Here is a 45,405-nt window from a genome sequence, read left to right as displayed (position 1 = left end):
ATATACCTCAGTGATATGTGGGAAACGCCCCCAGAACTTCATGATTTCGTTATGGAAGAATGCTCTAAAAAAGTAAGCTTGTCCTAATATAACATCCCTTTCTTCTGGGCTTAGCCCTACCATTAAATCTTGGTTGGCTATAACGATATTAGCCTTACGGATACCCAACATACTACCACGCCATATTCTTGGTCTACGTCTAGCTTGAGAATTATTGGTATCTCCAGGTCTACCTTGATGTGTATTCTTACCAAGGTAAGCGAATCGTTGCCTCACCCAATTATCTAACTGACCTCGATCTACGGCACCACTAAACTGGCCACCCCTGTATGAGTCGTCCCCAAAAGTGTAATCCTGAAAGGAATGACCAGAAGTACCATATTCAACTACTAAGTTGTACATCTCTTCTACAAACCCTTGAGAAGAATCGAAAGTAGCAAATACATCGGTAATATCTATCTCAGCTTCTGGTGCAATGTCTAAATATTCTTCGCAGGCAAACGTTAACAGTAGCCCTAAAAATAAAATTATTTTTACTTTAATATTTTTCATAATTCTTTATTTTAAAAATCTAAATTAAAACCGACATTGAAACGTGCCATTGTAGGGTAATCTCCTCTAAACGTAGAATCTTGAGTTTGACTACTGTTAAACTCTCTATCATCTGGCAAATCTGTCCATAAAAACAAGTTATTACCATTAGCAAAAACACTTAGCGCTTTAACCCCAAGTCTTTCACATGTTTTTTTAGGAATACTATAGTTTAACGCTATAGATCTCAATCTTGTTAAAGATCCATCAAAAAAGTTTGATCTTGGATCAGCACCTCCTGTGTTTAAATCACTGGCTCCTGAGTCTATAGCAAAAGTTGGCTGTGTGCGAACACCTGTTGGATTATCTTTAGTCCAATATCCTAACTCATGCTCAAAAAACGTATCGATTTGGTTTGAGAATGTTCTACTGCTATAATTTCTATTAGTATTTTGTGTACCATAGAACTGAACAGATAATCTCCATCCTTTGTATTTGGCTCCTACGGTAGCAGCCCAAGTTCTTTGTGGACGTACTGGGTAACCATATGGCACATTATCAAAAGCACCATTGTAAGTACCATCACCATCATAATCTACTAAATTATAATATCCAGTTCTTATTAATTCATTTCCATTGACTCTTGGTGTTGAGCTATATAAGTCATCTAAACTACCCATAATCTCTGCAGGAATAGCTAATCTTGGCTGACCAATGGTATATCCCGCTGCTTTTTGGTAAAACGGACGTAATTCTGGATCCTCTCTATCAAGTACTAAATCTTTGGCTTGCGTAAAGTTAACATTACCAAAAATATTTACACCACTGGCAAAGGTATGATTAGCTGAAAGTACAACTTCAAATCCTCGTACCTCTACTTCACCTCTGTTGAAGGCTGGTGGACTAGCACCAAACCATTCTGGCACCGCTCTTTGGCTACTTGGGATTAAAATATCGCTACGATCTTCTCCAAAAACATCTACCTCTGCTTTAATTGCGTTATTAAACAATCCTAATTCTACACCAATATTATATTTTACAGCCGTTTCCCATTGTAGATTAGGGTTACCAACATTGTCCTCTGAATAAAACACATACGGCGAACGACCATTTGAACCATTAGGGTTTATAAAAGCACCACCACCAATACTCCAAGTTTTCTGGTATTCAAACCTTCCGCCTCCACTATCATCACCAATTAAACCATAAGATCCTCTAAATTTTAACAGATTCAACCAATCAACATTTTCCATAAATGATTCATTAGTGACTGTCCAACCTGCTGCTGCTGCTGGGAAAACCTCAAAACGAAATCCTGGACCGTATTTCTCAGATCCATTATAAGCACCACTAATGTCTAAGAAATATCTCTTATCATAATCATAGGTTACCCTACCAACCCAGTCTTCGCGATATCTCAAGAAACCATTACCAGTTCCACTCTCTCTACGTCTTACTAATACTAATCCTGTAACAGCATGCTTATCTGCAAAGGTTCTATTATAATTAAAAGAAAAATCATATAATAAATTACGTCTCATACGCTGAGCAGCACTACCCTCATTACCATCAAGTATTTGTGTTGGCTCTATTGTCCATGGAAAAGGCACAAAACCAAAATCATTCACACCATTTGGTGATTCAATGCGCTCTTCAAAATCTTCATTGTATACACGATATCTCACATTTTCCTGACCATCACCTCCATTGTCAAACAAACGCTGTCTACTTGTAGATCTATTATCTAAAGAAAAACGTCCTTGAAACGATAAGCCCTTAGTTATAAAGTCTAATCTTTGTTTTAAGATAAAATCTGTGTTTATATTAAAGGTATTTGTAGAAGTATACCCTGTATTAGTTAAAACAACCAAAGGGTTTGTATTAGCAAAGATATCTCTATCATCTCTACCATAAGCCCCATCTGGAAAAAGAGGTGTGTAAGCATTCGGAGCGAGCTCATAAATTGAGTTTGTAACTAAATTTAAGTTACCGGGCGTTTTTTGAATCCCGTAAAATCCACCAAGATTTACAGAAAACTCTGTAGTTTTAGTGATATCGAAATCGATATTACTACGAAAGTTAAATCTCTCATAACCAAACCCACTGTCATACCCTTTACCATTATCATAACTATCACCATCAAAAATATCAGACACTGTTTGGTATGCTAAACTCCCAAAATATCTGGCGTTATTTCCTCCGCCTCGAACAGATAAATTAACACGGTAATCTTGGGCAAAATCTTTTAAAAGCACATCTTTCCAGTCTACATTAGGATATATAAGACTTTCGGCTTCGTTTGCAGGATTTTGAAATCTATCTGCAATAGCTATTGGGCGATAATTATCCCAAGATTCTTCCCTATAAGGAAGTTCGCGCAATATAGAGGAGTTTGCTTCCATAATAGCATCAAAAACACCAAGTTTTTCTGGCAACTTAGAAACAAACTTTAAAGTAGTATTAGCTTGTAAAGACAATTGCGCCTTTCCTTTTTGACCTCTTTTTGTGGTGATTAAAATAACACCATTAGCACCTTGAACACCAAAAACCGCCGTGGCAGAGGCATCTTTAAGTACAGAAAGGTTTTCAATATCATTAAAATCGATATTATCAATATCCCTTGGCGCGCCATCCACAAGTATAAGTGGTTGTCCTGATCCATTCCACGAGGCCTGACCACGAATAAAAATTTGCATATCATTTCTACCTGGAACACCACTACCTTGAATGGCTGTAACCCCAGGCAAATTACCTTGTAATGCTTCCTCCACATTGGTAATACCAGAATTTAGCTCTTGTAGCGATTCCCCCTTAATTTGGGTAATTGCACCTACCACACTTTCCTTCTTCTGTGTACCATAACCAATAACTACTACTTCATCAAGACTTGCAATGTCTTCTTCCATAGTTACATCAATGGTTGTTCTGTTGTTTACTTGAATTTCTACAGTCTTAAAACCTAGATAAGAAAATACTAAAGTTTTCTGACCTGAAGTTAATTCAAGCGTGTAATTCCCGTCAAAATCTGTTGACGCCCCTCGTGTAGTTCCTTTTTGCAATATACTTACCCCAGGTAAAGGTATACCGCCAACATCTTTAACAACACCAGAAATTTTTTCCTGAGCCTGTAAATTAGCAACCGTAAAACTGGAGAAAACCAGTGTTACTAAAAGTGCTAATGCAGAAACAGAAAATTGTCCTTTAAATTTTTGTTTCATTTTGAGTTTTAGTTTTAACATATATTATAGTTTTACTAGTTAGTATGACCAGAATAAACAAAGATTCTAAAAAAGTCATAATAATCAACAACAATTTTACAAATTAAGATAGCCTATCCTATCCTGTTCTATCCTGATAAGTAATAATTTTTCATAAAAAAAGAGTTTTGAGATTAGTATTAAGACGATAAGTTGCTTTAAAATTAAAAGAAAACTTTTAAATTACAAATTTGATTTATAAGGACTTAAAATTTAGACTAACAGTTTCTTATTAAAAAACTCTTAGTATCCAAAATACTGAAAAGTATTATTAGACACAATCTAAAAATACACTTTTAAACTTTTCTACTTTATTATACACCAATTATTAAAGTGATTCTATTGGAATACAAATACAATAATGGTATTCATGATTATAAAGAAAAACAATCATTCTTTCTAATTCAAACTTAAGAACATGCTTAGATAGTTTTTTAAATAGCCTTCTCTATGAAAGCTTTACAAAGGGCTCTATAGTGAATCCCTAACAATAAGTTTGGTTTCTAAATATGTTTTTGGAATTTCATCTGAAGAAATAAACTCAGCTACTTTAGCCCCAAATTCTTTAAAATCGATAGAGATAACAGATATTCCTTTGTATGTAAATTTTTTAAGTGGCGTATCATTGTAAGACAAAATACCGACATCTTTACCAATTTCAAGATTTGCATTGGTACTCTGACTCAAAAGCTCATAAAGAATACGATCATTAACACTAATATAAGCCATACCCTTTTCAACGGTTAGCATTTCTGAATCAACACAAACACTGTAATCTATTTTATTAGACTTACAAAATGCAATAAAATATTCAACACTCTCATAGGGGTGATACGTATACTCTGGATAAACAAACACAACCTTTTTATATTTTTTCAGCAAACCTATTGCTTCTTCAAGACATTCGTAAAACGCTTTACCAAAGTCTTGAAAAACATAACCCTCTGAGACTTGTAGATTGGCTTTCCAATCAATTAACAACAATTTCTTTTTATCAATCTTAGCTAAACTTTTTCTAACCCCAGGATGATCAAACCCCATGACAATATATTTATAGTACTTGGCATTTTCAACATCTAACATTGACTTAAAGTTTTTTACATTGTAATGATGAAATTGTAAATCAACTGCAATATTATCTGGTATACAACTCATAAAAGAATGATAAAACACTTCTTTGTATGCTTTGAATGTACTTATTAGCATAAGTACTTTTTTCCTGCTTTCTGTAATATAATACCCTTTATTTGGCGTAGAATTAATTAAAGCTTGTTTTTTCAACAAGGTATATGCCTTATAGACAGTATCTCTGGAAACACGGTAGCTTTTGCTAAACTCATTTATTGAAGGTATTCGGTCTCCTTCCTTAAGCTGGTTACTTTCAATGGAGCTTTTTATTGCATTGACTATTTTAATATACTTGGGACTATCATTGTCACTTAAATTCCTAATTGTAATTTTTTGATTTACCATGTCTTTTCTAAATAAACAGTCTAACTAATTAAAAATGAAGTGCATTAAAATTAATTTTCACCCTTGAAGACCGCAGAATGAATCAAATAAATAAAAATTCAAATTATAATCTATCCTGCACTATCCTTGTTATTACTTAATCGAATTAATCAATAAAAACAAAGACAAAACATTTATAGAAATACTTATGCTCTCTGTGTTTGACAAATAATTTTAAAATAATTTATGAAGTAAACATGTAATTACTTCTAGAACTCATTAAAGCATTTGAAGCATGCTTAATTCGTCTTTAGATAAGTGTTTCCAATGACCGCGAGGAATATCTTTTTTTGTGAGATGACCAATGGCAACGCAATCTACACTAATGATGTCATAATTGAAATGCTCAAAAATGGTTCTTATGATAGTATTACCCGTATTCTTTATTTTAAGACCAACTTCTTTTTTTGCAGCACCATCTATATAACTTATTTCCTCTACCGAAATAAGTTTATCTTGAATCTTAAATCCGTTCTGGATTTTCTTTAAATCTTCTAGCTTTAAATTTTTATCTAATTCGATATGAAATAAGCGGGGCACACCATTTTTAGAATTTTTGAATTTATCTTCAATATCTTTATCATTTGTAAATAATAATAAGCCTTTTGAATTTCTACCCAAACGCCCTATAGGCTTTATACGCGAGGTTGTAGCATTGGCAACCAAATCCATAACAGTACGCCCCTTACCTTCGCTTGTAGTGGTAGCAAATCCCTTTGGCTTATTTAAAAGTACATATGCCTTTTGCTCTGGATTTACTCTAGCACCATCATAACGTACCTCATCGCTTGGATTTACTTTATAACCCATTTCTGTAATGATTTTTCCGTTCACTGACACCAAACCAGTAGCGATGTGAACATCGGCCTCTCGTCTTGAGCAAATACCTGAATTTGCAATGTATTTGTTCAAACGAATTTCACTAGAGTTGCTTTTATTTAACCCAGCCTTTGGCTTTATATGAGACTTTGATTGACTCTTCTTAAAACTCTTACCTTGTGCTTTTCCTCCGCGTTGCCTGTTCATTACATTTAATTTTCGACAAAGATATACTTAAATAATTTACGGTTAACGATTTTTAATTGACGATTTATTTCTGCCACTAAGAGAAATCAAAAAAATTATATTCGCTTTAAAATAACACTTACGTCAATAAGCAAAATACAAAATACCCCAGCTAACAAAATAAACTTCAAAATATTGTGTAAGATGAGATAATGCATTTTGGTTTTTGAACGCCATAATAGAATTAAGAATAAAATTAATAAAGCTGTAGCTGTATAAAAGAAAATATACATATAACCAACTGTGTAGTAAAATAACAACAAATAGGTTGGAAGCAACGTAAAAATAGCCAAAACTGTAAGCATTAACTTAGATATGTTTTCTCCGTAGGTAACAGGAATGGTTTGGTAATCTTGCACAAAATCTCCTTTAATATTTTCCAAGTCTTTAGTGAGTTCACGCATAGAAACAATTAAAAATAAGTAGGTAGCATGTACAAAAATGACAGATTCAAAGTTTTTGTAATACATAAAAATGGCAAAAAATGGCGTAATGGTTAATATTGCAGAAGTTAAGTTACCTACAAAAGGAAGTTTCTTAAGTTTATGAGAATAAAACCATATACCAAAAATATAAACCGAAAAGAAAACTACCGCCCTAAATGATACATAACTAGCCAAAATTACTGCCAAAAAGTTGAGCACAAAATAAAACGACAACTTTGTGTTTTGACTTATTAATCTGTCTAGCTTTGATTTTATAGGACGATTAATTAAATCTTTTTCTGAATCATAGAAACTATTTATGATGTATCCTGATGCAATAGTAGCAGCCGTTGCTAAAACTAGCATCAAAATATTAATATCAAAAATCACATCCATAAGAGGTAAGTCTGGAGATAAAATGTAAATAGAAGCTAGGTATTGGGCTATTACTATAAGGAGAATGTTGTAACCTCTGACCACAGAAAGCATACTAAAAAACTTTAGTAAAAAATATTTCTGTTTTCTTGAAAGCATGTAGTTGTTTAGTGAGATCCTGAAACAAGTTTAGGATGACATAAAAATACAGAATTAGAAATTATATACCACCTCGAGTTTGTATCCTGAAAGCGATTTCTTTGCTTTAACAATATCTTCGGTAAAACCAAGAATATAACCTCCACCTCCAGAACCACAGAGTTTCAGGTAATAATCGTTAGTTTCAATGCCTTGCTTCCAAAGCTCATGGAATTGTGAAGGAATCATAGGTTTGAAGTGGTTAAGCACTACCTTAGATAATCGTTTAGTATTTTTGAATAATGATTTTATATCTCCCTTTAGAAAATCATCAACACAAGCATCGGTATGTTTGATAAACTGATTTTTTATCATTTTTCGAAATCCTTCTTGTTTCATATTCTCCATAAAAATACTTATCATTGGGGCTGTTTCTCCAGTAATTCCACTATCCAGTAAAAACACAGCGCCTTTTCCATCAGTTTTTTGCGATGGAATGCCTGTAGCCTCGATATTGTCTTTAGAATTGATGAGAATTGGAATACTTAAATAACTGTTTAAGGGGTCTAAACCTGAAGACTTTCCATGGAAAAAGGATTCCATAACTGAAAAAATAGCTTTAAGTTTTAAAAGTTTATCTCGAGTTAAATTTTCAAGTACCGTTATTTTATCCTGAGCATACTTGTCGTAAATAGCAGCTACCAAAGCACCACTGCTACCAACCCCATAACCCTGAGGTATTGAGGAATCAAAATACATACCCGCTTCTACATGATTTTTTAATGTCTCTAAATCAAAAGTTACGAGACTTTTATCAATATTTTCTAAGTATTTAGCAAACTTTCTTAAACTTTGGTTAGATTTTATGGCTTCGTTGGATGGATTTTTATCGGTTTTTAAAGCACCATTATAGAAACTGTAGGGAATCGATAGCCCTTTAGAGTCTTTGATGATACCATATTCTCCAAAGAGTAATATCTTAGAGTAAAAAAGTGGTCCCTTCATATTTTTTTGCTAATTAGGATACTTATTTTATTTTTTTGTTTAATAAAATTAAACATTTTTTAAACAAAAACAAGCTTTTAAACTATTTTTTTTGCTCCAAAGCCAATTTGGTCACAAATATACTGCCCATTTTCACAATGTGCAACCAATTCATTTTTGATGAATTGAACAACTTGTTCAATTTCGGCTTTTGGGTATAAGACATGAACATTAGCACCTGCATCTAAAGTAAAGCAAACTTTAGAGCCTGTTTCTTTTCTGTATGACCATATTTTATTAATGATTTCTAGGGTGTTTGGTTTCATTAAAATAAAATAAGGCATACTACACATCATCATAGCATGCAATGTTAATGCTTCGCTCTCTACAATGTTAACGAATCCATTCAAATCGCCTGTCTTAAACACATCAATTAATGCTGAAAGATTGTTATGCGCTTGTTCAAATCGTTGTTCCGCAAATGGGTGATTATGCATTAAACCGTGTCCTATTGTACTACTTACTGGTTTTTCGCCTTTATCAACCAACAATATGGTATCTTGATAATTTTTAAAATTCTCATGAACATTAAAAGGATATTTAATTCCAAATATATCTGAACTACCTTCAATTTCATTATGTAAACCCCAAACAACCAAATCTCCATCAATACTACGGCAAGCACTTCCAGATCCTAATCGCGCTAAAAATGAAGACTTTTTATTAAAGTATTCTTCCGTAATATCAGGATTCAACATCTTTTCAATACTCATTAAACACAGTGCTAGTGCACTCATTCCTGATGCTGAAGATGCTATTCCAGAACTATGCGGAAAAGTATTAACCGTATCAATTTTAAAATAGTACTCTTTTAAAAAGGGTAAGTAAGTGTTTATCCGTTTAAAAAAAGTCTCAATTTTAGGCTTGAAGCTTTCTTTTAAATCACCACCTAAAAATACATCAAAAGCATATTCTTGATGACTTTCCTTTTGAGAGAAATTAACGGTAGTTGTGGTATTACAGCCGTCTAGAGTAAAACTAATAGAAGGGTTTGCTGGAATTTGGTTTTCCTTTTTACCCCAATACTTCACCAATGCAATATTACTAGGTGATTTCCAAGTAACACTTCCATTTTCAACTTGCTTAGGATATATTTTTGGAATAAAATCTTGTTCAGTCATTTAATCTAATTGAGATGTCAAAGATAATAACTTTCGGATGGTTTTGTAATTTCTAGCAGTGGCTGTTACTTTTAATTTTTGTTCAAAAAAGTTATTGTTGCATTTTGCCTTTCCATAACCCACAGAACAATAAAAATAGACACAATCTTGAGTAATGAAAAAATCCTCATTTGGATAGGTTATATTTGAAACTTCTAGAACTAAATCTTTTTTTGGTTTCTGATACAAGAAGGTAAAATAACTATTTTCTTTTTTATCTTGTCTAAACGGGCATTTATCAAATATTTGCTTAAAATCCTTGGGAATAAATACCAATACAGGAACCTCAAAACCAAAATATAATTGAATAATTTTCTGTATTTGTAAAGCTAAAATTCTCTTGTTTTCTTTTAAAGATTGAAAAATAATATTACCACTTTGAATGTAGGTTTGTACACTCATCAAACCAGATTTAGACAAGGCCTCCCGAAGCTCTGCCATGGGTATTTTCTTTTGCCCACTTACATTGACACCTCTTAACAACCCAATATAAGTATTCATTCGGTTTACAGAAAAATTAAAAAATTCCACGTAAATTTAAAACTAAAATCTACTAAATGTTTAAAACTTCCTTTTTATTTCTATTTACTTTAACCGTATCATGTCAAACAGGAAATTTGAAAGTGATTGCAGATTTACCTTTTACACTAAAGGAAGTTTCAGGCGTTCAGACTAGTTCCAATGGTAATTTACTTTGGATGCTAAATGATGGTGGTAATAAACCTCGTTTATACGGTGTAAATGAAAATGGAAATATTATGAAAGACGCAACCATTTTAGCTAAAAACAGAGATTGGGAAGATTTAACCTCTGATAGTAATGGAAATATTTATATTGGCGACTTTGGCAATAATGATAATGACAGTAAGAACTTAGCCATACTTATAGTTTCTGAAAATGACTTATTAAACAAAACTGAAGTGAGTCCTAAAAAGATTAAATTCTCTTATCCAGAACAAAATAAATTCCCTCCTAAAAATAACAAACGTCATTTTGATTGTGAAGCTTTCTTTCACTTTCAGGATAGTTTATACCTATTTACTAAAAGTAGGTATTCAAAGAAACCAGGAAAAACCAATCTCTATGTTTTACCAGCAAAACCTGGAACTTACAAAGCAAAACAAATTGATTCTTTTAACACTTGCAATAAAAAAGGGTGCTGGGTGACATCGGCTGACATAAATACCTCCAAAGATAAAGTAGCATTACTAACAGAAAACCAATTAATTATACTTTCAAATTTTACAGACAATCAATTTTTTAAGGGTACCGTAAACTATTATCCTTTTGATTATAAATCACAAAAAGAAAGTGTTTGCTTTAAAAATGATAGCACTGTTTATATAACCGATGAATTCAGAGGTATAGATGGCGGTAACCTTTATGAATTTAAAATAGCTATACCGTAATACCTCCATGAGTTTCAATCACATGAAGAATATCTCTTTTTTGTAATACCCCAGACTGTCTCCATTTGGGCAGACCATCAACAAATAAAATCATGGTAGGAACGCTCCTTACTTGGTATTTCACAGCTAACTCATGATTTTTATCAATATCAATTTTTACGATTTTTACAGCATCTCCTATCTCATTTTTCACATCTTTTAGAATTGGCATGAGCGCTTGACATGGTCCGCACCAAGTTCCAAAAAAGTCAACAAGGACTACTTTTTCGGAATTTATTATATTATTAAAACTACTTTTCATGTTGTTACAATTTACTACTTATATAGACGAAGAAGACTATCAAAAATTACAAATGAAATTAGGAGACACCAAAAACAAATTCAGGCTACCATTTGGTATCAAAAACCAAATCCCATTTTAAAAGCTAGACGCAAACCATCATCACTGTGAAAAGCAGATAGATTTAGGGTAGCCATTTCAGTTAAATTGGCAAAAACACCGCCTCCAATAGATGTATTCCAATCATCTAAATTGTGTTCAGGCATTAAAACTAATTCATCATCTACCCATACTTTACCAATATCAAAACCACCATATACCCCTATATTCATGGGCAGCAATCCAGTTTTGAGCTTACGTAAATTGAATCTTAAATCACTGGTCTGCACAAAAGCGGATTTCCCTGAAAAGCGTTCATTTCTGTAACCTCTTAATCCATTCTTAGCTCCTATATTGGCGGCTTGATAAAACTCAAAAGCATCTCCAAAATTTAAGTGACCTCTAGACTTGGTAGCAAATACCAGTTGGCCTGCAGTATCAATTTTATGGTCTATTGATAATTCTGGAATTAAGTACCCAAATCTGTTAGAGTTGCTCAAATTATTAACATAACCTATTTTAACATTCAAAAACATGCCCATTGTTGGAAATGCAGAATTATCACTATTACTGTATTCATAATCCATTTCAAAACCAAGAAAATCATTACTAATATCAATATTGGAGGAATTTGTAAATTGATTAATAAATCTGTCTTGAGTTTCTTCTACTTCTATAGATTCATACTTTAAACCTATTTTAAAGATTGCTCCTAAGTCCCCTCTCCAAATTAAAGAAGGTGCTAATTTTAATGTTTGAAGTTTAACACGGTTGTAATCTAAATTTGCATCAAATCCATCATTCTTGTCTGCCTCAGGATTAGGCGAAGTATTGCCAAATCCAAAAAAGTTTACCGCATAATTGGGGCTTGTAAACTGCGTATCTATCAATAAATTCCAATGACCAAAAACATTTGCAAATTCTGCATTGTATCCCAATTCAAAACCATTGGTTGCAAAGTAATATGCTCCAGAAAAGGTATGTTGTGCAGTGAATGGATTACGCTCAAAACCATAATTTGTAAATGTATTGTTAAACCCTATTTTAAGTCCATCATCTGGATTAGCTCCAATAGCAGGCATTAATTGATTGGAACTGTTTTTTAATTTTTTATGGTCATAAACGTTGGTTTCGTAATCATCAGTTAGTTTTTTATTAAAACCTCTATTTGTAAAGGTGTTAGGCTTAGACTTATGGTCGTATACTTTTAATTTAACCTTATTATCAACCATGTAAGTGTCGTTATTTTGTCCACCAATAATTCTAACCTTAATCAATTCATCTCCACTTCCAAACACTTTAAAAACGTCGTCATCGTCTAATCCATAAATCCAAATTTCCTTGGTGTAATCATGACTATAGGTTCTTTTATGAAACACATCGGTCTTTTCACCTCCTTTAATCCTATAAGCTATTACTTTGGTTTTTCCGTTAGGTAATCGTTCTATATCAAACCAATCATCTTTATTGGTCCCTTTAATAACTGAAAACTTATTGATGTGGTTGTAGTAACTATTTGAAATACCTTGTAAATTGGCTCGTCTTCCAATAAGTTTTTGTTTAATGGTTTGAATGGTATTTTGATTGACTTCGGGTGGAAAAAAAGCAAAAGATTTATCAATAACCTCATTTGTTAAGTTAGTAACAATGTGATTTACTTCTTCATCCCAAACCGACTTATCAGAGATGTTAATTAAAGCCATGTCTAAAGGGTAAGGCTCCAAATTAAACCACTTAGGACTTTTTAACTCTTCTTCATACGATTGCATCAATCGAAGTGTTGGAACCACTCTAGTTGCAAAACCTAATAGAGCACCATCTGCCATGATTGAAAAAGCCTGATCTCTATCCCTAGGCACGGGTAGGTAAACTGTTTTACCATTTTCTTTAAATTTTGCCCAACGCCACTGGTCTTCATGCCTATCCCAATCTCCAATAAGCATATCAAACAAGCGCGCTCTTATGTAAGCGCGCTCATCCAAAACAATATCTTCGTCTTTATGCAACTGCTTTAGCAAATCATCAGTGCTTATGAGTTCATCGGAATACCCAAAGCTCTTTTTATCCCCGTGCCCATCTGCAGCACGTTCTTCAATCATGTAGAGTTCATTACCAAAATCTTCATTGAACTGCCCAAGTGCATTTTGTTTTGGCACATAATAAAGCACAGGATTGGTATGAAATACCCCAACCGCATCAGATAATACTCCTATTGTAAATGGTGCATACGGGTGTGACCCTGTGAATACATCAAGCAATAATGCTTCGGTGTATGTTTTATTAAACTGACCTTCTATATACTGATCTTTAAAAGCAACAGCCTGTAAATATTGAACCGCATTCTTCCTAAGGGCGCGCATGACGTATTCCCTTCCTTTTTTATCTTCTAAACGTAAGGATTTTGATTGATGCCCACCTCCTTTTCTTAGTGGGGTTAGCCCACCCAAAAGCGTATCTAAACTAACGGTTGGAACTTTTACAATGGTACTAAAATCTTCTCGATAACGGTCTCCCCAAAACAATTTGTAAAGCCTTCCTTTTTCAGTTTCATCTTTTGTATAAACAGAAGCCTCTTTTTTTAAAGGAAATTGATTTGGGTAATTCACCCCCTGATGCTTTTTGTCTTTTGGAAACACTTGTTTTTGATATACTATCTTGTCATCTTTAGAAGAATAAAAACGAACAAAAGACGATCCGTCTTTTAAAATATCCAAACGTGCATATCCTGGTGTGCCGTGTGAAAATCTGCCACCTCCAACATTTCTGGTAGCCGTAATTTTTGAACCCGAACCGCTTACAATTTGAGGCAGATTGTCTTGAACGATATATTGTAAATTATGGTCGTGACCTGACACGAAAATTGTTTTATCATTTTCCTGAGCCAGCGTTATTAAACGTTTTCTAAATTCATTGTAACGACTATTTTCGGTATCAACTGTGGTAACACCTCCGGCCTCTCTAACAATGTTTTTTATGGTTCCCAAAACCGGAACTGGACTCATATGGCTCCCAAAGGAATATTGCCCACCATGGGATCCGTTTGTAAACATAGGGTGATGTACTGCTATTATTGTGGTTTTGCCTCTAGCCTTTTTTATTTCTCCTTCCAGTTCATCAAAAAATTTAGTTCTCGTTTTAATATCACAATCATCATTCATGGTTGGGTGTTTATTCCAATTAGTTAAATACCATTCAGAATCAACAATAAGTAACAGAATATCTTCAGAAATTTTCACCTTCTCTAACGGACAACCGTTTTCGGGTAAAAAAGTGTTTTTTCCAAGTTTATCCTCTACATATTTTTCTTGACGCATTAATCCCTCTAAACCATTACTATACCAGTCATGATTTCCAGGAATAAAAATAGCATGACCTTTAAAATCTTTTACAACTTCTGTTTGTACCTTAAGTTGATGCTCCGCAAAAGCTCTACCTTTATGACCTTTTTCTGGCATTCCCTTTGGATAAATATTATCCCCTAAAAAAATAACCGTACTTTGTGCTGGAGCTTTCTTTAACTCTTTTTCAAATGCTAATAAGGCGTTAGATTTTGTACCCATTGGGGAATTACCGGCATCTCCAATTAAATAAAAGGAATGCGCAATGGCGTCTTCCTGTATATTACCTAAAACCTCAACGTCTTTGTATTGTGGTTTATAGGTTGCACAGGCATTGATTATAATAATGATAACAAAAACTAAAAAGTATTTTAAATGAGTAGTCATTTAAGTTCGTTTAATTCTTAGTTATAAAAATAGTGATTTAATATTGTATTACTTCAATTTGAAAGAACCTTGAACCCCATATATGATTACACAATGAAATATTATACCATACTTGTTATCAATTCCAGGTTAGTTGTTTACGTTCTTGCCAATAGTTGTATGGTGCTACTTCAAAAGCACTTAATTTTGAAAGCTCATCTTCTAATAATGTGAAAGAATTTGCCTTTAAATTTTCATTTAACTGAGTTGAACTACTTGCACCACTCAACACAAAACTAGTTGGAAACGATTGCATACAAAACCTTAAAGCTATGGCATCAATACCAACATGATATTTAGCAGATAGCTTTTCCAGATAACTATAAAGCCCTTCATAATGCGGATAGCTTTGATTAGAAAACAATCTACCATTTGCTAAGGTTTCTTTCAAAACAAATTGCCTTCCTTCTTTTGATAATGAGAGTCCCAACTTCAATATACTTTGATCCAAAATGTTGTAAGTACTTTGAAATACATCAAAAAGAACGTCTCCGTTTACTTCAATATCAACTGCTTTATTAATCACCTCAACCTGATTATCCCCTGTAGTGGTAAGACCTATCTTTATCTTATACTCTTGTTTTAACTCTGATAATCTGTCAAGAATTTCATGATTTTCAAGAACACCTGTTTCTAAAGTTGCCGAATGAATTTGATAAACCGACAAATTTGGTAATAATGCTTTAGAAGTCTGCCACTGGTCATTTAATTTATAAAGGCTATGCTCCTTTTGTTCATGAATCTTGGCATTAAAATCAAAATTTGCCATGTAGGTATAACCCCATTTTGTAGCCACCTTTATAGATGTATCATTTTTAGTTTGTAACCATTCTATTAAAAGTTGTTCAGCTAAACCATAACCAGGTGCGGTATCAAAGTATCTCACACCCCTAGTATAGGCTTCTTCTAGAACTTGAAACCCCTTCTTTTTAAAACTATTTAAATCCACAAACCTATCGCCTCCTAACTTAATATTGATGTATTGTGGTCTTCCTAAAGCAGCAGTTCCTAATCCTAAAATCATTTTAAAAGTATATTTTTCTAAAAAACCAACATAGTATTGATATTTGTGGCTTCTAATAATCTAATAAATTTTGGCCGTGGTTATTTTAACTTTTCAACATACAACTTTCTAAACTTTGCCAGTTTTGGGGTAATTACAGCATTGCAATATCCTTGCTTTGAGTTATTTTTATAATAATCTTGATGATAATCTTCGGCATCGTAAAAAATACCTAAAGGCGCTATTTCTGTTACAATGGGGTCGTCAAAATAATCAGCAAGCTCTTTAACAACTGTTTCTGCCACTTGTTTTTGTGCTTCATCATGGTAGTAGATTACAGAACGGTATTGAGTGCCTACGTCGGCACCTTGCCTATTTAAAGTAGTGGGGTCATGTGTAGCCATGAATATAACTAAAATATCGTTATATGAAATTACATCAGCATCAAAAGTTAGCTGTACTACTTCGGCATGCCCTGTTAAACCAGAACACACTTCTCTGTAGGTAGGTTTTCCGGGAGCATTCCCACCAGAATAACCAGACACTACTTTTTCAACGCCTTTTAATTCTCTAAACATTGCTTCTGTACACCAAAAGCAGCCCCCCCCAAAGGTAGCCAATTGCAAATTTTTATTCATTTATTTTATTCTTTGTCTAGTTGTAATGATTCTGAATTAATACAATAACGTAAACCACTTGGCTCGGGACCATCAGGAAAGACATGCCCCAAATGAGCATCACAGGTATTGCACATAACCTCCACCCGAATCATACCAAAGGAATCATCTCTTTCATATTTAATAGCATTATCTTTTATTGGTTGGGTAAAACTGGGCCATCCCGTTCCAGAATTGAATTTAATAGTAGAATCAAACAAGGGCGTGTTACAGCAAACACAATGATATTTCCCTGCTTCATAGGCACTACAAAGCGCACCACTATGAGGCCTTTCGGTTCCTTTTTGTCTTGTAATTCTATACTGTTCTGGTGTCAATTGCTTACGCCATTCATCCTCATTTTTCTCAACCCTAATATCTGGTTCTAAATTCCCGTTTACCGAAAAATTAATAATATCGTTCCATTTAAGCATTTCTGTCTTTATTTTGATTTTCGTTTTTTGTTAAAATATGTCGATACCTTATTTAATTTCTTACAGAACAACCTCAAGTCACTGAAGCTTGAAATTAAAATTGAAATTTACGACAAATAACATCGTTTACATACTTTATCCTAAAGTTTAGTATTTTTACCATAAACCTAATTGTGTTATGAACAATATTGTTGTTGAAACCGAAAAATTTGCCACAAAACTTCTAAATGAAAAATTAGAAACGTCATTTCTGTATCATAATTTAACGCATACCCAACGTGTTGTAGAAAAAGCCACTGAATTAGCTGAACATTGTGAACTAAATGATGATGATAAAGAAATACTCTTTTTAAGTAGTTGGCTACATGACACAGGTTATACCCAAGGTATAGAAAACCATGAGGAGAAAAGTGTGGTTATAGCCAAAGACTTTTTAAAATTGAAAGCATACCCTGCTGAAAAAACAGATGCTGTATGCCAATTGATTATGGCTACAAAAATGGACTATAAACCACAAAACCAACTTGAAAAAATAATTAGAGATGCTGACTGCTCTCATATTGGGAGCAAAAGTTATTTTGAGGTTTCAGAACTTTTGAGAAAAGAATGGGAATTATTATGCAATAAAACTTTTACTGAAAGCCAATGGTTAGATCAAAATATCAACTTCCTTTCAAAAAAGCATAAATTCCACACCCCCCAAGCAGCTTCTAACTGGGACAAACGTAAAGGTAAAAATCTATCAGAATTGCTCAAGATGAAGAAAAAGTTAGATACTAATAACAAAAAACTCTCTCAAAAAAAAGAGGAATTAATATTTAAAAAAAACAAAGTTGAAATGCCAGAACGCGGCATAGAAACTATGTTTCGGGTTACTTTAAAAAACCACATGCACTTGAGTAATATTGCTGATACTAAAGCTAATATTTTACTTTCTGTTAATGCTATTATCATGTCTTTGGTTTTAGCCAACCTAATACCTAAATTAGATAATGCCTCCAATAAACACTTAATTATTCCAACCATAATTTTTGTTTTGGTAACAGTGGCTTCAATTATTTTATCTATACTAGCCACAAGACCTAATGTTACCAGAGGTAAGTTTACAAAAGCTGATGTTGCTAACAAAAAAGTAAATCTGTTGTTCTTTGGAAATTTTCACAAAATGAGCTTAAATGATTTTGAATGGGCTATGGGTGAAATGATGCAAGACCGCGAATATCTTTACTCTTCTATGAAAAAAGACCTGTACTACCTTGGGCTTGTACTTAATAAAAAGTATAAAATTCTAAGATTAACCTACAGCGTGTTTATGATTGGCATTATAGTAAGTGTTATTGCTTTTGCTATAGCTTTTTACACTTCTGGTGCAGCAAGGTAAATAATTACGCCTTCAACTCCTTCATTAAATCATCGTAAGTATAAAACAATTTATCGTTTTCGGTTTTATGGTACAAGACACTAACTCTAATGGCTTTAAGCCCTGTTACCGCCTGTAAATCTTGAAGTTCCACAATTTCAATATCATTATCTAAATAATTTTTATCCTGTAAAAATTTAATGTAGCGCATATACTCAACCTCATCTTGTTTTTGAGAATATACAATACTTATTTTACCCTTTTGTGTAACGCGTTCATTAGTGCCTTTTATAAAAGCTTTGTCAACCCGTTTTTTTACAATTTCATAGCGGGCATTATAGGTACCATCAACATCAAACTGCTTTTCGTCCATTCTAAAACTTATAGATAATGGTTGATTGAACACCAAAATCATAGAGGCAACATCTAAAGAAATTGGAAACTCAGACTGCATTTGGTAATAAGCATTTTCCATTTCACACATCACCTGCAACTGCCACAATCTCAAGTTATATAAATACAACAGATTAAAACTTTTCTCTTTGGTAATAGACTCTCCAATATACATGTTATGCTCAACACCATCAGTTTTAAAACGCTCAAAAAAATGCGGATACATCGCCTGTGCTTCCTCCTGCTTTTTATCTAATAATGATGCCATTTCCTGGTTTATCCTAGCAATAGTTTCATCGTAACCTTTTCTGTGCTTGTAAAGCACTTCTACTTTACCGTCAATACTGGCATGATACGTTTCAATTAATTCATTGAGTTCTTTAACTTCTCTTAAATGAGCAAAAACTGGTTCAACTTCGTTTATAAAAAAACTTGTGATTTGCTGCTCACTATCTACTTGAAAATGCTCTTTAAGTCCATTTAAATAATTATTTGCTTGAAAAATAAACTGATCATAAATAGGTAAGGCTTTTATTTCTTGAGCCTTTTTGAAAATATTTTTAACTGCATTTAACTGAAGTCTTAAATCTTCTTTAGTAGCTAAATTCCTTGCCTCTGAAGACCCTTTGATATCTATCTGCCCATAAAGCGGGTAAACATCATCAAAAACAATTTTTCTAAATCTGGCTTCTTTACCACTCATTTCATCTTTAATAAATGCTTTAGCCTCTTTCTCAAAACGCCAATGCACACTTGGATGAATGGAAGTACATTCTTTTTGAATAATAGCCTCAACTAGATTTTCTTCTTCAACCTTTGAACGTTCTACAGCCGATACGATATAAGGCATGATATCTTCCAACTTATTAGCATTAACACTATTTAGCTCTTTTGGTCTATTTGAAACAATTTCTAAAACCCCCATTAAGCCGTCTTCATTGGCAATTGGTGCAAAAATAGCACTCTTAATGCCTTGTTTTCTTAATATATTTATTTGAGGAATGCAGTCTCCTACTTTATTGTATGCTTTATCTACATCAGAAATTGAAAAATATTTATGCTCTTTAAATAGTCTGTTATGCGACCAACTACACAAAACATTATGACAATTTTCTTTTTCTACATTTCCTAGTAAAAAACTACTAGCAGTTACACCATATACATGTTCAAAAGTATGTTCTTCATTGTTATAAATAGAAAACCCAACCTTAATATCATTTATACCCAATAAGGATCTGAAAATTTCATAAAAATCCTCCATAAAGGTATCATCTTTACATGCCTCGTCTTTGATAAGAGTAGATTTAACATTTGATATGGACTGGTCATCTGTAACATCAAACATGTTCGATATAACAAAACCTTTAAAGAGGTAACTATTTGGAGGAAATTTTTCTTTCCAAAGTTCTAAATTTTCAAAATTATCAAGTAATTCTTCATAATCTTCAACAGTTATCTTTGGTGCCTTTTCAGTAGGAATAATTTCACAAAAATCGGCATTATACATAATTTTATAATATCTCATAATGCCATTAGCGTCCGGAATTTCGTAATAAAATGGACGCCTAAAATTTAAATTGAAACCATAACAGAAATTTAGTATAACTGTGCAAGCAATAATATACCTATATTCTTCAGGCATATTTTTAATTTTAAGCTCAAAACCTTTACCTGCTGTTTTAATAATATCCCTGAAACGCTCTGATTTATTAAAAATGAGATTATGGAAGGGTACTGAAGCGGTCTTAATCTCATTTTTAGTTAATAAAGGACTAAAAGTATCTTGAAGAATAATGCTTATTTCCTTCTCTCTGTTTTTAAGAATTTTAGTATTGGTAAATCCATCTCTTAACTCAGGATATTCTGAAGCAATATTTAAAACTCGTTTTGCTTTGGCCACAATAGTTTTGTCTTCATTTTTAACCAAGTCTTCATAATACTCTAGAAGCTTATTAAAGCTTACTTTTAGTTTAAAAGGAGATTCAATATTTTCGTTTATATCGGTCATGTGAGTGGTATTGTATAACAAATTTACAATATTTTGCGTTAGTCGTTAAACACAAGACTTCTTAACGCCTTGATTGTTACAAGGCTTTTTGTTAAATTTAATATAGAAAAGTAAATTTACACCTAAAACTTAGTCGTTAAAAGCAGACTTCCTTTTTTTGTTAGTTTTAAAGTATCATCCCAAATCAAAGATTCATTTGTGATGATGTTTTTTAGTGTTTTACCTTGTAGTCCAATTTCATTAAATCGGTTTAAATCTAATAAAACAGTATCAACATTTTTGTTGATGATGTTAACAAGAACCTCATCTTCAAAAATTCTAAATAACACATAAATTCCATTTTCTGGAGCAAAATGAATAGTTTTCCCTTTATGAATAGCCTTACTATTTTTTCGGTAATTTAAAAGGATCTTGAGATATAATTGCATTTCGGTCTGTTCTTCTGTTAAACCTTCTCCTGTAAAAGCATTTACGGTATCCCCTTCCCATCCTCCAGGAAAATCTGATCTCACTAATCCGTGGTCACCAGGTTTGTCAAAATCGTTCATTAGTATTTCTGTTCCATAATATATCTGTGGAATTCTAGGGACGGTTAAAATGTAACCTAAAGCCATTTTCGTGTTTTCAATATCGCCATTTAATAATGTAAAAATGCGACTCATATCATGATTATCAGGAAAAATCATGATATCTTTTGGGGTTACATAATGAAAATCGTTTGCCAATCCTTCATATATTTTAACTAAACCTTCATCCCAAGATTCTTCTTCATTTAAGGCATTAACAATGTTTCGTTGCATGGCAAAATCCATAGGGGATTTCAGATTCGATTTATACCCATCTCTATTGTTTGCGCCATCTTGCCAATAACCTATAAGTAACGGGTTATAACTCCATTCTTCGCCAACAATACTAAAATTGGGGTATTCCTTCATTATCTCCCCAGCCCAGACACTCATAAAATATTTGTCTGGGTATGGGTAAGTGTCTTGACGAATACCTCCCAAATTTGCTGTTTCTATCCACCAAATACTGTTTTGAATGGTGTAGCGTGCCATAAAAGGATTCTTTTGATTTAAATCGGGCATTACAGAAACAAACCAACCCACATTCATATTTTCTTTATCTGCTTTAGATGCATACATATCCTGATTGGTGGTTCGCCTATGATTGGTAGTTTTACTTATACCCTCTTGCCAATTCTCAATATTTTCTTGGTAGTGTCCTTGATGATTAATCCAATCCTTAAATGGTAAATCTTTCATCCACCAATGTTCTAATCCGCAATGATTTGCCACTTGATCCATAATCAATTTCATACCACGCTTTTTTAATTCTGAAGACAAGTGCAAATAATCTTTCAAGGAACCATATCTGGGATCTATTTCATAATAATCGGTAATGGCGTAACCATGATAAGAACTCTCTAACATGTCGTTGGTAAGTAACGGGCAGGACCAAATACCCGTAAAACCCATATCATCAATATAGTCAATATGGTTAATAATACCTTGTATATCTCCACCATGTCTGGCATAGTCATCATGTCTATTAATGGTATCCTCATTCAATCCAGTAACCACATCGTTTTCTGGATTCCCATTAGCAAACCTATCTGGAGTGATTAAATAAATAACGTCGGTACTATTAAAACCTACAAAATCCTCTGAGCTGTGTTTCCTATCTTTTAGCTGGTAGGTTTGGATTAAATCTTCAGAACCTTCATTTTTAAACCTAATATTGAACTGTCCAGGTTGCGTATCTTCAGAAATCTTCAAATCTATAAACAGATAATTAGGACTATCAGCTTTATGAAATTTTTCTATAGAAACCCCAGAATAAGTAATATTTGGCACATATTCCGATATATTAGGATGATGCACCAAAAGCTGTAACAACGGATTTTTAAAGCCTACCCACCAATTTGTAGGTTCAATTCTATGGATATCATTCTTTTCAACAATATGTGGAACATCAGTATTATGATTATTGGGCATAGAGATTTCGTTTTTAAATGCTACGTTTAAAACTGATAAATATACCAACACCAAATTAATTGGTTGATTAGTTGTAACAAAAAAAGCTTCTCATTACGAGAAGCTTTTTGTTTTTTTGTAAGAAAATCTTAGTTTCCTTTTTTATAATCGGCTAAAAATTTAGCTAAACCAATATCAGTTAGAGGGTGCTTTAAAAGTCCTGTTATTGACGATAATGGTCCTGTCATGACATCACTTCCTATTTTGGCACAGTCTATAACATGCATGGTATGACGAATTGAAGCCGCTAATATCTGGGTTTCAAAACCGTAATTATCATAAATCTGACGAATTTCTGCAATTAGGTTTAAACCATCCGTTGAAATGTCATCTAATCTTCCTAAGAAAGGAGATACATAGGTAGCTCCCGCCTTAGCTGCCAATAAGGCTTGACCTGCAGAGAACACTAAAGTAACGTTAGTTCTTATACCTTTGTCTGAAAAGTATTTACAGGCCTTGATACCATCTGCTATTAAAGGTAATTTAACCACAATCTGAGGATGTAAACTTGCTAAAGCCTCACCTTCTTTGACCATATCATCAAAATCTGTTGAGATAACCTCAGCACTCACATCGCCATCAACAATCTCACATATTTTTTTGTAATGGTTTAATATGTTTTCCTCTCCTGTAATGCCTTCCTTGGCCATTAATGAAGGATTGGTAGTTACACCATCTAAAATTCCTAAAGCTTGAGCCTCTGCAATATCATCAAGGTTGGCAGTATCTATAAAAAATTTCATTTATTTATTTTTTTAGTTTGTTATTTAATTAATACGGTATCTAAGTAAGCTATTACGTTTTTACTTACTTGTACACCAGTAAATCCGAACTTCTCATCAAGCACTCCAGCAGGAGCCGAATAACCGAAATGGTCTAAACCGAATACTTTTCCTCTTTCTCCCACTAAAGCCTCTAAATTAACAGGCAAGCCAGCCGTTAATCCAAACAAAGGTTTATCGGTTGGGATGACACTTTCTTGATATTCTTTTGGTTGTTGTTTGAAAAGACCCTCAGAAATAACCGAAGCAATACTCACTTTTAGTCCTTTTTCTGCTTCTAAAATATCGGCTGCAGCAACTAATGTTGAAACCTCCGATCCGTTTGCCACTAACACCACATCTGGATTCTCAACCGCTCTTACTAGGTAACCTCCTTTTTGAGAGCCTAAAGCTTCTTGATATCTTGACGTACCTTGAGCAGGCACATCTTTAATACCTTGTCTTGATAAAATTAACCCGGTAGGTGTTTTATCATTTTCTAACGCCATCTTCCAAGCTATACTAGTTTCGGCTGAATCAGCAGGACGTAAGGCCAAGAAGCTTTGGTTACCACTATGATTTTTTAGCTTCTCTAACAATCTTATTTGAGCTTCTTGCTCAATTGGCTGATGTGTTGGCCCATCCTCTCCTACTCTAAAGGCATCGTGTGTCCAAACATATTTTACAGGTAATTCTTGTATAGCACTTAATCTGATGGCAGGTTTCATGTAATCTGAAAAAACAAAGAATGTAGCCACTACAGGGATAACACCTCCGTGTAATGCAATACCGTTAGCAATACTTGCCATGGTTAATTCGGCCACACCTGATTGAAGAAAAGCACCACTAAAATCTCCTTTTTTTAAGGCTGTAGTTTTCTTTAAGAATCCATCGGTTTTATCTGAGTTAGATAAATCGGCGGAAGACACAATCATATTTTCAACATTTTCGGCTAAATAAGCCAGTACGTTTGCTGAGGCTGCTCTTGTTGCCAATCCTCCTTTGTGCTCAATAGATTCAAAATCTAATTTTGGAAGCTCTCCAGAGAAGAAGTAATCTAATTTATTTGCTAATGCCTCGTTTTCTTGTCTCCAAGTTTCTATCTCGGATTTCTTTTTGGCGGCATTGGATTTTTTAGTCTCAATAACGTTTTTATAGAATTCCGAAACATCAGTATAAATATCAAACGGATTATCTATGTCTGCTCCTAAATTTAGTAGGGTTTTTTCGTAATCTGCTCCCGTATCTCCAATTGGTTTTCCATGAAGCTCACAATGACCTTCATACATATCACCATTGGCTGTCACACAACCTTTACCCATGATGGTTTTTCCAATGATTAGAGTTGGCTTTTCAGTTTCATTATTAGCATCAGTTAAAGCCTTTCTAATTTGCTCATGATCATGACCATCTATAGTTACAACTTTCCATCCCCAAGCTTCATACTTCATAGCCGTATCTTCTGTAGTCACCTCATCTGTAGATGTTGATAATTGGATATCGTTAGAATCGAAGAACATGATAAAGTTACTTAACCCTAAGTGCCCTGCAATTCTACCGGCACCTTGAGAAATCTCTTCCTGAACTCCACCATCTGATATGAATCCGTAAATCTTATGGTTTACCCAATCTCCAAATCTAGCTTCAAGGAACTTAGCTGCAATAGCTGCTCCAACACCCATGGTATGTCCTTGCCCTAATGGTCCGGAGGTGTTTTCAATACCTCTTTCAAAATCTACCTCTGGGTGCCCAGGTGTAATTGAGCCCCATTGTCTGAAGTTAGCAACATCTTCCTTTTTATAGTTTCCTAAAAGGTAATATTGTGCATACATTAAAGTAGACAAGTGACCAGCATCCATAAAGAACCTATCTCTAAATGGCCAAGTCATATCGGTAGGATCGTAATTAAAAAATTCCGAATAAAGAATGTGCATGAAATCTGCACCTCCCATTGGGCCTCCAGGGTGTCCTGAATTGGCCTTCTCTACCATGGCTACAGCCAAAGCTCTGATATTATCTGCTGCCTGCTGATCTATTTGTTTGTTCATTTTAATGTATGGTTAATTTTAATAGTTTTTTAATCTCTTACTCACAAGATTACGAGGAAAAATATTTTTTGCAAATATATAATCTTTAATGAGTTGAAGGGGCAAAAACCCAACATTTTAATGAAAATGTACGAAACCGTTTAAGTTGTATTTTTAAACAAGAAAGCCTCTCAAAATTGAGAGGCCTTTTTAAAATTATTAATCTGTGAATAAGGAAATTTTATCGAAACAATATTTAAATAATCAATAATTTTAACATCATAGATTACTGTATATTTAGATAAGTACCTTTAAAACTTTGATTTAACACCATAACTTGTAAAACCTCTTCATTTGAAAATTTTTTAACTTCAATAGATGCTTGTCCATTTGCCATTTCAATAACTTCACTTCCCGTTGGAGTACCGTAACTTACAACAGCTTCGCCTCCATTTAAACATTGAAAATAGACGCGTTCTTCATAATCTAAACAACGTAAACCTTTGTTATCTATGGCCGTTGCGGTAATTAAGTAATTTCCATTATCTAAGGTAGAATATTCTAGCTTTAAAGATCTAGCTTTACCGTTTTTAACAAACCTGTAAGTTAGCCTCAGTTCATCCCTAACTTCTTTACCATCTGCACTCTTTGCAATAGAGACTAATTTATTTTCACCTTCTTTAAACTTTACATTCCAATTTAAGCCTGCTGATGGAAACAATTTTGAATCTCTTTTTTTTACACCTAGACTTTCATCATTAAGAAACAGTTCTACTTCTGGACAATTACTATAAACACTAATGGTTCTTGCTTTACCTTTTGGTCCTTGTCTTTCTGTCCAAGTATGAGATTCTATATACGTAAAAGGATCATCACTCCAATAACTCTTAAATACATAAAAAGCATCTTTTGGGTTACCTGCTCTATCCACTAGCCCTTTTTGGTTCATGTAAGGAATCGCATTTTCTGGCCTTAACGGTGTACCAAAATCTTTAAATGCCCATTGTATATTACCAACAAAAGTTGAATCATTTTCAGAAATGCGCAAGTGCCAATCAAATAAGTCTACAATATAGTTCTCACTCCAATCGCCTATTTGGGCTATGTTAGCTACATCGGTTTGCACGATAGCCTCTTCCCAACCATCAGACTGAATTTTACCTTCCCCTGTGATAGGGTTTTCAGTGTGTCTTCCCACATGGCTTGATCCACCGTATTCTGCATGTAAAAAATGAGGGTACTGTGCCTTGTATTGATCTATAGCTTTTTGATAACTTTTATAACTACCTGAATACCATCCAGACCAAATAGAAGGTGAAAACACATCCACAATATCGGCGCCCTCATAATACTTTCTAATTGCCGTTTTCCTTGTTGGGTCTAATTCATGTGCGTAATCATGCAACTCTTTTAAAAATGCGTTAATTTTTTCAGGGTTATCTCCACCTTCAAAATCTGGCAACCAATAAATTTCATTTCCTAGAGACCATAAGATTATACTGGGATGATTATAATTCTGTTCAATAATTTCTTTAAGCATAGTTTTGGTATTAGCTTTCCAAATATCATTACCAACACCACCACGGCACCATGGTAGTTCGTCCCAAACCAATAAACCAAGTTCATCACAAGCTTTATAAACCTCAGGATCTTGAGGATAATGGGCTAATCTTACAAAATTAGCCCCCATTTCTTTTATGAGTTCCATATCTGCTCTATGCTGTTCATTACTCATAGCCGCACCAACACCAGCGTGTTCCTCGTGCCTATGCGTTCCTCTTAGCAGCAAGCGTTTGCCATTTAAATAAAATGCCCCATAATCCTTAAACTCGAACCAACGAAACCCTACTTGTTCTGAAATTTCGTCAAGTACTTTCTCATTTTGCAATAACTGTAATTTAAACGTGTAAAGATTCGGATTTTCGGTATCCCATAACTCAATATCTTTTAATTCGTTGAAGCTAAATTCTAAATCAGAATTAGCGAACTCTTTTGTTTGTGATTGAATTTCTGTTCCATTTGAATCCAATAAAATTGCTTTCACCGAAGCTATATTATCTGAATTGATGATTTCGAAAGTAGCATTTAAATTGGTATTTTCTTTTGAAATATTAGGTGTGGTAATTTTTAAATTTGAGAGATGTTGTTGAGGACGTGTTTCTAACCAAACATCCCTTGTTATACCTCCGAAAATGAAAAAATCACTTTTTTGAGATGGTATCACTTCTGGATTGTAACTATTATCAACTCGAACTAATACTTCATTCAAACCTGTTGAAATAACATCAGTGATGTCAACAGAAAAGCCTATATAACCTCCCGTATGACCACCAACTTTATTTCCATTAACAAATACGTCACTTTCAATATTGATCCCTTCAAAATATAGGTTATAAATTTGTCCTTCTATTACCTGCGGAATTTCGAGGCTCTTTTTATACCAACTCACACTACGTCTGTATCCTGGAGTAATATCGGTAGCATCTAGAGCATTCCAAGTATGCGGTAAGTTAACAGGATTCCAGTGCATCTGTTTACGAGCAGTATTTATATCTTTAGTATTATTCTCAAGATATAACCAATCATTGTTAATACTAGTTTTGCTTCGTTCAGGATTTTGATTTGATTTGGAATTACATGCTAGTATTAGAAATGCGCTAATGCCAAAAATAAATCGATATACTAAAAGTTTTATTTTCATTTTAAATGGAATAGTTTTCAAATTATAAGTTCCAGAATTTATATCATTCTGGAACTTATTCTATATTTTTATAAAAGTACTTAGAAACTTAAAGTTATCTGTCCTGATCCATCCTGCTTATTCTTTTAAATCACGAAGTCTTAAAAGGGTTTGCAAGAAGTAATAATCACCATAAACTATAGGTTCATCCATTTCTAATTTTTGAGACCAATCCCCAAAACTATGATCTAAAATAAATGGCGCCTCAATATCTTCAGACAAAATATATTCTTTCGATTTTAAACTTTTTACAACTTTTTTACTATAATTTAAGAACGATTCATTTTTAGTATAAGTATAAAGTTCTATCAATGCTGATGCCACAATAGCTGCTGCAGATACATCTCTTGAGGTATTTGGGATATCTGGATGGTCAAAATCCCAAAAAGGAATACCATCCTCAGGCATGTTTTTATGGTTTATAAAATAATTAGCCGTTGCTACCGTCCTATCTAAGTACTTTTCATCCTTAGTATATCTGTATACCGTTGTAAAACCATTAATAGCCCAACCTTGGCCACGGGCCCAGGCAGATTCGTCACCAATACCTTGGTGTGTTACACGCGCTCTTACCTGACCCGAAATTGTATCATAATCTAGCACATGCCAAGTACTACCATCAGTTCTAAAATGATTTTTTAATGTGGTATTTGCATGTTTAACAGCAATATTATGAAATGTACTGTCTCCTGATATTTTAGTAGCCTCAAATAAAAGCTCTAAATTCATCATATTATCTATAATAACGGGAAATTGCCATACATCTTCATTCCAATCCCAAGAACGGATACTGCCTATATTCTCATTAAACCGGGTTGATAAGGTTTTGGCACTGTGCAAAATGACATCTTTATATTCCGTGTTATCCTCAACTTTTAAGCCATTACCAAAACTACAAAACACCTTAAATCCCATATCATGGGTTTTGTCATTGTATTTTTCCTGTTCAACAAAAGCAGTCCATGCTTTAGCTCTTTCTTTAAAGGCCTCATTACCAGTTAACATATAGATTTGCCAAAAATTTCCAGCGAAGAAACCACTCGTCCAATTACTTGAAGGTACTTTATTCAAAATACCCGTTTTAGGATTGTAACTTCGTGCAAATGCCATGGAATCCAACTCGTAATCTAGTAGTTTATTATATCTTATCTGCAACAGGTTATTAATTTGTTCTTCTGATAAAGACACATTCTTTTCTTTTCCATTATTGGGCTTACACGCTATAAAAAGCAATGTAAACCCCATAATGAAACAACTAACTCTAAACATACAAATTACTAAAACTTTAATATCCTGAATTTTGAGGCTCTAAATTTGGGTTACGCTGTAACTCATCATTTGGAAGCGGTAATAAATAGTCTCTTGATGGGGTAAAATTTGGACGTTCCTCAAAGCCCCCGGTTCCAAAGGCCGTGGTTCCTAAATCACGTCTTTTGATATCGTACCAACGTTTAAACTCAAATGCTAACTCCCATCTTCGTTCTTCTAGTACCATATTTCTAAAATCTGCCTGAGACATTCCCGGAGTAACATCTGCAGGAAAGCTAGATCCATTTCCACTTCTTGCACGGGCTCTCACTCTATTAATATAACCATCTGCTTCTGTACTTCCTGGAGACACCTCGTTAAGTGCTTCTGCTGCAATTAATAATACCTCTGCATAACGCATCTGAGCGTAATTATGTTCAGACCCACGACCATTTCCATTAGAAGTTTGTCCTGTAAATCTTGAATATTTGGCTATGTATGCACTAGAGATATTTCTAGCATCATACGTTGGAAAGTTCATAAACGTATCAACAGCTCCATTAAAGACCCCTATGGTGTCTAAACTTACTGCTTTACGGTAGTCTCTACCATCCCATCTGTTATAAACTTCAATACTTGGTACTGCTACAGACCATCCGCCTCCTTTGCCGTCTTCATTTGCTCTAATACCAGTCAAGGCAGCTGTATAATCCTGTCCGTAATTTCCACTTCTAAAACCATTATGGTCTATAGTAAATAAAGCTTCTTTTAATCCACTTTGCTTTGTAGCATCAAATAAATCTTGAAAATCAGCTGCAAGTTCTAAACCAAACCTAGCTTCATTATCAATTACGAATTTAGCTTCATTATACGCTTCCTGAAAATTATTTATAGTTAAATGCACCAATGCTAAATAGCCAGCAGCCGAGGCTTTAGTAGGTAATGCTGATGAAGGTTGTGTGTCTGGCAACCATTGTTTAGCGAATTCTAAATCTGCAATAATATTGGCATAAACTGTAGCTTGTGGTGTTTTAGATACCTGAGAAGCCTCTGCAATATTTTGTACAGGAGTATCAAAATATGGAATATCTCCAAAGAGTCTTACCAAATGGAAATAAGTATAAGCTCTTACAAAATGTGCCTGAGCCACCACCGGGTTAATTGATTCTTCAGCCAACCCAAGTCCATTACCTCCAACAATTGCCTCATTAGCTCCCGCGATAATTTGGTAAGTTCTGGGCCAAAAGGCAGTAATCATACCATTATCATCAGCTACAGAAAAATTGTCATGATCTTTACGTCTACCTGGGGTACCTTGATCACCAATACCAACCATATCACTTCTTAACATGATTGACAAAGACAATTTTCTACCCCAAAAAGCTTCGGTACCCATGTTACCGTATGCACCATTAATTACAGTTTGTACATCTTGTATTGATTTGAAAAAACCATCTGGAGATAAAACCGAAACTGGCTCTTCTTCTAAATCTGAACATCCTAGAATGGGTAATACCAACAAAAGGAATATATATTTTAAATTTTTCATTTTAATATCTTATTTTATTTTAAAACTTAAGGTTTAAACTAAAGGTTACTGATTCTATATTAGGATAGTTACCGTAATCGAACCCTTGATTTACATTGGCGTTCTGAGAGCCAGAGGCTCTGTAACTTACCTCTGGATCTGTTCCTGGATAATCTGTTATTGTTAATAGATTTTGTCCGCTAATTGAAAATCTCACATTATCCATTCCTAATTTTTCTGTTATGTTTTGAGGCAAATTATACCCAAATACTAAGTTTTTTAAGCGTACATACGTTCCATCAAAAACAAATCTTGAATTCATGCGCTTTTCTCTTGATGCCGGCGAAGGCACATTGGTATCAGTATTACTAGGTGTCCATGCATTCACTGCCTCAGTAGTTGCATTTGAACCTCCAGACGCCAATTCAGACAGGGTAAAACTGTAAATATCCCCTCCAACGGCTCCTTGAAAGAAAATACCCAAATCAAAATTCTTGTATTTTAAGGTATTGTTAAAACCAAATGTCCAGTCTTGGTTAGGATCTCCAATAATTTTTCTATCAGAAGAATTTATCTCTCCACTACCGTCAACATCAGTAAATAATTCATCGCCTGCAACAGCACCACTAAAGGTAGCAGTACCTTCTGGTAGAGTTCCTCCTTGATAAACACCACGGTACTCGTAACCAAAAAACTGACCAAGCGCTTCACCTTCTCTTAAAATATGTGTTTCATCTTGTAAAAAGTGTCCCGGTGCTGCCGATGGTAAAAAGAAATCTACATCGTTACCAAATAGTTTTTCTACCGTGTTTCTGTTTCTAGACCAGTTTAAGTCTGTAGACCATGAAAAATTATCAGTTACAATATTCCTTGTAGAAAGCGTAATTTCAACCCCTTTATTGTTTATCTGACCAATATTATCTAAGAAATTAGGGTTTAAAAATCCTGTGTATTCTGGTGTACTACTATTACCTACAATTAAGTCTTTGGTATCAATATTATAGATATCAACACTTAAAGAAGCTTTATTTCTCCAGAGACCTAAATCGATACCAAAATTGGTTTGATAGGATGACTCCCATTTTAAATTTGGATTAGCGGGTCTTCCAGACACTACAGCATTTACTGTTTGATCGCCAGTTACAGCGTAAATGGACTGTAGTGTAGCAAGGGAATTTAATGGTGCGATTGATGGATTACCCGTAACACCATAACTTACTCTAAGTTTAAGATTAGAGATGGTTGCGTTGTCTTTTAAAAAGTCTTCATTAGATATTTTCCAACCCAAAGCACCCGAGGGGAAGAATGCATACTTGTTATTTTTAGCAAAGTTTGATGCACCATCACGACGTGCTGTAAACGTTATTAAATATTTATCATCATAATCATAGTTAACACGTCCATATTGTGATTGGATTTCAAATTCTCTTAAAAAAGAATTTGGAAACAACGGTGTTGAGGCAGTGTTTAGCGCATAATAAGACACACTATTAGTAACAAAACCTTCAGCCCCTGCTGAATTTGTTACGGTTCTATCTTTTTGATAGGAATATCCTGCTAACAAGGTTAAATTTCCCTTTCCTATTTCTTTAGTGTAAGTTAAATAGTTTTCACTTAATAAGTTAGTATTCTTCAAATTGGCTATTCCTGCAATACCACCTTGATCTCCAGCCGAAGTAATTAAGGTTGAAGGTGTAAATTGCCCTCTGGTTTGGTTTCTGGAACTAAACCCGAATGTAGATTTAAAGGTTAATCCTTCAATAATCTGATATTCTCCATAAAAGTTTGCCCTATAGGCATCTTCAACAGTTTCATCTACCCTTTCAGTAGCAACTGCAAAAGGGTTATCAATATCATCTCCCACAGAGTTAAAGGTATTGTTACCATTTTCATCTAGAATCCCCAAATCTGGAGCAAATCTGTAAGCTATTGAAATAACATCGCCACTACCTCTACCCCCGCTGTTGGCTTGGGTAGAAACGCCATCTTTAGAGCTACGGCTTCCAAAAGCATTAAACCCTAGTTTTAGCTTATCGTTAATTTGAGCATCTATATTACTTAAAAACGAAAAACGCTCAAAACCAGAATTGATAACCACACCTTTTTGGTCAAAATAGTTACCAGATACATAATAATTCATATTGTCTGAGCCTCCTGAAAAAGACAATTGATGGTTGGTTGTATACCCCGAAGTATATATTAAATCTTGCCAATCTGTATTGGCAGCTGCTTGTGTATATGAAGGATTAATAGCTCTTGTATACGTAGCAAATTGATCTGCATTCAATAAATCAAGACGGTTCGATGTACTTTGAATAGCGTAGTTACTATTTAGCTCAACAGTCATTTTGCCTTTTCTACCCTTTTTGGTAGTTACCAAAATAACCCCATTAGCACCTCTAGAACCATAAATAGCAGTTGCCGAAGCATCTTTTAATACTTCAACCGATTCAATATCTCCTGGTTGCGGATAGGTTGCTCCAACAAAACCGTCAACAACCACCAAAGCAGCACTACTAGCATTAATAGAAGTGTTACCCCTAATGGTTACATTAATGGGTGTTCCTGGTTCTCCACCGTTATTAGACTGTACGGCCACACCTGCTGCGCGCCCTTGTAAAGCTTGTTGCGCATCTAATACAGGGAACGCTGTGACCTCTTCTGCCTTAACAGAAGAAACAGACCCCGTGATATCACTTTTCTTTCTGGCTCCATATCCTACTACAACTACTTCGTCTAAACTTGCAGCGTCTTCAATGAGAGCAATACTAATTTCGTTTCTTACTCCAACTGTAATTTCTTGTGTCACATAACCTACGTAGCTAAAGACTAGTATTGTGCTATCACCCGATACATTAATTGAGTAATTACCATCAAAATCTGTTGCAGTACCAGTTGTGGTGCCTTTTACTACAACATTTACACCGGGCAATCCTAACCCATCAGATTCTGATGTAACCGTTCCTGTTATAGTCTTGTCTTGTGCACTTGCACTAAGAGCAAAACTAAAACTTAAAACAAGGAAAAGTATCCTTTTAAATTGTTTGATTTTTTTCATGTTAATTTAGTTTTGTCAAATTTTAATTTAAATGAGGTAAATAATAAATAAACTAAAGCCAACTATAATTGCCAATAGAATAACAATTAGGTAATTGATTTTATGTTTGCGGTTTTTCATCACCTAAAACTAAGGCGACTCAAAGAAATAGAAATACAGAAATAGGGGTAAAATAATACAACACCTTGATTATCAGTTTTTAAAACCAAAAAAACTAGCTAGAAAATTTCTCAGCATATTGAGATGGGGTCTCCCCAAATTTCTTTTGGAAGGATTTACTAAAGTATTTTGGATCTTTAAATCCTACTTTATAACTTATTTGAGATACATTTAATTTTCCGTTTTCTAATAATTGTGCAGCACGTTTCATTCTAAAATGTAGTATAAATTCGTTAGGTGTGAAATTTGACCAAGCTTTTATTTTGGTAAATAACATGGTTCTACTAACACCTAACTCAGAACAAAACGAAGCAATATCAAATTGCTCGTTTTCAATATTTTCTTTAACTATTCTAAGTGCCTTTTTGTAAAGCTTTTCATCAAATGATGAAACTAAAACTTCATCAGGCAGTGGGCCTTCATTAGCCGCAAACTTTTCCTTTAATTTTTCTCTAGTTTGTAATACGTTCTTAATCCGAAGCTTAAATTCTTTTAAATCAAAAGGTTTACTTATGTAGTCATCGGCTCCACTTTCTAATCCATTTAATTTATAAATTAAAGAGGTACGGGAGGTTAATAAAATTATAGGAATGTGACTTGTTCTTAGTTCTTGCTTAACTACAGTACATAGTTCAGTTCCAGTCATTTCGGGCATAATAACATCACTTACTATAAGGTCCGGAGACTCTCTTTTTGCTTTTTCAAATCCTAGCTTCCCATTTTCAGCCTCAATAATATTGTAGCTTTCCTTAAGCAAATCCTTAATAAACTTTCTTAAAGGCTTGTTATCCTCTACTAAAAGAATAGTTTGTTTAACTGTTTCATCAGTGATATCAATACTATCTTGGTAAACCATGTTTGGTTCCTCTAACTGCTTAACGTATTGTGATATGTCGTCACTAAATTTAAAGTTTTCAATAATTTCTTGATCACTTAAATGCTCACGCCCCAAAGGTAGACATACTGAAAATATGGAGCCTTTATCGTTTTCATTGCTTTTAACCGTGATATCTCCCTTATGAAGTTCAACAATATTTTTGGCAATAGATAAACCAATTCCGGTACCCTTGTTGTAATTACCATCTGGCTTGTTATTTACAGCTACTTCAAAAAATCTTTCAAATATTTTATCACGGTATTCTTCAGCTATTCCAACGCCATTATCTTCAACATCAATAATTATATTATTACTGGTCTTTTTAACATTAATAGTAATTATACCACCTTTTGGTGTATATCTAAAAGCATTTGAAATAAGGTTATAAAAAACACGTTCTAATTTATTACGATCATAATACACCAAAATCTCTTCATCTTTGCAATTAAAACTAAAATCATACTCGCCATTACTGGCATATTCTGTAAAGGAAAGGTATATTTCTTTTAAAAATTTTACAATATTACCCTCAGCGGCCTCCAATTTAAATAGTTTGTTTTCAAACTTTCTAAAATCCATCAGCCTATTAATAAGCTGTAATAAATGATTTGCACTATTTTCTATTACCAAGAGTTTTTTATACATCTTACTGCTACCACGATATCCTTCTATAATTTGATTTAAAGGGCCTAATATTAACGATAAAGGTGTTCTAAATTCATGTGATATATTAGTGAAAAATTCCAACTTAGTTTGGTTTATTTCTTTGGTTCTTTCCGTTTCAATATGCTCTAACTCGAGTTCGTGTTTTAATTTGGTTTTAGATTTTAAAATACTGTACAGAAAGAACAATGCTGTTAAAATCAATAAACCATAAATTGCAAAGGCCCACCAAGTTCTCCAAGGTGCAGGTGCTACATAAATATTTAACTTTGAAGTGGTTTCATTCCAAACACCATCATTATTAGCTCCAGCTATTTCAAATACATATTTTCCCGGATTTTGAATGGTATAAGAGGCCGTATGACTTGTTGTTACATTCCATTCTTTTTCTAAACCATTTAACCTATACTTATATTTGTTATTATTGGAATTTATGAAATTAGGTATTGAAAATGAAATACTGAAATTACCCTGCTTATAAGATAAATTAATAGACTCCGTATAAGGTAACGAATAGGTTAGTACATTTTCTTTACTACTAGATTCGGTATCATCCTCTCTAATTTTGAAATCTGTTAAAATAACTTGAGGCGAATAACTATTGGTTATTAAATTATCAGAATTAATAAAAGTCACACCCTCAGGGCCGCCAAAATAAAACTGCGATGTTCCTACTTTTAAACTCGCATTATCATTAAATTCATTGCTTATTACACCATCTGTCTGGTTATACAATTTAATTTGATTATTTTTAAAATTATACTTTACAATACCCTGGTTAGTACTTAGCCACAAATTCTGCTTGTCATCTTCCTGAATACTGTGAACTGTAGAAATTAATGAGTTGTCTACTTCTAAGGATATAGAACTAAATTTTTCACCATCATATATGAACAACCCTTTTGATTTTGTTCCAGCCCAAATAGTATTAAAATTATCTTGATAAACTGACAAAACATCATCTCCGTATTGTAAGGTTTTATCGTAGAAATAATGATGTATTGATCCTGTTTCTGAAATCCTATTTAGCCCTTTCTCTGTACCAACCCAGACGTAGTCTTTATTATCGATAAAAATACTGCGGATTAAATTATTAGTCAATAGGTTTTCATCTTGGTCTGAACTTTGAAAATGCTGAAACGCCTTTGTTTCAAGATTAAATTTTATTAATCCCTGGCCAAATGTCCCAATCCAAACATTGTTAAACCTATCCTTATTTATAGCATAGACGCCAACATTATTAAGAAATGTATCTAATTGCTCATGTAAAACTAAAGTTTCAAACCTATTTTTCTTAATGTTGAAAATTTGTAGACCACTCTTAAAGGTTCCTATCCACAGCTTATCTTGATCTAAAATTTTAAGCTCCTTTATGTTGTTATCTGATAAAGGCGAGTTATTTTGAGTAATATATTTATAGGTGTCATTTTTTTTATTCCAAATATTAAGTCCCCCTCCTTCGGTTCCAAAAAACACAGAACTATCATGGGTTGCAATTGAGCTTATCACGTTATAGTTAAGCCCTTTCCCGCTTTGATTTTGGGTAATATTTTGAAAATTAACGTTAGAACGGTCCCAAAGATTAATACCTCCATAGTAGGTTCCTATCCAAATAGAGCCTTTTCTATCTTTAAACAATGATTTAACAGAATTTTTAGTCAAGCCTTTTTTATTATCAAAACTAGCTTGTATATGTTCTATATCACCCTCTTTTCCAACTAATAACAAACCCTCATAAGTTCCAACCCATAACATACCCCTATCATCATAAAGCAACTTTCTTACATTCTTTATAGACACATATGATTGCTCTTTGTTAAAAAATGATGAGAATATGTTCGTTTCTTGATTATAATCTACCAAACCATCTTCTTGGGTGGCAATCAATATATGGTTGTTTTCAGTTTCAATTAAATCTTGCACATAAAAATTTTCACTTCCCTTAATTAAAGTGAAGTTACCAAAGTTGGTTTCATTAAGTGTGCCTCTAAAAATACCAGCTGCTGTACCTACATAAACCTGTCCACTTTTGGTTTCTAAAATTGCCATTACACGTTTCCTTGCTGGTTTGGTGTATTGTGTTAAGTAGTTATCAAAAGTATCTGATACTTCATTGTAAACCGAAAGCCCACCCGCTGTTCCAATGCATATATTTCCGTTGGAAAGCTTATTTATACTCCAAATGGTGTTATTTGCTAATGAATTTAGTGACTGTTGATGAAAATAATTTTTAAAAGTGTCTGCTTTTGGATCATACCTATTTAAACCATTATAGGTCCCAACCCATAAATATCCATTGCTACCTTCTTGAATTGCTAAAACATCATTATTACTTATGGAGTTTTCGTTATCAATTTGATTCCTGTAAATGGTGAATTTTGTACCATCATATTTATTTAAGCCATCACGCGTACCTATCCATATTTGACCCAATGTATCTTGGTGAATTGCTATTGCAGAACTTTGTGAGAGCCCATTATTCGTTGATAAGTGACTAAACTGGTAAGATAAGGTTTGAGCTCTTCCCGAAAAGCTAAAATAAAAAAGTAAAAGACATACAAGAATCTTTGGCATTCCTCAAAATAATGACTTCATAAAATAAAAACAAAACATAATATCTAAGCTAATTGGCATACAATTGGAAGCAAATATGTAATTCCCTAAATTTACATATAAGTTAAACAACCTAAAAATATTAAAAGATTGTTTCATAAACAAAAAGCTGCAATTTTGAGAATTGCAGCTTTTTGTTTATTTAAATAACCCCATTTACTATTATTCTTCAATAAGATTTAAATTTTCATCTAATGGCGTCATTTTAGGCATTAGTAAGTGTACCAATCCCAATATGATCAAGTAACATGAACCTGCTACCAAAAATGCCCAAAAATAACCCGTATTTCCAGCTTGGTCTAAAACCGAACCTAATAAGTAATCAGCAAGAATACCAGCAACTGCTCCAACCATTCCACCTATTCCAACAACTGATGCAGTGGCCTTTTTAGGGAATACATCTGAAGCCAAGGTAAATATGTTAGCTGACCATGCTTGATGTCCTGCCGCCCCTAAACCTATTAAACAAATAGCTAACCATTTGCTATCTGTAATAGCTACATAAGCTACTGGCAATATAATTAAACCACATATTAATAATGTAATTTTTCTTGCTTTGTTAACAGACCAGCCTTTTCTAATAAACACTCCTGACAAATAACCTCCTAAAATACTACCTCCATCTGCCAAAATGTAAATAACAAAGAATGGCAATGCAATGTTCTTAATATTTACATCAAAGGTTTCTGCCAAAAACTTAGCGCCCCAAAATAAATAAAACCACCAAACAGCATCGGTAACTTTCGCTAAAGCAAAGGCCCAAGTTTGACGTTTTCCCAACACACTTTTCCATGGTAATTTTTCCTCAGATTCTGCTTTACCAGAATCACTTTGAATATAAGTTAACTCTTCTTTCGATACGTCTGGATGAACTTCTGGTTTTTTATATGTGCGTAACCATAGAAATACCCACAATGCACTTAATGCTCCTGTGATTAGAAAAGGTATTTGCCAGTTCTTTCCGTTTTCGTGGACTATCCATCCAACAACAAATGGTGCCGCTATAGCTCCAATACTTGTGGCCGCATTAAACAATCCTGTGGCAAAAGCTCGGTCTTTTTTAGGAAACCATTCTGCAGTGGTCTTAATAGCTGCTGGAAAGTTACCAGATTCACCAAAACCTAAACCAAAACGTGCTGCAGCAAAGCCTATAACACTAAAAGCTGGCCTCACAGCTGCATGTAACATTCCAAATACACTCCAAAGCCCGATGGATAGTATATATCCTTTTTTGGTACCTAACTTATCTATTAATCCTCCCATTGAAAGCATCCCTATGGCATAAGCCACTTTGAATGATATCATAATGTTCGCATAGTCTGTATTGGTCCAACCAAACATCTTTTCTAAGGTTGGCGCCATCACTCCTATAATACTTCTATCAAAATAATTGATGGTGGTGGCGAACATTAATAACGCTAATATCCGATAGCGATAGTTCCCAATCTTTTTTGTTTCACTCATAATTTATCTTAGTTAAGTCGATTAATAAATATTTAATTGTTATTATGTTGGAAAATTAAAATAACGTTTAGCATTATAGTAACTTATGTTTTGCACCATTTTACCTAAGAACTCTATATCATTTGGAATAAGGCCTTGCTCAACATCGTTACCTAAGACATTACATAAAATACGTCTAAAATATTCATGCCTTGGAAATGACAAAAAGCTTCTACTATCAGTTAACATACCCACAAAATGACTTAAAAGCCCCATGTTTCCAAGACAATTTATTTGCTTTTCCATTCCATCTTTTTGATCCAAAAACCACCAACCTGACCCCCATTGCATTTTCCCCTGACAATCAGCATTTTGAAAATTACCCATCATGGTTGCAAATACCTCATTTTGTGATGGATTCAAATTATAGGTTATGGTTTTTGCCAATTGATCTGTAGCATTCAACTTATCAAACAGTTTTGACATAAATTCTGCGATAGGAAAATCTCCAATGGAATCTACCCCAGCATCTAACCCTATTTCTTTTAACAACCTAGTATTATTATTTCTTATGGGTCCTAAATGGTATTGTTGTACCCAGTTTAATTTATGATATTGCTTCCCAAGATACTCAAAAAGAAATGATCTAAAAATATTTACCTCTTTTGTTGATAGTTGGTTATTATTTAATTTTTTATTGAATACAACTTTTACCTCATCATCAGTGTATTCTACTATGGTAAGCGCTTCACCAACCCCAAAATCTGACAACTTACATCCGTGTTGGTTAAAAAACTCTAAACGGTTATCTACAGCACTTTTAAAATCATCTAAAGATTGAACTTTAAAACCAACCACCATAGCTAATTTATCAAGATATGTTGAAAACGAATCTGAATTTATAAAAAATAGGGCATCTGCACGAAATGTTGGTAATACTTTTGTAAAGAAACTTTGTTTTTTAATGGCTCTATGATACTCTAAACTATCTGTTGGATCGTCTGTGGTGCAAATCACCTCAACTTTCATATCTTCCAAAAGTTGAGCAGGAGTTTTTTGCTCCAAAACTGCATTAGCTTTTTCAAAAATAGTCTCTGCTGTAGATGGTTGTAGAATGTCATCTATTCCAAAATATCGTTTCAGTTCTAAATGCGTCCAGTGGAATAATGGGTTTTTTAATGTATACGGAACCGTTTCTGCCCACTTTAAAAATTTTTCTTTTTGTGAAGTATCAGATCCGGTGATAAACTTTTCTTCAACACCATGTGCTCTCATGGCACGCCATTTATAGTGATCTCCATTTAACCAAGCCTGTGTGATACTACTTACAGGTTTATTTTCTGCAATTTCCTTGGCCGATAGATGGTTGTGGTAATCTAAAATGGGTAAATCTTTTGCATACTCATGATACAGTATTTTAGCTACCTCTGATTGTAATACAAAATTATGTGTGATAAAACTTTTACTCTTCATTTGATGGCTTTCCTATAGTTGCTAAAATTCCGCCATCTACATATAAAACATGACCGTTTACAAAATCACTGGCTTTAGATGATAAGAAGATAGCTGCTCCTGATAAATCATTTGGGTCGCCCCACTTAGCAGCAGGAGTTCTGTTAATAATAAACTCATTAAATGGGTGCCCATCTACTCTAATTGGTGCTGTTTGAGACGTTGCAAAATATCCAGGACCTATTCCATTGACTTGAATATTATACTTTGCCCATTCTGTAGCCATATTTTGAGTTAACATTTTAAGGCCGCCTTTAGCCGCTGCATAAGCTCCTACACTGTTACGTCCAAGCTCACTCATCATAGAGCAAATGTTAATTATTTTACCTTCTTTTCTAGCTATCATGCCTTTAACCACATGTTTGGACACAATAAAAGGACTCACCAAATCAACATCAATAACTTGCTTAAAGTCAGACACCTCCATTTCGGCCAAAGGTGTTCTTTTAATGATACCTGCATTATTGATTAGAATGTCTATTTGACCTACTTCTGCTTCTATTTTGGCAACAGCTTCAATAACTTCAGCTTCATCAGTCACGTTGAATTTATATCCAACAGCATCAATTCCTTCTCCTTTATAAGCTTCTATGGCTTTATCTATTTTTTCTTGTGATGAATTACCGTTAACAATAATTTTAGCTCCTGCAAGACCAAGACCTCTAGCCATAGCCATTCCCAATCCGTGAGTACTTCCAGTTACAAGAGCATTCTTTCCTTTTACGTCAAACAATGATAAACTCATATTTTAATGTTTTTTATATACTATTTGTAATTCCGTATTCTAGACCTCTTAATTCAGCTAAACCTCTCAACCTTCCAATTCCAGAATAACCTGGGTTTGTTTTTTTCTTTAAATCATCTAACATTTGATGTCCATGATCAGGTCTTACTGGTATAGCAAAGTCTTTCATACCTTTAGCTTTTCTTCTTCTTTCCTCTAAAACAATTGCTCTTACCACAGCATACATATCAACATCGCCATCTAAATGATCTGCTTCGTAAAAATTACCTTGCTCATCGCGCTTGGTACTTCTTAAATGCAAGAAATGAGCACGGTCTGCAAATCTTTCAAAAATCTGCACCAAATTGTTATCTGCTCTCACACCTAAAGAACCTGTACAAAATGTAATACCGTTGGATCTATCAGGCACGTTATCAAATAAATATGCGTAATCTGATTCTGTACTTACTACTCTTGGTAAACCTAAGATTGGATAAGGTGGATCATCTGGATGAATACACATTAATACATCATTCTGAGACGCTACAGGTATGATTTCCTTTAAAAATGCTACTAAGTTATCTCGTAATTTTTGAGCGTCTATATCTTTATAAGTATCCAAAATAGTTTGAAACTGCTCTAAAGTATATCCCTCTTCTGCTCCAGGTAATCCTGCAATAATATTATTAACTAACTTCGTTTTTTCATCTTCAGACAGCCCTTCTACATAAGTTTTAGCTGCTTGCTTTTGCTCATCGTTATACGTATCTTCAGCTCCTGGCCTTTTTAATAGATACAATTCGAAAGCAGCAAAAGCGACTACATCAAAACGCAATGCCTCAGACCCATCAGCTACTTTAAATGCCAAATCTGTTCTAGTCCAGTCTAGCACAGGCATAAAGTTATAACAAACGATATTGATACTACACTTTGCTAAGTTTTCTATACTTTTCTTGTAGGTTTCAATGTAAGTCTCAAAATTCCCTGATCGTGTTTTAATATTTTCATGAACAGGAATGCTTTCTACCACACTCCAAGTTAAACCTGCATTTTCAATAATAGCTTTACGCTTTTGTATTTCCTCAACAGTCCACACTTCCCCATTTGGAATATGGTGAAGCGCAGATACTACACCTGTAGCACCCGCTTGTTTTACATCTGATAATGTTACTGGGTCATTTGGACCGTACCATCTCCATGTTTGCTCCATCTTAAATAATTTTTAAATTTTAAACACCACTGTAAGCACTAAAACCACCATCTATTGGTATAACCACACCTGTTACAAACGAAGATCCTTCTCCACACAGCCAAAGTGTAGTTCCTATTAAATCTTCTGGTTCACCAAATTTACCCATTGGTGTTTGCTCAATTATTTGATTTCCCCTAGGAGTTAAACTCCCATCGCTGTTAGTTAATAGTGTTCTATTTTGCTCAGTTAAAAAGAAACCTGGAGCTAATGCATTTACACGTATATTAACTTTTGAAAAATGAACAGCTAACCATTGTGTAAAGTTTGAAACTGCAGCTTTTGCTCCACTATATGCTGGTATTTTGGTTAAAGGCGTGAAAGCGTTCATTGAAGAAATATTTAAAATACTACAACCTTCTCTGCCAACCATATCTTGAGCGAAAATCTGTGTTGGCAAAAGGGTACCAATAAAGTTTAAATTAAAAACAAACTGAATACCTTGGGGGTCTAAATCAAAAAAGGTTTTAAATCCTTCATCGTTATTTGCCAAATCTTCTAACTGTAAAAAAGGGTTACTTGTAGTTCCTAGCGGATGATTTCCTCCTGCACCATTTACAAGAATATCACATTTTCCAAAAGCACTATTAACTTCTTCTTTAGCTTGAAGTAGTGAGTCTTTTTCCAAAACATTGGCTTTTACACCAATAGCACTACCACCATTTTTATTAACCTTCTCTGCAACAGCTACAGCTGCTTCTTTATTTAAATCTAACAGAGCGATATTATGTCCTTCTTTGGCTAAGGCTTCTGCCATAGTACTACACAGTACGCCTCCGGCACCTGTAATTACAATTGTTTTTCCCATTAATAAAATTTATTTAATTCTTCCATGTAGTTTTTAAGACTATAGTTAGTTGTATTGACTGATTTAATTTCTAAAAATAATTCACGTTTATAGATTATTAAACGAATATTACAAAACAATAATAATCGTTTCAAATAAACAAAACCCAGCATAAACATTGAACTTTTATGACACCTAAAATGTATTTTGGAACCACTAGAAGATTTTGTCAAATTATCAAAATAGTGGACAAAAATTTATTTTAAAGCATTTATTTCGAGAAACCTTAACAAAACTAGAAAACTAAGAACTTAAAAGTGTCCTGTTCTGTCCTGCGACAAATATCAAAAAATAATCATAAAAACACTTAATGTATAGATAAAATAATGAGGTTTAGATTTTCTATTACTTTTTAAGTGACTAGAAGCATTATTTGAATAAAGCTTATATTACGAGCAATATTATTAAGATTTAAAACACTATTTACAATATAACATATTTGGTGTTGCTAAATGCAAGCTTTAAACAAATCATTTATAACACCCAAAATCACAAGTGCATTTTTGAATGATTATTGATAATACACTTCTAAGATTTTGGCTCCAACAGATTTTAGTTTTAGCTCATTTAAGTTTGATGGCACTAATAGAGTTTCACCTGTATTTAGACTATAATCTAAATTATTACAATTAATATCTAAACTTCCCTCAACACAAATATAAATTACAAATGAATCTATGTCACTATAATCTATGGTCATATGTCCTTCAATAGCAATAATATTAGTTTTAAAATATGGAGAATGTACCAATATATTTGAAGTGTTTTTATTTAAATCATAGTGCGTCTTATAAGATTCATAAACCCTATAATCAATAACATCAAGAGCTAAATCGTTATGCAATTCTCTTTTTAAACCTGTTTTGGCATCTACCCTATCATAATCATAAATCCTGTAGGTTATATCAGAAGTTTGTTGAATTTCAGCCAACATAACCCCTTCCCCAATGGCATGAACCCTTCCTGTTGGGATATAAAACGTATCACCAGAATTGACATTCTCGTGG

The 45,405-nt window shown here is 33.8% G+C and carries 31 protein-coding genes (1 of these 31 cut by a window edge); 3 read left to right on the top strand and 28 right to left on the bottom strand.

What is annotated here, in order from left to right; translation table 11 throughout:
* The 8 genes from DFQ02_RS13475 to DFQ02_RS13440 form a co-directional block, all read right to left on the bottom strand.
* The coding region (locus DFQ02_RS13475) for a RagB/SusD family nutrient uptake outer membrane protein (protein WP_147297787.1) at positions 1-552 on the bottom strand (552 nt) is incomplete at its 3' end.
* 11 nt (positions 553-563) lie between these two features.
* Positions 564-3,749 carry a SusC/RagA family TonB-linked outer membrane protein gene (locus DFQ02_RS13470; RefSeq protein WP_181896425.1) on the bottom strand — a complete coding sequence of 1,062 codons (3,186 nt, stop codon included), beginning with the start codon at positions 3,747-3,749 and terminating at the stop codon, positions 564-566.
* 510 nt (positions 3,750-4,259) lie between these two features.
* Entirely contained in the window at positions 4,260-5,261 is a 1,002-nt protein-coding gene (locus tag DFQ02_RS13465; protein WP_116524970.1) for a GntR family transcriptional regulator, read from the bottom strand.
* A gap of 258 nt (positions 5,262-5,519) precedes the next feature.
* Positions 5,520-6,326, bottom strand: a complete 807-nt coding sequence (locus DFQ02_RS13460; RefSeq protein ID WP_116524969.1) for a pseudouridine synthase — start codon at positions 6,324-6,326, stop codon at positions 5,520-5,522.
* 95 nt (positions 6,327-6,421) lie between these two features.
* Complete coding sequence (locus tag DFQ02_RS13455) at positions 6,422-7,324, bottom strand: geranylgeranylglycerol-phosphate geranylgeranyltransferase (protein WP_116524968.1); 903 nt, start codon at positions 7,322-7,324, stop codon at positions 6,422-6,424.
* Between the two features lie 54 nt (positions 7,325-7,378).
* Positions 7,379-8,308, bottom strand: coding sequence for a mevalonate kinase family protein (locus tag DFQ02_RS13450; RefSeq protein ID WP_116524967.1), 930 nt, complete (start codon positions 8,306-8,308; stop codon positions 7,379-7,381).
* A 77-nt stretch (positions 8,309-8,385) separates the two neighbouring features.
* Positions 8,386-9,468 carry a diphosphomevalonate/mevalonate 3,5-bisphosphate decarboxylase family protein gene (locus DFQ02_RS13445; RefSeq protein ID WP_116524966.1) on the bottom strand — a complete coding sequence of 361 codons (1,083 nt, stop codon included), beginning with the start codon at positions 9,466-9,468 and terminating at the stop codon, positions 8,386-8,388.
* Positions 9,469-10,008, bottom strand: a complete 540-nt coding sequence (locus DFQ02_RS13440) for a DUF1697 domain-containing protein (protein WP_116524965.1) — start codon at positions 10,006-10,008, stop codon at positions 9,469-9,471.
* Between the two features lie 56 nt (positions 10,009-10,064).
* Here DFQ02_RS13440 and DFQ02_RS13435 point away from each other — a divergent pair, with 56 nt between their 5' ends.
* Positions 10,065-10,916: a hypothetical protein gene (locus tag DFQ02_RS13435; protein ID WP_116524964.1), complete on the top strand. Its 852-nt coding sequence runs from the start codon at positions 10,065-10,067 to the stop codon at positions 10,914-10,916.
* Here the strand turns inward: DFQ02_RS13435 and trxA are convergent.
* Complete coding sequence (trxA, locus tag DFQ02_RS13430; protein ID WP_116524963.1) at positions 10,906-11,217, bottom strand: thioredoxin; 312 nt, start codon at positions 11,215-11,217, stop codon at positions 10,906-10,908. The genes DFQ02_RS13435 and trxA overlap by 11 nt on opposite strands.
* On the opposite strand from trxA, the gene DFQ02_RS15410 reads away from it, so the two are divergent.
* Positions 11,216-11,338, top strand: a complete 123-nt coding sequence (locus tag DFQ02_RS15410) for a hypothetical protein (protein WP_262510833.1) — start codon at positions 11,216-11,218, stop codon at positions 11,336-11,338. The two genes, trxA and DFQ02_RS15410, sit on opposite strands and share 2 nt — an antisense overlap.
* Here DFQ02_RS15410 and DFQ02_RS13425 read toward each other — a convergent pair.
* From DFQ02_RS13425 to msrB, 4 genes are all read right to left on the bottom strand, one after another.
* The gene (locus DFQ02_RS13425; protein WP_116524962.1) at positions 11,316-15,020 is read right to left on the bottom strand and encodes a metallophosphoesterase; all 3,705 of its coding nucleotides are present in this window, start codon (positions 15,018-15,020) and stop codon (positions 11,316-11,318) included. The two genes, DFQ02_RS15410 and DFQ02_RS13425, sit on opposite strands and share 23 nt — an antisense overlap.
* A gap of 118 nt (positions 15,021-15,138) precedes the next feature.
* Positions 15,139-16,083 (bottom strand): aldo/keto reductase, encoded by a 945-nt coding sequence (locus DFQ02_RS13420; protein WP_116524961.1) that lies wholly within the window; start codon positions 16,081-16,083, stop codon positions 15,139-15,141.
* 80 nt (positions 16,084-16,163) lie between these two features.
* Positions 16,164-16,700: a peptide-methionine (S)-S-oxide reductase MsrA gene (gene msrA / locus DFQ02_RS13415; protein ID WP_116524960.1), complete on the bottom strand. Its 537-nt coding sequence runs from the start codon at positions 16,698-16,700 to the stop codon at positions 16,164-16,166.
* 5 nt (positions 16,701-16,705) lie between these two features.
* Positions 16,706-17,152, bottom strand: a complete 447-nt coding sequence (msrB, locus tag DFQ02_RS13410) for a peptide-methionine (R)-S-oxide reductase MsrB (RefSeq protein ID WP_116524959.1) — start codon at positions 17,150-17,152, stop codon at positions 16,706-16,708.
* 178 nt (positions 17,153-17,330) lie between these two features.
* Between msrB and DFQ02_RS13405 the strand changes: the two genes are divergently transcribed.
* Positions 17,331-18,533 (top strand): Pycsar system effector family protein, encoded by a 1,203-nt coding sequence (locus DFQ02_RS13405; RefSeq protein WP_116524958.1) that lies wholly within the window; start codon positions 17,331-17,333, stop codon positions 18,531-18,533.
* A gap of 4 nt (positions 18,534-18,537) precedes the next feature.
* Here the strand turns inward: DFQ02_RS13405 and DFQ02_RS13400 are convergent, their stop codons facing one another.
* The 15 genes from DFQ02_RS13400 to DFQ02_RS13330 form a co-directional block, all read right to left on the bottom strand.
* Entirely contained in the window at positions 18,538-20,913 is a 2,376-nt protein-coding gene (locus tag DFQ02_RS13400) for a GAF domain-containing protein (RefSeq protein WP_116524957.1), read from the bottom strand.
* 122 nt (positions 20,914-21,035) lie between these two features.
* Complete coding sequence (locus tag DFQ02_RS13395) at positions 21,036-22,910, bottom strand: glycoside hydrolase family 13 protein (protein ID WP_116524976.1); 1,875 nt, start codon at positions 22,908-22,910, stop codon at positions 21,036-21,038.
* Between the two features lie 128 nt (positions 22,911-23,038).
* Positions 23,039-23,692 carry a fructose-6-phosphate aldolase gene (fsa, locus tag DFQ02_RS13390; protein WP_116524956.1) on the bottom strand — a complete coding sequence of 218 codons (654 nt, stop codon included), beginning with the start codon at positions 23,690-23,692 and terminating at the stop codon, positions 23,039-23,041.
* 20 nt (positions 23,693-23,712) lie between these two features.
* Positions 23,713-25,758: a transketolase family protein gene (locus tag DFQ02_RS13385; protein WP_116524955.1), complete on the bottom strand. Its 2,046-nt coding sequence runs from the start codon at positions 25,756-25,758 to the stop codon at positions 23,713-23,715.
* 265 nt (positions 25,759-26,023) lie between these two features.
* The gene (locus DFQ02_RS13380; RefSeq protein ID WP_116524954.1) at positions 26,024-28,438 is read right to left on the bottom strand and encodes a glycoside hydrolase family 2 protein; all 2,415 of its coding nucleotides are present in this window, start codon (positions 28,436-28,438) and stop codon (positions 26,024-26,026) included.
* 117 nt (positions 28,439-28,555) lie between these two features.
* Positions 28,556-29,746 (bottom strand): glycoside hydrolase family 88 protein, encoded by a 1,191-nt coding sequence (locus tag DFQ02_RS13375; protein ID WP_116524953.1) that lies wholly within the window; start codon positions 29,744-29,746, stop codon positions 28,556-28,558.
* A 16-nt stretch (positions 29,747-29,762) separates the two neighbouring features.
* The gene (locus DFQ02_RS13370) at positions 29,763-31,274 is read right to left on the bottom strand and encodes a RagB/SusD family nutrient uptake outer membrane protein (protein WP_116524952.1); all 1,512 of its coding nucleotides are present in this window, start codon (positions 31,272-31,274) and stop codon (positions 29,763-29,765) included.
* A 19-nt stretch (positions 31,275-31,293) separates the two neighbouring features.
* Complete coding sequence (locus DFQ02_RS13365) at positions 31,294-34,311, bottom strand: SusC/RagA family TonB-linked outer membrane protein (RefSeq protein WP_116524951.1); 3,018 nt, start codon at positions 34,309-34,311, stop codon at positions 31,294-31,296.
* A gap of 214 nt (positions 34,312-34,525) precedes the next feature.
* On the bottom strand, positions 34,526-38,584 hold the full coding sequence (locus DFQ02_RS13360) for a hybrid sensor histidine kinase/response regulator transcription factor (protein ID WP_116524950.1): 4,059 nt from the start codon (positions 38,582-38,584) through the stop codon (positions 34,526-34,528).
* A gap of 201 nt (positions 38,585-38,785) precedes the next feature.
* The gene (locus DFQ02_RS13355; RefSeq protein ID WP_116524949.1) at positions 38,786-40,087 is read right to left on the bottom strand and encodes an MFS transporter; all 1,302 of its coding nucleotides are present in this window, start codon (positions 40,085-40,087) and stop codon (positions 38,786-38,788) included.
* A gap of 42 nt (positions 40,088-40,129) precedes the next feature.
* Positions 40,130-41,539, bottom strand: coding sequence for a glucuronate isomerase (gene uxaC, locus DFQ02_RS13350; protein WP_116524948.1), 1,410 nt, complete (start codon positions 41,537-41,539; stop codon positions 40,130-40,132).
* Positions 41,529-42,323: a gluconate 5-dehydrogenase gene (locus DFQ02_RS13345; RefSeq protein WP_116524947.1), complete on the bottom strand. Its 795-nt coding sequence runs from the start codon at positions 42,321-42,323 to the stop codon at positions 41,529-41,531. The genes uxaC and DFQ02_RS13345 overlap by 11 nt, the downstream gene beginning before the upstream one ends.
* Positions 42,324-42,336: 13 nt before the next feature.
* Positions 42,337-43,512: a mannonate dehydratase gene (gene uxuA / locus DFQ02_RS13340; protein WP_116524946.1), complete on the bottom strand. Its 1,176-nt coding sequence runs from the start codon at positions 43,510-43,512 to the stop codon at positions 42,337-42,339.
* 19 nt (positions 43,513-43,531) lie between these two features.
* Positions 43,532-44,359: an SDR family oxidoreductase gene (locus DFQ02_RS13335; RefSeq protein ID WP_116524945.1), complete on the bottom strand. Its 828-nt coding sequence runs from the start codon at positions 44,357-44,359 to the stop codon at positions 43,532-43,534.
* A 550-nt stretch (positions 44,360-44,909) separates the two neighbouring features.
* Positions 44,910-45,405: the 3' portion of a type I phosphomannose isomerase catalytic subunit gene (locus tag DFQ02_RS13330; protein ID WP_116524944.1), read on the bottom strand. 479 nt of this gene lie beyond the right edge of the window; the window shows 496 of its 975 coding nt (coding positions 480-975); the start codon falls outside the window, past its right edge — the gene reads right to left on this strand; it ends in the stop codon at positions 44,910-44,912.

It is taken from the genome of Seonamhaeicola aphaedonensis, assembly GCF_003386195.1.
Lineage (GTDB): Bacteria > Bacteroidota > Bacteroidia > Flavobacteriales > Flavobacteriaceae > Seonamhaeicola > Seonamhaeicola aphaedonensis.
Note: the sequence above shows the minus strand (reverse complement) of the source record. Positions and strands in the feature narration are given on the sequence as shown.

What these genes read in the sequence shown, in the direction of transcription:
- DFQ02_RS13470 (WP_181896425.1), bottom strand. Translation starts at nt 3,749, where the DNA reads ATGAAACAAAAATTTAAAGGACAATTTTCTGTTTCTGCATTAGCACTT.
- DFQ02_RS13465 (WP_116524970.1), bottom strand. Translation starts at nt 5,261, where the DNA reads ATGGTAAATCAAAAAATTACAATTAGGAATTTAAGTGACAATGATAGT.
- DFQ02_RS13460 (WP_116524969.1), bottom strand. Translation starts at nt 6,326, where the DNA reads ATGAACAGGCAACGCGGAGGAAAAGCACAAGGTAAGAGTTTTAAGAAG.
- DFQ02_RS13455 (WP_116524968.1), bottom strand. Translation starts at nt 7,324, where the DNA reads ATGCTTTCAAGAAAACAGAAATATTTTTTACTAAAGTTTTTTAGTATG.
- DFQ02_RS13450 (WP_116524967.1), bottom strand. Translation starts at nt 8,308, where the DNA reads ATGAAGGGACCACTTTTTTACTCTAAGATATTACTCTTTGGAGAATAT.
- DFQ02_RS13445 (WP_116524966.1), bottom strand. Translation starts at nt 9,468, where the DNA reads ATGACTGAACAAGATTTTATTCCAAAAATATATCCTAAGCAAGTTGAA.
- DFQ02_RS13440 (WP_116524965.1), bottom strand. Translation starts at nt 10,008, where the DNA reads ATGAATACTTATATTGGGTTGTTAAGAGGTGTCAATGTAAGTGGGCAA.
- DFQ02_RS13435 (WP_116524964.1), top strand. Translation starts at nt 10,065, where the DNA reads ATGTTTAAAACTTCCTTTTTATTTCTATTTACTTTAACCGTATCATGT.
- DFQ02_RS15410 (WP_262510833.1), top strand. Translation starts at nt 11,216, where the DNA reads ATGTTGTTACAATTTACTACTTATATAGACGAAGAAGACTATCAAAAA.
- trxA (WP_116524963.1), bottom strand. Translation starts at nt 11,217, where the DNA reads ATGAAAAGTAGTTTTAATAATATAATAAATTCCGAAAAAGTAGTCCTT.
- DFQ02_RS13425 (WP_116524962.1), bottom strand. Translation starts at nt 15,020, where the DNA reads ATGACTACTCATTTAAAATACTTTTTAGTTTTTGTTATCATTATTATA.
- DFQ02_RS13420 (WP_116524961.1), bottom strand. Translation starts at nt 16,083, where the DNA reads ATGATTTTAGGATTAGGAACTGCTGCTTTAGGAAGACCACAATACATC.
- msrA (WP_116524960.1), bottom strand. Translation starts at nt 16,700, where the DNA reads ATGAATAAAAATTTGCAATTGGCTACCTTTGGGGGGGGCTGCTTTTGG.
- msrB (WP_116524959.1), bottom strand. Translation starts at nt 17,152, where the DNA reads ATGCTTAAATGGAACGATATTATTAATTTTTCGGTAAACGGGAATTTA.
- DFQ02_RS13405 (WP_116524958.1), top strand. Translation starts at nt 17,331, where the DNA reads ATGAACAATATTGTTGTTGAAACCGAAAAATTTGCCACAAAACTTCTA.
- DFQ02_RS13400 (WP_116524957.1), bottom strand. Translation starts at nt 20,913, where the DNA reads ATGACCGATATAAACGAAAATATTGAATCTCCTTTTAAACTAAAAGTA.
- DFQ02_RS13395 (WP_116524976.1), bottom strand. Translation starts at nt 22,910, where the DNA reads ATGCCCAATAATCATAATACTGATGTTCCACATATTGTTGAAAAGAAT.
- fsa (WP_116524956.1), bottom strand. Translation starts at nt 23,692, where the DNA reads ATGAAATTTTTTATAGATACTGCCAACCTTGATGATATTGCAGAGGCT.
- DFQ02_RS13385 (WP_116524955.1), bottom strand. Translation starts at nt 25,758, where the DNA reads ATGAACAAACAAATAGATCAGCAGGCAGCAGATAATATCAGAGCTTTG.
- DFQ02_RS13380 (WP_116524954.1), bottom strand. Translation starts at nt 28,438, where the DNA reads ATGAAAATAAAACTTTTAGTATATCGATTTATTTTTGGCATTAGCGCA.
- DFQ02_RS13375 (WP_116524953.1), bottom strand. Translation starts at nt 29,746, where the DNA reads ATGTTTAGAGTTAGTTGTTTCATTATGGGGTTTACATTGCTTTTTATA.
- DFQ02_RS13370 (WP_116524952.1), bottom strand. Translation starts at nt 31,274, where the DNA reads ATGAAAAATTTAAAATATATATTCCTTTTGTTGGTATTACCCATTCTA.
- DFQ02_RS13365 (WP_116524951.1), bottom strand. Translation starts at nt 34,311, where the DNA reads ATGAAAAAAATCAAACAATTTAAAAGGATACTTTTCCTTGTTTTAAGT.
- DFQ02_RS13360 (WP_116524950.1), bottom strand. Translation starts at nt 38,584, where the DNA reads ATGCCAAAGATTCTTGTATGTCTTTTACTTTTTTATTTTAGCTTTTCG.
- DFQ02_RS13355 (WP_116524949.1), bottom strand. Translation starts at nt 40,087, where the DNA reads ATGAGTGAAACAAAAAAGATTGGGAACTATCGCTATCGGATATTAGCG.
- uxaC (WP_116524948.1), bottom strand. Translation starts at nt 41,539, where the DNA reads ATGAAGAGTAAAAGTTTTATCACACATAATTTTGTATTACAATCAGAG.
- DFQ02_RS13345 (WP_116524947.1), bottom strand. Translation starts at nt 42,323, where the DNA reads ATGAGTTTATCATTGTTTGACGTAAAAGGAAAGAATGCTCTTGTAACT.
- uxuA (WP_116524946.1), bottom strand. Translation starts at nt 43,512, where the DNA reads ATGGAGCAAACATGGAGATGGTACGGTCCAAATGACCCAGTAACATTA.
- DFQ02_RS13335 (WP_116524945.1), bottom strand. Translation starts at nt 44,359, where the DNA reads ATGGGAAAAACAATTGTAATTACAGGTGCCGGAGGCGTACTGTGTAGT.